The organism is Pseudomonas capsici (assembly GCF_017165765.1).
GTDB lineage: Bacteria > Pseudomonadota > Gammaproteobacteria > Pseudomonadales > Pseudomonadaceae > Aquipseudomonas > Aquipseudomonas capsici.
On record NZ_JAFGZD010000002.1, the window covers coordinates 288,117 to 345,469 of the forward strand.

The window sequence follows — 57,353 nt, forward strand, 5'->3', positions numbered from 1 at the left end:
CTTGGCCGCCGTTGAACGCAGGGTCCATCGAGCCGTCTTTATCCAGGCCCAGCAACACCGACTTGAGGGGGGCTACGATAGTGCTGCCGACCCCCAGAATATTGCCGTTGGACTCTCTGAATATGTCCAGGCATTGAGCTGACTGGGCATCGGTGTTTTCGGGCGGAACGATAAAAATGCCATTTTCTCCAAAACTACTGTCCAGCGAGCCATCGGTGTTATAGCGAACCACCAGCGGACGAGCTTCAACGGTCGGGGTATACCGATAAGTACCGGCGATGATGATTTTGCTGTTTTCGACATACAGAGGTTCAAGTCTGGTCAGGCTGTCCGGGAAACCCAGGGTCACATAGCCCGTGCCATTGAAGGAGGTATCCAGCGAACCGTCTGGAGTCAGACGGAATGTGACAGCGATATCACGAAACGTGTCGCTGACGACGATTTTGCCATCCGACTGGAGCAGGGCACTGACCGTTGAGGACGCGTTCTGCAGCGTTTCGGGATCGCGTGCAAAACGGGTGGATTCAGTCGCGTTTTTTTCGAGCGGCAGGTCCAGGATGACAGAGCCTTGGTCACCGAAACGGGTATCGAGGCTGCCGTCGCTATTAAGTCGGGTCACCGCTCGGTAATCGACGAGCGCGTCGATATAGACTTTCCCGACCAGTAGCAATTTATCGTCTGCTGTGACAAAGGTTGCGGCGGCTGCCGATTCGAGGCCCGCCCTGAACTGCCCGAGCACGATTCCGGCATTGCCAAAGCTCTGGTCAGGTGTACCGTCGGGATTCAGGCGGGCCAGTGCATAGTCATTCTGGCCGCGATAACCGGATATCAACAGTTTGCCATCAGGAGCAAGGTTGACCCCAAGCACTGCGGCATTGAGCGTTTCCGGCCCGAAATGCGTAAGCAGAATGCCGTTTTCAGCAAAGTCAGGATCAAGGTCGCCAGCGGCCAGCGGTGATTTTTTTGTAGTCATGAGCTTATTCCCTCAACTCTGCAACGTTCATCCTGAACGCCGTATGTGATTGATTTCCGGTCACCGAGTACCGGAAGAACTTTACGGTGCCATGAGGCAAACAGGGGGGCAACTGTCAGAAATGACAGGCCATGGGCACGATCGCGATCGCTGCACCATGAAAAAGCCCCGGACGCTTGCGCGCCGGGGCTTTTGTCTACTGCTTGCGGTCTATCAGACCAATGGATCGCCAACGTGCAGGATTTTCATGCCGTTGGTGCCACCGATGGTGTGGTAGCTGTCGCCCTTGGTCAGGATGACCCAGTCGCCTTGTTCGATCAGACCGCGCTTGAGCAGTTCGTCCACAGCGGACTGACTGACCTGACCTGGCGGCAGGTTCGCCGGGTCGAAAGGCACGGTGTAGACGCCACGGAACATGGCGGCGCGCGCCTGGGTTTCGCGGTGCGGGGAGAACGCATAGATCGGCACCGAGGAACGGATACGCGACATGATCAGCGGGGTGTAGCCACTTTCGGTCAGGGCGATGATCGCCTTGACGCCCGGGAAGTGGTTGGCGGTGTACATGGCGGCCAGCGCGATGCTTTCGTCACAGCGCGTGAACGAGTGACCGATGCGGTGGCTGGAGGTCTTGCCGGTCGGGTGCTTTTCAGCGCCCAGGCAGATACGGGCCATGGCCTGAACGGCTTCGACCGGATAGGAACCGGCAGCACTTTCGGCCGAGAGCATCACGGCGTCGGTGTAGTCGAGCACGGCGTTGGCCACGTCGGACACTTCGGCACGGGTCGGCATCGGACTGGAGATCATCGACTCCATCATTTGCGTGGCAACGATCACCGCCTTGTTGTGGCGACGTGCGTGCAGGATGATGCGTTTCTGGACGGCAACCAGCTCTGCATCACCGATTTCAACGCCCAGGTCGCCACGGGCAACCATCACGGCATCGCTGGCGCGAATCAGTTCGTCGAGCACTTCATCGTTGGCAACGGCTTCGGCGCGCTCGATCTTGGCGACCAGCCAGGCAGTACCACCGGCTTCGTCGCGCAGTTTGCGAGCGTATTCCATATCCGCAGCATCGCGCGGGAAGGAAACGGCCAGATAGTCCAGCTCCATTTCGGCAGCCAGCTTGATGTCCTGCTTGTCTTTCTCGGTCAGCGCCGGTGCCGTCAGGCCACCACCGCGACGGTTGATGCCTTTGTGGTCCGAGAGCGGGCCACCGATGGTGACGGTGCAATGCAGCTCGGTCGCGGTTTGTGTATCGACGCGCATGACCACGCGACCGTCGTCGAGCAGCAGTTCGTCGCCTACGCCGCAGTCCTTGACCAGATCGGGGTAATCGATGCCCACGACTTCCTGATTGCCGTCGGTCAGTGGATGAGAGGTCGAGAAGGTGAACTTGTCACCGACCTTCAGCTCTATTCGTTTGTTGGCGAACTTGGCAATGCGGATTTTCGGACCTTGCAGGTCACCCAGCAGGGCAACGAAACGCCCGTGTCTGGCGGCGATTTCACGGATCAGCCTGGCGCGTGCCTTGTGCTCATCCGGGCTGCCGTGGGAGAAGTTCAGGCGAGCAACGTCCAGTCCCGAGAGAATGAGTTGTTCGATGACTTCTGGCGAGTTACTGGCAGGGCCAAGTGTGGCAACGATTTTGGTGCGGCGAACGGTCATGCACAAACTCCTTAATTGAAGCGCAGCGAGAGGCTACTCCTGTCCGGGGCTGTAGTCATTGTTCCTTTGCACTACCTCTTCGGGAATCGACAGGGCAATCGGCTGATGATCGGTGTTGAATCTGCCCTGAAGAAAAGGGGCAGCAGGCCGATATCAAGGCACAGAACAGGAGACTCTCATGCGCATTCTAACGATTCTTGTATTACTGGTTGCTGTCAGTGGCTGTACCCGTTGGGCGATGAACGCCAACCTCAACGAGGCTTATCACGCTTATGAGCGTGGCGATTGCGACAGTGTGATGCTGTCGCTGTCGAAGGTCGAGCGCCAGAGCCGCGAACGCTCTTACGTATGGCCTGAGGTGTCGATGCTGCGCGGCCAATGCCTGGAGCGCCAGAAGCTGTATGTCGATGCGGTGCAGACCTATCAGTTCCTGATTGCCAGATATCCATCGAGTGAATATGCCTACCGCGCACGCGCCCGTCTCGATACGTTGGCACAACTGGGCCACAACCTTGCCGGACAGCCTGCCAAGCCTTTCCCTGCTTCAAAATGATTACACCCGATTGGGGGAAAAGTAGTGTTTTCGGGTGGATGTTAGAAAAATCTCGGCTAGGCTCTGTGTCAAGGGAATGAAATGTACAGAGCTAAACCTGTTTCAAGGGCTTTCCATGTGGCATGAGTGGGTGGTAGCCCCATGGAATTTGAATTGTTTGCGTGCAGGATCACGCCCAATAGTTCAGAAGGCGGCTGAGATGCTAAGGAATCGAAGGATTGAACGTCACCAACTGCAAGATTATCTTCAGGTCTCGAATCGCCACACGGGCAAATCAATGGGTTGGCTGGGCAATGTCTCCGAAGAGGGGTTGATGCTCATCAGTGATTTGCCTCTGCTGGTCGGTGCCATATTCGATTTGCGCATGAAGATGCCTGCCAACGCAGAAGGGCAAAAAGTAGTCGACGTAAAAGCCACTTGTCTGTGGTGCCACGAAGATGAAACACCTGGAAATTACAATTCGGGTTTTACATTGAACACGGTGCCTGAGGGCTATCGTGACCTTGCCGATGCACTGCGCCAATACTTCTGCTTCTACCTCGTAGAAGCTTCAGCCTGACGCAGGCAATTTACAGTGTTCCGGCTTTCTTCCAGCTCAAGTAACGAGTGACCAGTTGTGCGCCCAGTTCTGCTGGGCGCACATCCATGACCGGTATGCCCTGGGCTGCCAGGCGTTCATGCAGACCGGCCCTCGCATTGCCGAAGTCGATTGTCCCGCAATAAGCCAGTGCCTGATCGTAGGTCTGTACCGACGACTGGCGCAGATTATCCAGTACCTCCTCGCGCAGACTGGCCACCAATACCCGATGCTGACGGCTGAGCTGCTTCACGGCTGCCGGTAATTCCTCATCGTCTTCATCGCGCAGATTGGTCACCAGAATCACCAGAGCCCGGCGTTTCTGTCGTGCCAGCACCTGGCGCACTGCCGTACTGTAGTCTGCTGCATGCCGGGTGCTTTGCAGGTCATAAACCGTGTTGAGCAGCAGGTTCAAATGACTCTGCCCTTTGACGGGGGCCAGATAGCGATGCTGATCAGCGGCAAAGGTCGTCAATCCCACGGCGTCGCCCTGGCGCAAGGCGACGTAGCTGAGCAGCAGGCAGGCATTGAGGCTGTGATCGAAATGCGACAGGTCGCCATCCTGGCTGCGCATGCGTCGGCCGCAGTCGAGCATGAGGATGATCTGCTGGTCGCGCTCGTCCTGATATTCGCGGGCAATGGGCGTGCGTTGTCGGGCAGTGGCTTTCCAGTCGATCTGCCGCAGGCTGTCGCCTTCGCGAAACTCGCGCAATTGATTGAATTCCAGCCCCAGCCCACGGCGCTGACGCTGATGCACGCCGATCTGGCTGAGCCAGTTATCCACAGCCAGCAACTGGCCGCCATACAGCCGGGCGAAATCCGGGTAGACACGAGTGCTGCCGGGTACGGGCAGATAGCGACGTGCCGACCACAGGCGCAACGGGCTGGGCAGGCTGACTTCACAGTGCTCGAAGACGAATGGCCCACGTTTGACAGGGCGAAGGCGATAACCCGTCTGGACCTTTTCGCCGCTGGCCAGGGTGACCGACAGCGGCATGTTCTCAAACTCCAGGCCGTCGGGGATGTGATCGAACACGCGCAGGGCCAGAGTGCGAGCGGATGAATGCTCGATGTCCAGTCGCACTTCGCTCCAGCGCCCCAGTGCCAGGCTGCCCGGCAACTGGCGCTGTATGCCGGGTGAAGGCTGGCGTGCAAGACGAACGAGATCGAACAGGCTCGTTCCTGCCAGACCCAGCAATGCGGCCCAGAACAGGGTAGTGATTGCTGTGGGCAGATCGACACCCAGCGCCTTGAGGCTGCCATGCAGCAAGGCAAGTCCCGCCAGCCCGCCAAACCAGCCCAGCAATCGGGTCGATGGCCTGAATGCCTGCTTCATAGGCGCGGTGCCGGAACCTGATCGAGCAATTGCTTGAGCACCTGATCCACCGAGAGCCCTTCGATATCCAGTTCGGCGGAAAGCCTGACCCGATGGCGCAGCACCGCCAGCGCACAGCCCTTGATATCGTCCGGTATGACGAACTCGCCACCGCGCAACAGGGCGCGTGCCCGACCACCGCGAACCAGAGCGATGGAGGCGCGTGGCCCGGCACCGAGGCTCAGGCCTGGCCAGGTGCGGGTGCTGCGTGCCAGACGCACGGCGTAATCCAGTACCTGATCGTCCATGGGCAATTCGCTGGCGATACGTTGCAGTGCCTGAACTTCACGGGCCTGCAGGATGACCCGCAACGGTTGCACTTCGAGAATGTCGGCCCGGGGCGAGCGCGTCACTTGCCGCACCATGGTCAGCTCTTCCTGAGTGTCCGGGTAATCCATGCGCAGCTTGAGCATGAAGCGATCCAGCTCGGCTTCCGGCAGGGGATAAGTGCCTTCCTGTTCGATGGGGTTTTGCGTGGCCAGCACCATGAACGGCTGGGCAATCGGCAGCGCACGGCCTTCAAGAGTGACTTGCCGTTCCTGCATGGCTTCGAGCAGCGCAGCCTGAGTCTTGGCCGGGGCGCGGTTGATCTCGTCGGCCAGCAACAGGTTGGTGAACAGCGGCCCCTTGCGCAGCTTGAACTGCTCGGTCTGTATGTCATACACCGCATGACCGGTGACGTCGCTGGGCATCAGATCGGGGGTGAACTGAATGCGCGCGAACTCGCCACCGAAGCAACGGGCCAGGGCGCGGACCAGCAAGGTCTTGCCCAACCCCGGCACGCCTTCGAGCAGCACATGCCCGCCACCGATCAACGCGGTCAACACATCGTCGATCACCGCATTCTGACCGATCACGGCCTTTTGCAACTCGTTGCGCAGCGCCTGTGCCAGATGGCTGGCCCGCTGCCGTTGCTGCGCCTGAGTGCTAGGCGTCGGTTCTGCACTGACCGGGGCTTCGGTGGGCGGGAGGCTGTCGAGGTTGTGGGGCTGGTCGCTCGGTTGATCGCTCATAAGGCATTCCTGAGGGTTTGCAGGTGGGCAACCTGACGGGTGAATTCGGCACTGGACATGCGCTGGCTGGGCCTTGGTCGCAGGGCGTCGCTGATGGCGCTGGTGGGTTGGCGGGTCAGGCGTGCCAGAACCTGCCATTGGTCGGTCACGCCCAATCGTTCGAAGCCGGGATGACGCTGGCGGGCGCGGCGCAGGATGTCCGTTTGCAGACTCTTGATCAGGGCCTGATGGCCGCTGCGGCGGCGTACAAAATCGGCACTGGCGCGCAGATGCTCGGTCAGTTGACGTCGGCCTCTTGCAACCGGCGCTTGCAGCGGGCCTTCACGCAGCCCTGCATGCCAGAGCGTCAGGCCGAGCAGCAGTGCAAGTGTCCCCAGCGCCAGCGGGAAGTTGCGCAGCAACAGGCTCGCCAGATTGTCATGTCCGGTTTCCAGGACCATGGTCACCGCGCTGTCCTGAGTGAGATACCACAGCAGCCAGGCATTGTCGTAGCGGGCGATGGCGCGGTTTTTCCACAGATCGGAATCCGTCACCACCGTGATCAGCCCCTTGCCGTAGACCATTTGCATCATGTGCGTGGCATCGGCGCTGTTGGCCCAGGACTGGGCATGATCCAGCGGGTCTTCCAGGTGGAAGGCCGGGTTGAAGCTCATGTAGGCCGGTTCTTTTTCGTTTTCCAGATACAGGCGCGTCAGTTCCGGCCAGCGCATCGACGGTTTGCCGGTTCGGGGCGCGATCAGTGGAATCGGCGGCTTGGGCAGCGCATCGTTTTCCAGTCGTTCTTCTTCGCGATCCTGCAGCTTGATGTCCCGGGTGAGGTACTGGCGAATCTCGACCCGGTCCAGCAGCAGGTCGCCGCTGCGGTTCTTTTGCTCATCCCATATCTGCTCGGCGACGAACAGCAGGTGGCCGCCGGATCTGGCCCAGCCCAGCAACCGTTCGGCCTGGGCAGGTGTCATGTTTTCGCGACTGTCGAGCAGCAAGAGCGTTTGTGGCTGCTGACTGACGTCGGGAAGCTCGAGCAGGTTACGGGTGGTGTTGACCGAGGGCGAACGTTGACGCAGGAAGTGTTCGGCAGCCAGATACGGATTGGCCGCAACTTCCGGCGAAGGTCCCTGGTCGATGATTTCTTCATAGGGCTCAAGATGCTTGTAGGCATAGCCACCGCCCAGCAGCAGTGCCACGAGCACCAGCAGGCCGACCAGTATCTGCTTGCGCCGGCTCATCGTTTTGCCTCTGCATCGAACAGTCGGCGCCAGCCGTCGCAGAGTTCCTGTTGCAGATGTGCAGGAGGCAGGCGATGGCCGTAGGCGAGGTTTTGCCAATGGGTGGTCAGGTTGCGGCTGAACTCGCTCAACAGTGGCAGGTTCAGGCTGGCGACTTTTTCCAGCACCTGACCCTCGGTGTCGGCATGCTTGAGGGGCAGTTGATAGTCGCTCAGCAAGCGGTTGAGCAGGCCGCGATACAACAGGCTCAAGGCTTCTCGCGGCTGACTGGCCCAGAGTCGCTGCGCGTGGGCGGCGATGTCGTCAGGCAGGCTCTGGGCCGTGACGGACAGGCCGAACAGTTGTTCGGGTTTATCGCGCAGGGTTTTGCGTTTGCTGCTGCCACGGTTGACGAAGGTCTTGAACCACAGGCGATAACGCCAGATCAGCCAGCCGGTCAGGGCGATGGCGGTTGCCCAGAGTACGGCTTCCAGTACGTTGGCGATGACGCCTGCCGATCTCAGCAGGCCATTGAGCCATTTGAGCAGAGTGGTCTCGTTGCCGGGGCTGGCCTTAGAGGCCGGTTCCTTGTGTTCCGGGAAGCGCCAGCCGGTGACGGTCTTGGGGTTCTTGAACGGTGGTTGTTGCAGCAGGGCTCTGATGTCTTTTCTGGCTTCTTCGCTGGTCAGGTCCTGGAGCGTCAGGCGCGGTGTGTCGGGGGCGGCGGAGCTGGCTTGTTCCGGCTCCGGAAGCGGGCAACTGTAGCTTTCTGTTTCGTCTGCCCAGCCCGAAGCGGGCACGGCAGACAGGGTCAGGCCGGCAGCGATCAGCAGCGCATAAGCGCTGCCGATCAAGCGCTGGCGCAGGCGTCTGAAGACCAGTTCGATATCCCAGGCTTCCAGAGTCGTGCGTCGATTGAGGTACAGGGTAAAACCGCAGGAAACGTAGATCGGTCCCCAGAACACCAGCACCAGGGCATAGAGTGCATTGCTCAGGTGTTCCAGCCAGTTCCAGCTGCCGTTGGCATTGAGCATGCTGTACCAGCGCCAGTCGAGTTCGATCTGCTGGGGAATGAAGGCATAGAACAGCAGGATCAGACCGAACCACAGCGTAAACTCCAGGTGGCTGCCGACGATGGTCAGGCAACGGGCGGCGCGCATGTCTTTCTGGCTGAGCAGGGCGATGCGTCGACTTCGCTCGATACCCGACAGGTTTTCCAGTTGTTGCACCGGCAGCAGGAAACTGCGGCTCGGGCTCAGGCGTCTTGACGTCAGGCTGGGAAGCAACTCGTTCCTGAGGGTTGCAGGCCAGGCCTTGAGCGCTTGCTTGAGTGTGGGCGCTTGACCGAACAATGCCTTGGAAAGAATCAGCAGCGGCAGGCGTTCATAAACTGGTTTGAGCCACCAGAACAGAAAGAATACCAGCGAGGGGTAATCCCACAGCAACAGCGTCAGTAGTGCGAAGCAGGGCAGGGTGACGATGGCCCAACTGCTCATCAGCAGGCCTCGATGTTCCCTGGCCAGCAACACGCCCAGATCCATGGCTTCCCAGGGATTGCGCGGCCGTAGGGTGACACTGGCGTCAGTCAGGCGCATGGGCTGTCCGTCCTGCCAGAGTCAGATAGGCAATCACCAACGCCCAGAGCACAGCGCCCACCAGGTATTTGATCAGCGGTGCGGGCCAGGTCATGGATGACCAGTAGGCTTCTGTAAAGGCTGCAATCAACAGAAACAGAATGACGCCACCGATCAATTGCACACTGACTCGTGCGGCCTGACGCAAGGCTTCGGCGCGAGTCAGGCGACCGGGTGCCAGCAAGGCCCAGCCCAGCTTCAGCCCCGCCGCACCCGCCAGGGCAATCGCCGTCAGCTCAAAGGCTCCGTGACCGACCACGAATGACCAGAATGTCTGGCCAAAGCCGATCTGCGTCAGGTGCCCGGCGACTGCACCGATCATCAGGCCGTTGAACAGCAGGAAGAACAGGCTGCCCAGGCCGAACAGCAACCCGCTGGCATACGTCTGAAACGCGATGCCGATGTTGTTCATGATGTAGTAGCCGAACATCATCCAGTCGGAGCTGGACTCTCGCTCCAGTGCCTGGCCGATGCGCCGGGCGGCAGGATCGTACATGCTTTCCATGTCGCTGACCTGCGCGGGGCTGACGATGCTGTAGATCAGGTCCGGAAAGAAATACACCAGCACGCCCATGCCGATCAGGCTGCCGAAGAACAGCAGGCTGGCGACCAGTATGAAACGCCATTGCTCGCGTACCAGACGCGGGAATCCGGCAAGCAGGAACCCCAGAAACTGCGCGGCGAAACTGCTGCGATGGCGATAGAGTTGTTGATGGCCACGCATTGCCAATTGCTGCAACGGGTCGATCAGGTGGCTGCTGTAGCCACGCTCCCTGGCCAGTGCCAACTGGTGGCAGATGCGCCGGTAATCGCTGGCAAAGGTCTCGCCGGTTTCGGGATCGCGCTTGCCCCGCTCAAGAGTATCCAGCCGTTCACCGAAGAGCTGCCAGTGCAACTGATGCCGCGCTTCAAACTGGCTCTGCTTCATGTCGGCCCCAGCAGGCCGCGGGCCAGGCCGTTGATATGAGCAACCGCTTGGTCGGGCGAGACGCGCAAGGGTTCGGCGAGAATGCCGGCCAGCTCGTCGGCACGTGCGCTGGAAAGCTCGCCCTGGCGCTCTGCCAGATCCAGTACGGCACGCTGTTCGTCCAGTGTCAGGGGAAAAGGCGCGATAAGCGGATCGGCCTGCGGCAGGATCGGGCGCTGGACCGGCACATCGCGATAGACCACCCAGGTTCCCGCAGCAAGATCGCCAAGGCGCTTGAACCGGGGATGGCTCAGGCAACTGATGGCCCCGACGCTGTAGCCGAAGGGCAGCATGTCGACCACGCGCAGCAGGTTGCGTATCAGCGACGATGCCCAGCCGATGGGCGTGCCGTCGTCATGGACCACCCGCAACCCCATGATGCGCTTGCCCGGCGTGCAGCCCTGGTTCAGGACTTCGAACAGCACCATGTACCACCAGGTCACCAGAAAGATGGCGATTGAGCTCAGGCCTGTACCGAGTTTGTCGAACAGCCGGAAAAATATGAGGAGTGCGCCGATCACCAGCACACGGATGCTCAGGTCGATCCCGAAGGCCAATGCACGAGGCAGGAGGCCGGCCGGACGCATGACCAGATCGATGCCTTCCGGTGTCTCGATCCCGATTCGGGTATCCAGTGGCACGGACGGCGCTGCATTCCTTGGCGATGCTGGAGACGATGACATTGTCGGGGGCGGGACCTGAAGGCGATCTGTGATGCTATCGAGCACGGCAGAGGTGCGCAACAAGGCATTCGCCACAGGCATACCCGAAGACCTACACTTTGTTGGTCTTTTGTTCAGGATCAGCCCGTGACTTCCAGCATTTTCTGGTACGACTATGAAACCACCGGTATCAACCCGCGCAATGACCGTCCATTGCAGATGGCCGGCATTCGTACCGACTTCGACCTCAATGAAATCGCCACGCCGGTCAATCTGTACTGCCAGCCCGGCGACGACATCCTGCCGCATCCCGCGGCGTGCCTGATAACCGGTATCACGCCCGAGCGTCTGGCTGAAAAAGGGCTCTGCGAAGCGGATTTCATGACGCGGGTACACGCTGAATTGTCAGCGCCCGGGACCTGCGGCTCCGGCTATAACACCTTGCGTTTCGATGACGAAGTGACCCGTTACAGCCTCTATCGAAACTTTTTCGACCCCTATGCCCGTGAATGGCAGGGCGGCAACAGTCGCTGGGACCTGATCGATGTGGTGCGGGCTGCCTATGCGTTGCGCCCCGATGGAATTGTCTGGCCGCAGGAAGAGGGAAGGGTAACGCTCAAGCTGGAACGTCTGACCGCGGCCAACGGTATCGATCATGGTCAGGCTCACGATGCATTGTCGGATGTACGGGCAACGATTGCCCTGGCGCGTCTTGTCCGGGATAAACAGCCACGACTTTATGATTATCTGTTCGCGTTGCGCAGTAAACAGAAGGTTCAGGAACAGATTCGGCTGATGCAGCCGCTGGTACATATTTCAGGACGTTTCTCGGCGGCCCGTAATTATCTGGGCATCATATTACCCTTGGCATGGCATCCACATAATCGCAATGCACTGATTGTGTGCGACCTGCATCTGGATCATTCGCCCTTGCTGGAGGAGGACGCCGAAGTTCTGAAACAGCGTTTATATACGCGCCGCGAGGGGCTGGCAGACGATGAATTGCCGGTGCCGCTCAAGTTGCTGCATATAAACCGTTGTCCGGTGATTGCACCGCTATCTGTCTTGCGCACTGAAAACCAACAGCGCTTGCAGCTTGATATGGCGACCTGTCAGCAACGAGTGGCACAGCTGAACGAGAGCCGTGAACTTTGGCAGAACAAATTGCCTGCCTTGTATGGCAAGGAAGATTTCACGGCCTCTGAAGATCCCGAGCAGCAATTGTATGATGGCTTTATTGGTGATCGTGATCGCCGTCTTTGTGAGCAAGTACGCTGTGCCGAGCCAGAACAATTGGCCCATGATGCCTGGCCTTTTGACGATGGGCGTCTGCCCGAGTTGCTGTTTCGTTATCGGGCTCGTAACTTTCCGGATACCTTGAGTAGCGAAGAGCAACAACGTTGGCGCAGTTTTTGTCAGACAAGGCTGAGCAGCCCTGAGGCTGGGGCTCCCAACACATTACAAGGTTTTACGAAGGCGCTGGTGGAGTTGTCCCTTAATGCCACCGCAGAACAGCTGAAGGTGTTGAGTCAATGGCAGGATTATGTAAGAAATTTAACTGAGCGATTGGGTGTGCCGGGATAAGACCGAAGGAAACCGGAGTAATAAAAAACGCCAGCAAGCTGGCGTTTTTAACGGGTGCAGATGATGTGCAACCCTGTGAAGCTTAGCCCAGCAGAGTGGCCCAGCTTTCAACCTCGTCACCGCCCCACTTGGCTTTCCACTCTTTCAGAGTTTTATGGTTGCCACCTTTGGTTTCGATGACTTCGCCGTTGTGCGGGTTCTTGTATTGCTTGACTTTACGAGCACGCTTGGTGCCGGTAGTTTTCACTGCGCCGCCACGAGGAGCTTTAACTTTCGATTCTGGATCCAGAAGTGCAATGATGTCACGCAGCGATTTCTGGTATTCGCCCATCAGTGTGCGCAGTTTGCCTTCGAATTCCAGCTCGGTTTGCAGTTTGTCGTCTTGCGACAGGTTTTTCAAACGGGCTTGCAGTTCTTTGATAGCTTCTTCTGTGGCGCGGTATTCGTTGATCAGGGACATGAGGGGGACCTTATGTTGTGATGGGTTTCAGGGAGACAGTCACGTAATAATAGTCAGAGGAATTGAGCAAGTAAACATTAAATAAAAGTTTTATTGAATTATTTAGAATATAGCACCCCTTCTACAGATTCATGGAACTAGCGAGAAGGTCTGTGATCGCCAAAGATGCCCCTCTTAAAACCCCGCTAAATAGAGGGTTTGTTTGAAGCTTGAACGCTGAAAAGGGGGTGATGGCAAGGTGCAATCCCCGGTTGCCGGTTTTCTTGTGGGCAAGGGCAAAGGGAATACTGCAGTTTTGCCGCACAGTCGCTAGAATAGCGCCTTTGCGAAGTTCTGGAGTTTCCCTAAATGCGCACTTTTCGTCTGGTGATTGCTTGCCCGGACCGTGTTGGCATCGTTGCCAAAGTCAGTAACTTTTTGGCATCCCATAATGGCTGGATTACCGAAGCGAGCCACCATTCGGACAATCTCAGTGGCTGGTTCTTCATGCGCCACGAGATCCGTGCCGATACATTGCCTTTTGATCTCGATGGTTTCCGCGAAGCCTTCAAGCCTATTGCCGAAGAGTTCTCGATGGACTGGCGCATCACCGATTCGGCGCAGAAGAAGCGAGTGGTGCTGATGGCCAGCCGCGAATCCCATTGTCTGGCCGACCTGCTGCACCGCTGGCACAGTGATGAACTCGACTGCGACATTGCCTGTGTGATCTCCAATCACCAGGACCTGCGCAGCATGGTCGAGTGGCACGATATTCCTTATTACCACGTCCCGGTCGACCCTAAAGACAAGCAACCGGCGTTTGCCGAAGTTTCGCGTCTGGTAGGCCATCACAAGGCTGACGTCGTGGTCCTGGCGCGCTACATGCAGATCCTGCCGCCGCAACTGTGCAGCGAATATGCCCATCAGGTGATCAATATTCACCACAGCTTCCTGCCATCGTTCGTCGGTGCCAAGCCTTACCATCAGGCTTCGCTGCGTGGCGTGAAGTTGATTGGTGCCACTTGTCACTATGTCACTGAAGAGCTCGACGCCGGCCCGATCATCGAGCAGGACGTGGTGCGCGTCAGCCATCGCGACAGCATCGAAAACATGGTGCGTTTCGGCCGTGACGTGGAAAAAATGGTCCTGGCCCGTGGTCTGCGCGCTCACCTGGAAGACCGGGTGCTGGTGCACGACAACAAGACCGTGGTTTTTGATTGATCATTCGAGTCATTCGCGAATAGATTCGCTCCTGCACCCTCTGCAAACGCTGCGCAGGAGCGAATCCCATGACAGATCCCCTCGACAAGGCTACCTCCACCGCACCTTCCACTCTGGGCGAAGGTTGCCTGAGCCGTTACGACCCCGATGAGCTGACACCTGAAAACGGTGCCGACTTCAGCGATGCCGCCAGATTGTGGCGCCAATTGCAGGAACAGCCTCCCGAGCCCGACAGCGACGCTTGAGCATTCAGCCGTCCGGCGTTCGACTTTGGCGAATCTGGTCAATAATAAACATTTCATGAAAGCTGCCGGCCGACGGTCAGCACTGTGCACGATGTATTGAGCAGGTGATGAAATGCCCGATTCTCTGGATATTGCGTTGGGAGCCGACCTCGGTGGGCAACCTGTCTTTCAGGCCTTGCGCCTGACCAATCGTCACGGTCTGGTTGCCGGTGCAACCGGGACTGGCAAGACGGTCACTCTGCAGCGTCTGGCTGAAGCCTTCAGCGATGCTGGGGTTGCAGTCTTTGCCGCGGATATCAAGGGTGATCTCTGCGGCCTTGGTGCGGCGGGCAATCCCCAGGGCAAGATTGCCGAGCGGATTACCGGCATGCCCTGGCTCAATCATCGCCCTCAGGCCTATCCGGTCACGTTGTGGGATATCGACGGCAAGTCCGGCCATCCACTGCGCACGACCTTGAGTGAAATGGGACCGTTGCTGCTGGGTAATCTGCTTGAGCTGAGTGACAGTCAGCAAGCGGCCTTGTATGCAGCCTTCAAGGTGGCTGATCGTGAAGGTCTTCTGCTGCTGGATATCAAGGATCTCAAGGCACTGCTCAATCATTTGCGCGATAACCCGCAATTGCTGGGCGAAGATGGCGCGTTGATGACCGCCGGTTCCAGCCAGGCCTTGCAGCGGCGTCTTGCCGTTCTGGAGCAGCAAGGGGCAGAAGCCTTGTTTGGCGAACCGGCCTTGCAACTCGAAGATATTCTGCAGCCGGCCAGCGACGGGCGAGGGCGCATTCATCTGCTCGATGCCAGTCGCCTGGTACACGAAGCCCCCAAGGTCTACGCCACTTTCCTGCTGTGGTTGCTGGCTGAACTCTTCGAGCAACTACCCGAGCGGGGCGATGCGGACAAGCCGCTGCTGGCGCTGTTCTTCGATGAGGCGCATCTGCTGTTTGCCGATACGCCCAGAGCCTTGCAGGAGCGGCTTGAGCAGGTTGTGCGCCTGATTCGCTCCAAGGGCGTCGGTGTGTATTTCGTCACTCAGTCGCCGGGAGACTTGCCGGACGACATTCTGGCGCAACTGGGTCTGCGCATTCAGCATGGGTTGCGAGCGTTCACCGCCAGGGAACAGAAGTCGCTGCGGGCGGTAGCCGATGGTTTCAGGCCCAATCCCGAATTCGATGCCTTGAGTGTGCTGACTGAGCTGGGGATTGGCGAGGCGCTGGTGGGCACCTTGCAGGATAAGGGCACACCCGCCATGGTCCAGCGTGTGCTGATTGCTCCTCCTCAATCGCGTATCGGGCCGTTGAGCGATGCCGAGCGCGTCAGCCTGATCGGCCAGTCACCGCTGGCCGGGCGCTATGACAAGCCCATTGACCGTGAGTCGGCCTACGAAATGCTCGTTACCCGCAAGGCGAGCGAGACGAGTCAGGCCGATGTGCCTGCCAGGGAGTCGGAAAGCTTCGGTGACAAGGCCAGTGAGTTTCTGGGCAGCGTGGCCGGACAGGCTGTGAAAAACGCCATGCGTCAGGCGGCGACTCAATTGGGGCGTGAGCTGGTGCGGGGTTTGATGGGGTCGTTGCTGGGAGGCAGGAAGCGCAGGTAAGGCGTCAAAGGCGGTGCGAGTGCACCGCCTTTGTCAGGTGGATCAGGCCAGTGCCTTGGATGCCAGCCAGAACAGGCAGGCCGACAGTGCGACAGTGGCGGGCAGGGTCAGGACCCAGGCCAGCAGAATGGTGCGCACGGTGCCGCCTTGCAGACCGCTGCGGTTGGCTACCATGGTTCCGGCAACACCCGACGACAGAATGTGGGTGGTCGAAACGGGCAGGCTGAAGATGTTGGCCATGCCGATGGCGCAGGCTGTGGTGATCTGCGCCGACATGCCCTGGGCGTAAGTCATGCCCTGTTTGCCGATCTTCTCGCCGATGGTCAGTACCACGCGTTTCCAGCCAACCATGGTGCCGATACCCAGCGCCAGTGCAACGGCCAGGATTACCCAGAACGGTGCGTATTCGGTGGTGCCGGTCAGGTCCTTGCGCAGTTTTTCCAGGTCGGACTTTTCACGGGAACCCAGGTTCGGCAGCTTGCCGACCTTGCGTGCGGTGTCATCCAGGCACAGCAGGTAGCGACGTACTTCGATGCGCTGCTCGGAAGACAGGGCGCGATAGTCGGTCACGCCTTTCATGGTTTCGAGCAGGGCGTCGATGGTCGGCTCGGTCTGCTCCGGGTTACAGGCGGCGCTGGAAGGCAGGTCGCCCTTCATCGATTTGCCCATGGCCAGGTATTCGCCCAGCGTGCTGCTGTTGCGCTGATAGAACTGGCTCAGGTGCAGGGTTGCATCCCGGGTGCGCTCGATCTGGTAGGTGGTGCTGTTGAGGTCCAGAACGAACTGGCTTGGCACGATACCGATCAAGACCAGCATGATCAGGCCGATGCCTTTCTGGCCATCGTTGGAACCATGCACAAAGCTCACGGCCATGGCCGAGATGACCAGCACCAGACGGTTCCAGAACGGCGGGTGCTTCTTGTCGTCGATCTTGCGACGCTGCTCGGGCGTCTTGTGCATCTTGGACAGCGGGCGCCACCATTTCAGGGCAACGAGCACCAGGCCTGCGACCAGGAAACCGGCCAGCGGCGAGAACACCAGCGATGCGCCGATATCGATCGCTTTCTGCCAGTTCACGCCATCGCTCAGCGGAATACCGTTGATCAGCGCGTTGGCCAGGCCGACACCGAGAATGGAACCGATCAGCGTATGCGAGCTCGAAGCGGGGATCCCGAAGTACCAGGTGCCCAGGTTCCAGGTGATCGCTGCGGCGAGCAGTGAGAACACCATGGCCAGTCCATGCCCCGTGTTGACGTTGATCAGCAGTTCCACCGGCAGCAGGTGGACGATGGCATATGCCACGCCGACACCACCCAGCAGGACGCCGAGGAAGTTGAAGACACCCGAGAAGAACACGGCCAGATGCGGCGGCATTGCCTTGGTGTAAATGACTGTCGCCACCGCGTTGGCGGTGTCATGAAAGCCGTTGATGAACTCGAACGTTAGGACGAATGCCAGGGCGAGCAACAGGCTCACTAACACCCAAGCATCTAGCCCACTGAATAAATCGATCATGTACGTTTTCTGACCCGGTCTGAAGGGGGCGCGATTATGACAGAAAAAATACGGATCGACTTGCCAGCCGCTGATTGGTATCGCTTAAAGCCAAAAAAAAGACATGGCAGGCGTACCCGACTGATCGCTCAACAGGGCGCTGACATCTTGGCTACGGGCATTCTCAAGGCCTTTTCAAACGCTTGAAAACGTTCAGGACCTTGAGTTTGTCAGGTCTCTTCTTTCAGGTCTTTTTCCATTTTCTGCAGCTCTTCTTTGAAAGCCTGATCCAGAAGGCTGGCTCTTTTACGCCATGGCTTGCGTTCCGGTTCGGGCTGCGCGGCGTAGGTGGTGATTTCCCCGCCGTAGACATCCTTGTAACGTTGTTCCTGGCGCTCAAGTTCCGCGCGCAGTTCATCTTTAGTCACTGAGTTACCTGATCTAAGTCAATTGAGTCTGGTGATAACGCAGAGCGCGCAAAAGTGTTCGCTCGTGTGAGCTGACCGGCAAAATACATTCGTGGCTGTCTGGCCACGCAGGGCTTCCGGATTTTTCACAAGGCCTTTGACACGTTGCTGCTCGCGGCTACGGGCACCAGAAAAAACAGCTGTCGTAGCGACATTCGTTTTTTGGTCAAGCACTGGGGCTGGCATTGATTGGTCCTTGCGCCGAAAAACCGACTGCATGTTGCGCAGGGTGGGCAAGGTATTGCCAATCAAGTGATCGCTACTATCTCCAAGAAGTACAGTCTCGTCAACTATAGGCGTTGTCCGGCTGCCGGGAGATTCATGAATAATGTTTTTTTTGTGAGACTCTTCTGAAGTTTTGGTGAGTAATGAATATGACAAAACTTTCATCATCGAAAGTCCGGAATTCAGGGACAGCTTACTGGCGACAGAATTCAAATGAAAATCGGCGGGGCGATTAAGCGGCAATCGTCATGGGGTGCGTCAGAGTGTCGCAGTTGTGATCGCTCTAATGAAAACGGCCTTGCTTCGTGGGCAAGGCCGCTGCCTTGGACTTCTTAGTGGGTACCTGACCAGGATTTCCAAGAAGTCACTTCATGGCAGAGGTAAAGGTATAAGTATATTTGCAATGGGTCAATTGCGATTATCGGCCATTAGTTCGATAATCGCACAAGTCGGCTTTCCAAAAACACCCTGAAAAAGGGCTGAAGCCAGCGGTTTACAAGGCCTGAGAGCTGTTACAGAGGTGTTGGCAATGAATGATGAACTGCGTAATTCTTTTGCATCGCTGGCACCGCCTATCGTGGCCTCGCCTGCAAAGCGTATCCAGGCGCTGACAGGCGATCCCGATTTCATGACCTCGCTGGCACGTGGGTTGGCCGTGATTCATGCCTTTCAGGAGCGCAAGCGACATCTGACCATTGCCCAGATCAGCCACCGCACGGAAATTCCCCGGGCGGCAGTCCGTCGTTGTCTGCATACCTTGATCAAGCTGGGTTATGCGACGACGGACGGTCGGACCTATTCCCTGTTGCCCAAGGTGCTCACCCTGGGGCATGCCTATCTATCTTCGACGCCGTTGGCGGTTTCTTCACAGCCTTATCTGGACCGTATGAGCGATATGTTGCATGAGGCCTGCAACATGGCGACCCTCGAAGGCGATGACATTCTTTACATTGCCCGTTCGGCCACCACTCAGCGGCTCATCTCCGTTGATCTGTCTGTCGGTGGTCGGCTGCCGGCGTATTGCACATCCATGGGGCGTATTCTGCTGGCGGCACTGGACGATGTGTCGTTGCGTGAGTATCTCGATCATGTGGACCTGCAACCCAAGACCAGCCGCACCATCCGTACCCCCGAAGCGCTGCTGGAGTGCCTGCAACTGGTTCGTCAGCAAGGCTGGTGCATTGTCGATCAGGAACTGGAGCAGGGGCTGCGTTCGATTGCCGTGCCTGTCTATGACGCATCGGGTCAGGTATTGGCTGCGCTGAATGTCAGTACCAGTGCCGGGCGAGTGGCCCGGAGTGAGCTGGAACAGCGGTTCCTGCCGATCATGCTGGATGCGAGTCGGGATCTGAGCACGCAGCTGTTTACCTGACGAGCGGAGTGGCTGCTTTTTAATGCGTTCGATTATCGAACGCTTAGTCGATTATCGGATTGTTTGCGCTCGTGCTCAGGCATAACCTCATTTTCATTGCGGCGCCCTTCGCGCCGGTTATTGAACGTGATGTTGGGTTCGGGAGCACCTCATGGCTGAAATTCTTTCTCTACGCGATGCAGTGAAGCAACTGGTCAACGATGGCGATACCGTTGCACTTGAAGGCTTCACGCATCTTATTCCAACGGCGGCAGGCCATGAAATCATTCGTCAGGGTAAAAAGGACCTGACGCTGGTGCGCATGACGCCGGATCTGATTTACGACCAATTGATTGGTGCCGGTTGTGCGAAACGGCTGATTTTTTCGTGGGGTGGCAATCCGGGGGTTGGCTCTCTCCATCGCTTGCGCGATGCCGTCGAAAAACAGTGGCCCCATGCAATTGAAATAGAAGAGCACAGCCACGCCGACTTGGCCAACGCCTATGTCGCCGGAGCCTCGGGTTTGCCCTTCGCGGTGCTGCGCGCCTACGCCGGTTCCGACCTGCCCAAGGTCAACCCGCTGATCAAGACGGTGACCTGCCCGTTTACCGGTGAGGTGCTGGCTGCCGTGCCCTCGGTACGCCCGGATGTCACAGTGATCCATGCCCAGAAAGCCGACCGCAAGGGCAACGTGCTGCTGTGGGGGATTCTCGGTGCGCAAAAGGAAGCTGCACTGGCTGCCAGACGCTGCATCGTGACGGTCGAGGAAATCGTCGACGACCTCAAGGCCCCTATGAACTCCTGCGTCTTGCCGACCTGGGCATTGAGCGCTGTCTGCCTGGTGCCGGGCGGCGCGCATCCATCCTATGCCCACGGCTACTACGAGCGGGACAATCCTTTCTACCAGGCCTGGGACCCGATTGCCCGGGACCGGGAAACCTTCAGCGCCTGGATTGCCGAATACATTCATGGCACAGCGGATTTCAGTGAGTTCCAGAGCAAGCTGGCCAGCGCAGCGGAGGCAAAATAATGACTTACACCACCAGTGAAATGATGACCATCGCCGCCGCCCGTCGCTTGCGCAATGGCGCGGTCTGCTTCGTCGGCATCGGCCTGCCTTCAAAGGCGGCGAACCTGGCGCGACTGACCTCTTCGCCGGATGTGGTTCTGATCTACGAATCGGGTCCGATCGGCGCCAAACCTACGGTTCTGCCGCTGTCCATCGGTGACGGTGAACTGGCTGAAACCGCCGATACCGTGGTCGCCACCAGCGAAATCTTCCGTTACTGGCTGCAAGGCGGGCGTGTGGATGTAGGCTTTCTGGGCGCGGCGCAGGTCGACCGTTTCGGCAATATCAACACCACTGTTGTGGGCGATTACCACAACCCGAAAGTCCGTTTGCCGGGTGCCGGTGGTGCGCCGGAAATTGCCGGATCTGCCAAGTCGGTGCTGATCATCCTCAAGCAGTCGGCCCGTTCGTTCGTCAACAAACTCGACTTCGTGACCTCGGTCGGGCATGGCGAAGGCGGCGATTCGCGCAAGCGTCTCGGCCTGCCGGGTGCCGGGCCGGTGGGAATCATCACGGACCTGTGCATCATGGAGCCGGAAGCCGGTACCAACGAGTTTATCGTTACGACTCTGCACCCTGGCGTTACCCGCGAACAGGTCATTGCGGCGACCGGCTGGGAAGTCCGCTTTGCCGAGCAGGTCGTTTACTCCGAAGAACCCACTGCTGTGGAACTCGACGCCCTGCGTGAGCTTGAAGCCCGGACTGCTGCGGCTCATGGTCAGGTTGCAGGAGAAGCATGATGCGTGACGTTTTTATCTGCGATGCAATCCGTACCCCCATCGGGCGCTTTGGTGGCGGTCTGTCTGCGGTACGCGCCGATGACCTTGCGGTGGTACCGATCAAGGCCCTGATGGAGCGCAACCCTTCGGTCAACTGGGACGAAGTGGACGAAGTGTTCCTCGGCTGTGCCAACCAGGCGGGCGAAGACAACCGTAACGTTGCGCGCATGGCTGCTCTGCTGGCCGGTCTGCCGCCGAGCATTCCCGGCGTGACCCTCAATCGCCTGTGCGCTTCGGGCATGGACGCCATCGGCACCGCCTTCCGGGCCATTGCTGCTGGCGAAATGGAGCTGGCGATTGCCGGTGGTGTCGAGTCGATGTCTCGTGCGCCATTTGTCATGGGCAAGGCCGATGCCGCTTTCTCGCGCAGCATGAAGCTGGAAGACACCACCATCGGCTGGCGTTTCGTCAATCCGGCCATGAAGGCGGCATACGGTGTCGATTCCATGCCTGAAACCGCCGATAACGTGGCGGATGACTTCAAGATTTCTCGAGCCGATCAGGACGCTTTCGCCCTGCGCAGCCAGCAACGCACTGCCGTTGCCCAGGCTGCGGGCTTTTTCGAGGAAGAGATCGTGCCGGTGCGGGTCGCTCACAAGAAGGGTGAAACCGTCGTCGACAAGGATGAGCACCCACGTGCCGATACCAGCCTGGAAACCCTGGGCAAGCTCAAACCGGTCAATGGACCTGAAAAGACCGTTACCGCCGGCAATGCGTCGGGCGTCAATGACGGTGCGGCAGCCTTGATCCTGGCTTCGGCCGAAGCGGTCAAAAAGCATGGCCTGAAACCCAGGGCACGGATTCTGGGAATGGCCAGTGCCGGTGTGGCACCCCGTGTGATGGGAATCGGTCCGGTCCCGGCGGTGCGCAAGCTGGTCGAGCGCCTGGGATTGGCAGTCTCCGATTTTGATGTCATCGAGCTCAACGAAGCCTTCGCCAGCCAGGGACTTGCCGTACTGCGCGAGCTTGGACTTGCCGACGATGCACCTCAGGTCAATCCCAACGGTGGGGCGATTGCTCTGGGCCACCCATTGGGCATGAGCGGCGCAAGGCTGGTGTTGACGGCCTTGCATCATCTGGAAAAGACCGGAGGCCGCAGAGGCCTGGCGACCATGTGCGTGGGAGTCGGGCAGGGGCTGGCGCTGGCCATCGAGGTGTAGACCGCCAGCAGGAGCGAATTCATTGGCTCTGTCCTCGTTAAGTGTTGTGGTGTCTCTGGTACAGCGCTGGTGGTGAAGTCGCCAGCAAGCTGCCTCCCACAGTCCTCTGACGGACTTGCAACACTTGATGCAGACAGAGCGAATGGGCTGAATGGTTGTGCTTGTCGAGGTTGAGTGTTACAGATTGTTTCTAGTTGCCTGATAGGGATGAGGAACAATGACAACGATAAACACAACGGAAACGCCTTACACCGCAGAAGAGCGTGGCAAGCGAATCTTCGCCATCGTAGGGGCCTCTTCCGGCAATCTCGTCGAGTGGTTCGACTTCTACATCTATGCCTTCTGCGCCATTTATTTCGCTCCGGCGTTTTTTCCTTCCGATGACCCGACAGTCCAGTTGCTCAATACCGCCGGGGTGTTTGCGGCCGGTTTTCTGATGCGTCCGATTGGCGGTTGGCTGTTCGGACGGGTGGCTGACAAGCATGGGCGCAAGAATTCCATGCTGATCTCGGTCACCATGATGTGTGCAGGTTCCCTGATCATTGCCTGTCTGCCGACCTATGCGTCGATTGGCGCCTGGGCACCTGCGCTGCTGCTGATGGCGCGTCTGCTGCAGGGGTTGTCGGTGGGCGGTGAATACGGCACCACGGCCACTTACATGAGCGAGGTCGCACTGCGCGGCAAGCGTGGTTTCTATGCATCCTTCCAGTACGTGACCCTGATTGGCGGGCAGTTGCTGGCGGTGCTGACCGTAGTGATTCTGCAGCAGTTTCTCAGCACTGAAGAACTGCGCGACTATGGCTGGCGTATCCCGTTCGTGATCGGTGCCTGTGCAGCGGTGATTGCCTTGTTGCTACGCCGCACCCTCAATGAAACCACCACTGCCGAAAGTCGTCAGGACAAGGACGCCGGTAGCATTGCCGCGCTGTTCAGGCATCACAAGGCGGCATTCATTACGGTGCTGGGATACACCGCCGGTGGTTCGCTGATTTTCTATACCTTCACCACTTACATGCAGAAGTATCTGGTCAACACGGGTGGCATGGAGCCCAAGACGGCCAGTTACATCATGACCGGTGCGCTGTTTCTGTACATGTGCATGCAGCCGTTCTTCGGGATGCTGGCTGACAGGATCGGGCGGCGTAATTCGATGTTGTGGTTCGGCGCGCTGGGTGCCCTGTGCACCGTGCCGATTCTGATGACCCTGAAAAGCAACACCAGCCCGTTCCTGGCTTTTGTGCTGATTACCCTGGCGCTGGCGATTGTCAGTTTCTACACCTCCATCAGCGGCCTGGTAAAAGCCGAGATGTTCCCGCCACAGGTGCGGGCGCTGGGTGTCGGTCTGGCTTACGCGGTCGCCAACGCGGTGTTTGGCGGTTCGGCGGAATACGTTGCCCTGAGCTTCAAGAGCAACGGCATGGAAAACACCTTCTATTGGTACGTGACGGCCATGATGGTGGTGGCTTTCCTGTTCAGCCTGCGCTTGCCGAAGCAGCCGGCTTATCTGCATCACGATCACTGATCGCGTTTTTCCGGGCACAAAAAAACCACCTGTTACGGTGGTTTTTTTGTGAAGGCCGATCAGAACAGTTGAACTGACGGTTTCTCCTTGGCTATCGGCTGTGCGCTGCTGGTCTGCTCGTACCAGCCGCCACCGAGGGCCTTGTACAGGTTGACCTCGCTGGTGAGCTGGGACAGGCGATCGGTGATCAGCGTCTGTTGTGCGCTGAACAGCGAGCGTTGTGCGTCGAGGAACGTCAGGTTACTGTCGATCCCGATGCGATAGCGACGCTCGGCAAGACGGTAGTAGTCCTGGCTGGCCGTGACGAAGTCGCGCTGGGCCTGGAGCTGCTCGTTATAGGTCTTGCGCGAGGCCAGGCCGTCGGAGACTTCCTGGAACGCGGTCTGAATCGCCTTCTCGTAGTTGGCGACGTTGATTTCCTTCTGGATCTTGGCGTAATCCAGGCTGGCGCGCAGGTTGCCGGCGTTGAAGATCGGCAGGTTGATGCTCGGCTGGAAGGCCCAGGTGCCCGAGCCTCCCCTGAACAGTCCCGACAGGTCGGGGCTGGCTGTACCGGCATTGGCCGTCAGGGTGATGCTCGGGAAGAACGCGGCGCGTGCTGCCCCGATGTTGGCGTTGGCGGCCATCAGGTTATGCTCGGCCTGCAGAATATCCGGGCGGCGTTGCAGCAGGTCGGACGGCAGACCAACCGGCATTTCGGTCAGCAGGTCGGCAGACAGCGGCTGCGCTTCAGGAAGGTTGTCAGGCAGGGCAGAACCCAGCAGCAGGGTCAGGTTGTTCTGATCCTGCGCAACCAGTCGTTGGTACTGGGCCAGTCTGGCCTTGGCACTTTCGACCGATGTGCGCGACTGGCTCAGGTCCAGCGCCGAAGCGACACCCACTTCATTGCTGCGCGAAGTCAGGCGATAGCTTTCCTCGTAGGTCTTGAGGGTTTCCTGAGTCAGCTTGAGCAGTTCCTTGTCGGCCTGCCAGGTCAGGTAGGCATTGGCGACGTTGGCCACCAGACTAATCTGGGTGCTGCGACGGGCTTCTTCGCTGGCGAAGTAAGTCTGCAAGGCCTGTTCGCTCAGGCTGCGTACGCGACCGAACAGGTCCAGCTCATAGGAGCTGATACCCAGGTTTGCCGAGTACGAACTGGTGATGCCGGCCTGACCACTGGTGGACATGTCCGCTGGCACACGCTGGCGAGAGCCTGTGGCATTGGCCGATACAGCCGGGAACAGGTCCGAACGCTGGATGCGGTATTGCGCACGGTAAGCGTCGATGTTCAGTGCCGCGACCCGCAGGTCGCGGTTGTTGACCAGTGCCGTCTGGATCAGCTGTTGCAGTGCCGGGTCACGGAAGAACTGACGCCAGCCTTGCTCGGCGGCAGCTCTTTCGGCGGTCTCGGCCGGCAGGTAGGCAGGACCTTGCGGGTACTGCGCGGCAACGGGTGATTCCGGCTGCTTGTAGTCGGGAATCAAAGAGCAGCCGCTGAGAATGAACGCGCTAACTGCCAGAGAAATCAGGGACTTGCTCATTGGCCAGCCTCATCGTGAGAGATAGGTTTCTGCTTGCTCTTGAAGAGCGCCGATATCGATACGAAAAACAGTGGGACCCAGAAGATGGCCAGGACGACGGCGGTGATCATACCGCCAATTACGCCTGTACCGATCGAGTGTTGGCTGCCCGAGCCTGCGCCCGTGGAAATTGTCAGTGGGACAACACCCAGGATGAAGGCCATGGAGGTCATGATGATCGGACGCAGGCGCATCCGGCAAGCCTCAATTGCAGCGTCAACCAGACTTTTACCCTGTTCGTGGAGTTCCTTGGCGAACTCCACGATCAGAATGGCGTTTTTCGCCGCCAGACCGACGGTCACCAGCAACCCTACCTGGAAGAACACGTCGTTCGACAGGCCGCGCATGCTGGTTGCGATCAACGCACCGATGACGCCCAGTGGAACCACCAGCATGACTGCGATCGGGATCGACCAGCTTTCATACAGAGCTGCCAGACAGAGGAAGACTACCAGCAGGGACAAGGCATACAGAGCAGGTGCCTGCGAACCGGACAGACGCTCCTCGTAGGACAGACCTGTCCAGGAGATACCGATGCCAGGTGGCAGTTTCTTGGCCAGTGCTTCTACTTCGGCCATGGCTTCGCCGGTACTGTAGCCCGGAGCCGGTGTACCGAGAACTTCCTCTGCCGCCACGCCGTTATAGCGCGACAGTTTAGGAGAGCCGTAGACCCACTTGCCGCTGGCGAATGCCGAGAAGGGCACCATCTCGCCAGCGCTGTTGCGCACGTACCATTTGTTCAGGTCTTCCGGTGTCATCCGGGCACCCGAATCGCCTTGCAGGTACACCTTCTTCACACGACCACGGTCGATGAAGTCGTTGACGTAGCGACCACCCAGGGCGATGGACAGGGTGTTGTTGATGTCCGACAGGGTGATGCCCAGTGCGCTGGCGCGCTCGTCGTCGATCAGCAACTGGTACTGCGGTTCATCGTTCAGACCGTTGGGACGCACGCCTGCCAGAACCTTGCTCTGGGACGCCATGCCCAGGAACTGGTTGCGGGCTTCCATGAGTTTTTCATGGCCGACACCGCCCTGGTCTTGCAGGTAAACGTCGAAACCGGTGGCGTTACCCAGTTCCAGTACCGACGGAGGTACTACGGCGAATACCATGGCATCGCGGAAGCTGAAGAAGTGCCCCTGGGCACGCTTGGCCAGCTCGAAAACGCTGTTTTCGGACGAGCGTTCATCCCATGGCTTGAGCATCACGAAGGCGATGGCCGAGCTCTGGCCACGGCCGGCGAAGTTGAAGCCGTTGACCGTGAACACCGATTTGACGGCCCCGGTTTCCTTGGTCAACAGGTATTCGCGCATGTTGTCGATGACTTGCTGCGTACGCTCCGACGACGAACCGGCAGGCGTCTGGATCTGGGCGAAGATAACGCCCTGGTCTTCTTCAGGCAGAAACGCGGCCGGAATGCGGGTGAACATCCAGATCATGCCAGCGCAGATCAGGATATAGCCCAGGTAGGCAGGGACTTTATGCTTGAGCATATTGCCCACGCCGCGCTCGTAGCTCACTACGCTGCGGTCGAAGGTGCGGTTGAACCAGCCGAAGAAGCCACGCTTGGGTTGACCATGCTTCTCGTGGTCGATGGGCTTGAGCATCGTGGCGCAAAGGGCAGGGGTGAAGATCAGGGCTACAACCACCGAGAGCGCCATCGCCGAAACGATAGTGATCGAGAACTGTTTGTAGATCACCCCGGTCGAGCCACCGAAGAACGCCATGGGCAGCAGAACCGCCGACAGAACCAGTGCAATACCCACCAGTGCGCCCTGGATCTGTTCCATGGACTTGATGGTTGCCTGTCTGGGGGACAGTTTTTCTTCTGCCATGACCCGTTCGACGTTTTCCACCACGACAATGGCGTCGTCCACCAACAGGCCGATGGCCAGGATCATGCCGAACATGGTCAGGGTGTTGATGGTGAAGCCGAAGGCCGCGAGGATGCCGAAAGTACCCAGCAATACTACCGGGACGGTCAGTGTGGTGATGACCGTGGCGCGGAAGTTCTGCAGGAACAGGTACATCACCAGGAACACCAGGACAATCGCTTCGCCCAGGGTATGAACAACCCCGGAAATCGACTCGCTGACCACTGGAGTGGTGTCATACGGGTAAACGACTTTCATGCCTGGCGGGAAGAACGGCTCAAGCGAGGAAATCGTTGCACGGATTGCCTTGGCGGTATCCAGGGCGTTGGCGCCGGGGGCCAGCTTGATCGCCAGACCGGAAGCCGGTTTGCCGTTGTACTGGGAGTCGACGCTGTAGTTTTCTGCACCCAGACCTACCGTGGCGACGTCCTTGATACGTACCTGAGAACCGTCGGTGTTGACTTTCAGCAGGATATTGCCGAACTGCTCCGCGGTTTGCAGGCGGGTCTTGCCGATGATGGTGGCGTTCAGTTGCTGGCCGCTGATGGCGGGCAGGCCACCCAGTTGACCGGAAGAAACCTGGACGTTCTGGGCGGTGATGGCGCTGCTGACATCAACCGGAGTCAACTGGAAGTTGTTCAGCTTGGCCGGGTCGAGCCAGATACGCATGGCGTACTGGGCACCGAACACCTGGAAGTCACCCACACCGGAAGTCCGGGAAATCGGGTCCTGCATGTTCGACACGATGTAGTTGGCAAGGTCTTCCTTGCCCATGCTGCCATCTTCGGACACCAGACCGATCACCATCAGGAAGTTTTTCACTGCCTTGGTGACACGGATGCCCTGCTGCTGGACTTCCTGAGGTAACAGCGGTGTGGCCAGGTTCAGTTTGTTCTGCACCTGGACCTGCGCTGTATCCGGGTTGGTCCCCTGGTTGAAGGTCGCAGTGATGGTCATGCTGCCGTCGGAGTTACTTTCCGAGCTGACATAACGCAGGTTGTCGATACCGTTGAGCTGTTGCTCGATGACCTGCACCACGGTGTCCTGCACGGTCTGTGCAGAGGCACCCGGGTAGGTCACCTGGATCGCGATGGCTGGCGGCGCGATGCTCGGGTACTGGTTGATCGGCAGGCTGAGGATCGACAGGGAGCCGACCAGCATGATCACCAGGGCGATTACCCAGGCGAAAATCGGGCGATCGATAAAGAATTTCGACATGGGTTACTCCCCTTTGCTGCCTGCGGCTTTTTCAGTGGCCGGGGCAGGCGCCGGGTTTGCTCCTTTGACGTTGGTCGCTTCTGCGACTTTCACTTCCGCGCCCGGTTTGACGTACTGCAGACCTTCGGTGATGACGCGATCGCCGGCATTGAGGCCTTCTTCGATCAGCCACTCGCTGCCCACGGTACGCTTGGCCACCAGAGTGCGCAGTTCGACCTTGTTGTCCTGGTTGACGACAAGAGCAGTCGGCGTGCCTTTCTGGTCGCGGGTCACACCTTGCTGCGGCGCGAGGATGGCCTGGGCACTGACACCGGCCTGCAACTGGGCGTGAACGAACATGCCTGGCAGCAGGCGATGTTCAGGGTTCGGGAAGACAGCGCGCAGGGTTACGGAACCGGTGCCCTGATCAACCGAAACTTCCGAGAATTCCAGTTTGCCTTCCAGCGGATAGACGCTGGAGTCTTCCAGAGTCAGCTTGACCTTGGCGGCGTTGTCGCCTGCCTTCTGCAGCTTGCCACTTTCGAGGTCTGAACGAAGTTTCAGCATGTTTGCCGAAGATTGCACAACGTCGACGTAGATCGGGTCGAGCTGCTGAATGGTTGCCATGGCTTCGGTCTGGGCACTGCTGACCAGCGCACCTTCGGTGACGGCGGAGCGACCGATGCGACCCGAGATCGGTGCCAGCACCTTGGTGTAGCGCAGGTTGATCTGGGCGGTCTGCAGGGCGGCCTGGGCTTCCTGGCTGGACGCTACGGCCGTGTCGTACTCCTGGCGACTCACGGCTTGCTCGCTCACCAGTTGCTTGTAGCGATCAGCCAGGGACCTGGCCGACTGCAAGGTGGCCTGGGCGCTGGTGGCGGTCGCTTCATAAAGAGCCGGGTCGATCTGATACAGCTGCTGGCCAGCTTTGACATCGCCGCCTTCAGTGAACAGACGCTTGAGAATGATGCCGTTGACCTGCGGGCGCACTTCGGCCACGCGGAAGGCTGTGGTGCGGCCGGGAAGCTCTGTGGTCAGGGCATAAGGCTGGGCTTTGAGGGTTACGACGCCGACCTGAGGGATCTGAGCCGGCGGTGCCGCCTCTTCCTTCTTACTACAGCCACTGAGCATTGTTGCCAGGGCGACGGCAGTGACCAGAACGGTAACAGCTGGCTTGAATTGCATGAAGATCCTCGGGGGCAGGAGCCTGTTTACGCAAGGGAGTTGGAAATGTAAAAAAATATTTCGGCTAGATAAGTAGCATGCTAAGGAATATACTTACATTCACGGTTGTTTGTAAACATCTTCTTGCCAGCTCAGAGGCTGGCGATTGCAAGCTCGGGACAAGGCCGCACAAATGCCGCCCGACCCTGTTTTCAGGCCTTGTTGTACGGCCCTGAAGAATTTTTTGAGGTTTATTGCCATGGTCCGCCGCACCAAAGAGGAAGCCCAGGTTACTCGCAGTCAGATTCTGCAGGCTGCCGAACAAGCCTTCTACGAGCGGGGCGTTGCCCGCACGACGCTCGCCGATATCGCGACGCTTGCTGGCGTGACACGCGGGGCTATCTATTGGCACTTCACCAACAAGGCCGAACTGGTGCAGGCGATGCTCGACAGCCTGAAGGAACCGCTCGAGGACATGGCTCAAGCCAGCGAAGATGAAAACGAAGTCGACCCGCTGGGGTGCATGAGAAAGCTGTTGGTTCGTTTGTTTCATGACATTGCAGTCGACCCGAAAACACGGCGCATCAACGAAATCCTTTTCCACAAGTGCGAGTTCACGGATGAAATGTGCGATTTTCGGCGTCAGCGTCAAGCCAACACCATCTTGTGTCATGAGCGGATCCGCCTCGCGTTGAGCAATGCCGTACGCCGTGGGCAATTGCCTGCCTCGCTGGACGTTACACGCGCTGCGGTCAGCCTGTTTTCCTATATCAATGGCGTCATGTATCAATGGCTGCTGGTCCCCGAAAGCTTTTCGCTGTCCGGGAGTGCCGAGCAACTCGTCGACAGTTGCATGGACATGTTGCAGTACAGCCCTGCCTTGCGGGCCTGAGAACCACCCTGGCTGTGCGGCAGGTCAATATAGTCCTGACCTGCACGTACAGGCCAGCATATAACGCCAATCCCCCGCGCTTTGGATAGGTTGTTTACCTATTGTTTACCTTTGCGGCCTCAGTGCATCTTCTTCACGGCTATATAAAAGCCTTGGGATGACAATGGCTTTGTAGGAGTCAGGTAGGACATTTCTCGAAGCATGTAGCTGATTTCCCAAACTGATTTCCGTGTATTGCTCCGCTCTCAAACTCCCTTCAATCTTCGTCCCTTAACAAACAAACGGGAGGAGGTTGCATGTTTTTATTGAATCTTGCGCCCATATGCTCTGAAGTCGACAGCAACTTCATCACTATCGAAATAGCCCGTTCCGGCTGTCGCAGGAGGGCAGCAACTCTGGTCACGGCAGAACCTTCTGTGTACGGCATGGACGCCACCCTGATCCGAAGGATCATCGGGAGGACGGGTCATGTCAGAAACCTTATCTGACCCTGTGAGGTTATTGGCTCGGCTTGATGCTCAATCTGAACACCTGGCGGTGGATTGTTCCGAAGGTGTCCCGGTTGTCCGTCTTGGACTGATCACTACCCTGTATTTCAAGCAGGGCCATACACAAGAAGCCAAGCGTCGTGTCGAGGCCTGTTTCTCGCGCTTCTATGACGCCTTCAAACCGATGCTCAAATGGCAGCTCTATAACCGGATGCGGCGCCTTACGGCCTCGGGGTTTGCTTCGTGCAGGCGTCAGATTCTGCAAAGTCCGCCGGATGTGCAGTTCGCCTGGTCCATCGCCAGCGCTACCCAGGCCGAGGTCGCCACCTACAGTCTGTTTGTGATGAACACCTCGCAAGGCCAGGCCGACAATGACCGTTCCTGTCTGAAGATGGTTTTGCCCTGGTCATATCTGGCCGAGTCCGATGGCCTGAAACGTTATGAAGACTGGATCAGATACCTGTGCAGCGAGGTCCGAGCCGAGCATGGGTTTGGCAGTCTGGCCTGCGTGCTGCCGGGGGACGGACACCATTACCTGCCACTGGAGTATCAGTTCGCCCAGGAGTATCCCGGGTTGATGGTCGATCCCGGCCCGCATATAGAAAGCCTGCGACTGCTTGAGCACATCAAGGGGGTGGGCTGGTACACCGTATTGGGCGAGTCGTTCGTAAAACGGCTTGGCGGTAGCGACAGGGTGCGGGGCAAGTTGAGTGGCTGCAGCGACATCGTTTTTCATACTTACAGCAACGGCTTGATGATTCGTGCCGGCGCAGTGCCGCAACTGGGCAGCGGGGGAGTGGCCCCCGACGTCTACAGGGAGGTCAACAAGGTCATCAAACCGATCCGCCTGCAGGATACCGGCTGTCTTCACCCTTATCTGGTTCCGGGAGTGGGATTTACCAAGGAAACCACTGCGCAGTGGTATGCCCGTTTCGACGAGAAGCCTGTCCCGCCGGTCAATGCAGGCGATGCCTGTCCAAGATCCGGCTACTGGTTCAGCAATGCCAAGGTGCGTTCCCGCCGCTTTTTCACTCAGGGTGAAATCATGCCTGCATTCGCCCATATCAAGGTCGGCCGCACCCAGTGGTTCTGGGCGCAGCAGGACGACTGAGCCTTATTTCCGCTCTGCACCGCGCAGCACCTGGTCAGGCATGATCAGTGCTGTCGCCAGACCCAGCAGCGAAACTGCCGCGCTGATCATCAGCAAATGACGGAAGGTCACCGCCAGTTCTGCACGCAAGGCTTCGAGGGCCGGGCCGCTGGTGGTATTGAGGCTGTCGATCAAGGCATTGCCCGTACTGCCTTCGCCACCCAGCGAACCGGGTTCGAGCTGGCCGATCCCTGTGTCTTGCAGCATGGCCAGCAGCAGGGCCGACATCATCGCGACACCGACGGCACCGCCCAGTGAGCGGAACAGGTTGGAGGTGCTGGTTGCCACGCCAATATCCTTGATCGCTACCGCGCTCTGGCTACCGACCAGTGAGGTGGGGAATTGCATGCCACTGGCAATGCCGGTCAGGACCATGAACAGGCTGGTGAGCAGGATCGATTGTGCAGGAGTGAATGCCATGCCCAGAATGGCGATGGGCATGAGCACCGCACCGGCCAGAATCAGGGGCTTGTAGTGGCCGGTCACAGCAGTCCTTCGGCCTGCGCAATAGGCACCGATGGGAATCCCCATTGCCAATGGCAGCAAGTGCAGAGCCGCACTGTCGGCACCGCCGCCGGTGACGGTCTGATAACGCATCGGCATCAGCACGATCAGCGAGATGGCCTGGAAGCTGGTGAAGAACACCGCGCTCCAGCACAGCACAGCGCTGCGGTTGGCAAACAGGTGCATGGGCAGCAGCGGTTCCTGAACCTTGCGCTCGTACCAGGCGAACAGCGACAACGTGAACAGGGCGATACCCAGCATGATCAGGATCCGGGGATTGTCCAGGCCGTGGCCCTGACCGATTTCGGTGATGCCCAGCAACAGGCTGGTCAGGCCGATGATCATCAGTACCGTCCCCAGATAATCGATGACCGGTTTGCGTTGAGGTACGGGCAGGCCCTTGAGGGAGCGCCAGGCCACGATCAGTGCCACGATGCCCAGAGGCAGATTGATCAAAAACACCCAGCGCCAGGACAGGTATTCAGTCATCAGGCCGCCCAGTACCGGCCCGGCTACGCTGGCGACGGCGTACATGCTGCTGAAATAACCCTGGTAACGTCCCCGTTCGCGAGGCGGGACGATGTCGGCGACGATCGCCTGGCTGACCGACACCATGCCGCCCGCGCCGATCCCTTGAAGCACCCTTGCCAGTACCAGTTGCTCCATGCTCTGGGCAAACCCGCATAACAACGATGCAAGGGTAAACAGACCGAGGCCGAACAGCATGAGCCTGCGGCGTCCATACAGGTCTCCCAGCTTGCCGTAGATGGGTACGGCAACGGTCAGCGCCACCATATAGGCTGCGATTACCCAGGCCAGCAGGTCGATATCCTTGAATTGAGCGGAGATCGCCGGCATCGAGACGGCCACGATCGTCTGGTCCAGAGCACTGAGAAATACGGCCATCATCAGTGCGAATAAAATGCTGCGAATGGTCGGAGTGGTTTGCGCAAGACTGGTCAAGTTAAAACCTGAAGGCCGGAGGGAAATTTGACCAGTCTAGTCCGATAGCCTGCTAATCGATAGCTGACTTTGTTTGAGGCGGATGACCTATGACGCGGTGGTCATCGCAACGCGCTGAACGTTGCAGCCGTCGGCACGCAATGGCCAAAGGTGCAGACCGCAACCTTGGGCGTCTGACGCGCCATTTCAATACGATAGGCACCCACCGCATACATACCGACCACTGTGAGTACACCCAATACAGCCATGCATTTTTTTATTTTTACGTTCATGGTGCATTCCTCATTCCCACTACAGAAGGGCATGAGGTAATTGTAGGACAAGAATTTCAGGTCAACCGGCTGGAGCGAATGAATTCGCTCCAGCGTGTCGCAGCATTAGAATATGCCCCTTCGATTTATCCATCAGACAGGTTCGCTATCCATGGCTCGCAAGGTATTCAATGCATTCGAGGCGGTTTCCGCCGTTATTCCCGGTGAGGGCGGTTACCGCGCGGCGATTGCGGTAAAGGCTCTGGAGGCGGGCGGTGCGCCACGTTTTCATCCCGTCCTGCCGGGAGAAAAGTTCAAGACCGCCCATGACGCCGATCTGGCCGCCACCCAGGAACTGGAGCGGCTGACCGACGTGGATGCCGAAGGTGAACTGGTGTGGGCTGGCGTGTAATCAGACTGTTGGCCGGTGCATCTTGAAGAGTGCTTCAGGCCCCAACTGGAAGTAGTCTGCCGGACCGCCACCGCGCAGGATGGGTTCGGCGGCTGCTGTATCGTAGACGCCATCCTTGAGCAGCCACTTGGCGATATGCACCGCCACCACTTCCCCCAGAATCAGCCAGCTTGGCACCAACTCCTTGTCGGCGCGCTGCAGTTGCACGATCTGGGTGACCTTGCATTCAAACGATACCGGTGTTTCCAGCACGCGAGGCACGGCAACGATCTTCGAGGCCAGTGGTGTCAGACCGGCCAGCTCGAATTCATTCACATCCGGCGGCACGGCTGCGCAGCTCTGGTTCATGGCTTCGGCCAGGGCGCGGGTGGACAGGTTCCAGACGAACTCGCCGGTCTGCTCGATGTTGTTGAGGCTGTCTTTGCGCCCGACACTGCAAAAACCGATGATCGGTGGAATGTAGTTGAAAGCGTTGAAGAAGCTGTAAGGCGCGAGATTCAGTCTGCCCTGGCTGTCCTGAGAGGAAATCCAGCCAATGGGGCGCGGACCTACGATAGCGTTGAACGGATCGTGCGGCAGACCATGGCCTTTGGCCGGTTCGTAGGAGTGAATATCGTCTGACATGGTTTGATTCCTGATAACCACGGTGTCGGGGAGTTGCCCATAGTAGACCCGGCCCTGGAAACAACAAAGCCCGGCACTGGCCGGGCTTGAGTGTCACGTGGGGTTATCAGACCCGACGGTTTGCACCGACGCGGTCAGCGCCATCGGCGGCCAGACGGTTTGCACCTACACGATCAGCACCATCGGAAGTCAGGCGGTTTGCACCGACGCGATCAGCGCCATCGGCAGCCAGACGGTTTGCACCTACACGGTCGGCACCATCGGAAGTCAGGCGGTTTGCACCGACGCGATCAGCGCCATCGGCGGCCAGACGGTTTGCACCTACACGGTCGGCACCATCGGAAGTCTGACGGTTCGGGCCGATATTGGTGTTATTCGAACCACCTTCAGCAACTACAGGTGCATTCAACGAGTCGTTGGCATTGATGGCTGGCAGTGCGAAAGCAGTCGAAGCCAGAACAGAGAAAGCGAGGCCGAAAATCAGTTTGGTGGTTTTCATGATGTGTCTCCAGTTTGGGTCGGGTGAGTTGTCATCCCGGTATGGAGGCAATGTTACGGGGCTGGTGATTATTAAGAAGTTAATCGGATTGCTACCCACCATCGCTGAAAATGATAGTAAGTCGCATCGCCCGTTTTTCGGGCCTTTCAGCGGGGAATGGCTATTTTTGGTGCATTTCCTGAAAAAGTTTGTAATAAAACCTCTTGACAAATTAAAAAATAAATAAAATTAAGGGCTTGCATGCAAAAATCGACTAAAAGGCGCACCAGTCTGAAACAACTTGTCATGTTCACTTGCCCATGAAAAAGGGCAGCCCATGACGCTGGCTGCCCTTGATCATCAATGCAACGCTAGATCAGTCGGTTTCGATGCGCGAATGCTTGCGGGTGTCTTTCATGAACACATACACCAGCAGCGAACAGGCGATACAGGCTGTGACATACCAGTAGTAGCCGGTTTCCATGCCGATGCTCTTGAACCACAGAGCGATGTATTCAGCCGTGCCGCCGAAGATCGATACGGTCAGTGCATAAGGCAGGCCTACACCCAGGGCGCGGATTTCGGTCGGGAACAGCTCGGCTTTGACTACGGCGTTGATCGAGGTGTAGCCGCTGACGATGATCAGTGCGGCCATGATCAGGAAGAACGCGCCCCACCAGGTCTGGATGGTGTGCAGGGTGGTCAGGATCGGCACAGTGCACAGGGTACCCAATACGCCGAAGGCGATCAGGATCGGGCGACGGCCGATCTTGTCGGACAGCCCGCCAATGACCGGTTGCAGCAACATGAACAGGAACAGCGTTGCGGCCGAAATGGTGGTCGAGTCGCTGATGCTCATGCCCACCGTGTTCACCAGATACTTCTGCATGTAAGTGGTGTAGGTGTAGAAGGCCAGGGTGCCGCCCATGGTCAGGCCGACGACGGTCATCAACTCCTTGGGATGGCGCATCAGAGTGCGCATCAGGCTTTCCTTGGGCTTGTCGTCTTTCTGCTTGCGGGTAAAGGACTCGGTTTCTTCCATGCCGCGACGCAGGAACAGCGCAACCACGGCACACAGGGCTCCGATGGCGAACGGAATGCGCCAGCCCCAGCTGTGCAGCTCTTCGGTGGTCAGGATCTGTTGCAGAACGATCAGCACTGCCAGAGCGATGAGCTGGCCGGAAATCAGGGTGACGTATTGGAAGCTGGAGAAGAAGCCGCGCCGCTCCTTGGTGGCCATTTCACTGAGGTAGGTTGCCGAGGTGCCGTATTCACCACCCACCGACAGACCTTGCATCAGGCGAGCCAGGACCAGCAGGATCGGAGCGCCGACGCCGATGGTTTCATAGCCCGGTGTCAGGGCAATGATCAGCGAGCCGAAGCACATCAGCAGTACCGAAGCCATCAAGGCTGCCTTGCGTCCCTTGTAGTCGGCGTACAGACCCATCAGCCAGCCACCGATCGGACGCATCAGAAAGCCTACGGCAAAGATTGCGGCGGTGTTGAGCAGTTGTGCGGTGCTGTCGCCCTTGGGGAAGAAGACTTTGGCGAAGTACAACGAGAAGGCGGCATAGACGTACCAGTCATACCACTCGACCATGTTGCCGACCGAGCCGCTGAAGATCGACTTGAGGCGGCTGGAGGTGGATTTTTCAGCGGCGTGTCCGCCAGCCGACTCTTGCGAGAGGGAGTTGGAAGTATCCATGGTGTTCCTTGAGTCATTATTTTTAGAAGGCAGCTGCACGCGGCCTGACCTGAGCTATAGCAGGAGTTGTGCCAGGCCCGAGAGGCCCGTTCCAGAGGGGAGGAGGGAATAAAGTGAGCGGAAATCCGCCTATCCGGTCTTTCTGGATAAGCGGAAAATTGCCGATTTTAGCGAGGCGCTGGTTTATCGAGGATGGCCGGGACCGAAAATCAGTACGGCCAGTACAAAGGCGAGCATCAGGCCCAGGATGATCATCACACCCTTGCCGATATTCTCCGAGCAGTAGTGCTTTACGCGTCTCCATCCCCCGGTCTTTTCTGCGCAATAACTTTGAAATAGGGAGATCCGGTACGGTGAAAGGATTATCCAGGCCGTCAGCAAGATGAGGTAGGAGACCACTGCAACCGGTCCGCTATTGAAAAAGGCCATACCGACGACGACTGTCGGGATGCCATGACGCAGCAGCAATGCCTGATGACCCGGCCAGCTCAGCCAGCGAGGCAGCAGCCGTTCACTCAGGTATTCATCCACGGAAGCAAAGGAGGCGGACACCGGCCTCCAGAACGACATGAACACGTAGAACACCAGCAGAATCACCACCGGCAAGCTGAGTGCCGTGAAAATCGTGTAGAACAGATCGAATTTTCCAGCCCTGGACGTAGGAACAATGCCGGCCATCAGGATGAATACGAACCCGAACAGATAAGCTCTCAGGTAGGAATTGAAGCGCACCTGGTCATAAAGCTTCCGCCAACTGGTGAGGTCGGCGTCCGGGTACTGCTGCAGTGCTTCCGGATAGCGATAGGTCAGGTCCTCCGAGAGTTGCTCGCAACCTTCCCAGACTGCCGGGTCGCTGTTTCTGGCCATGCGCAGTTGTGTGTCCAGTGGCGGCGGTTCGAGCAGCAGCTTCGCGGCATCGCCGTGATGGCTGTGCTCGGTCAGCAACTCTTCCAGGCGTTTGGAAAAACCGTATTGTTCGCAGCGCTCGACAAGCCGCTGCCACAGCGAGGGCGGATCGGTCGGGGCGTAATGTTTCTGATCCCAGTCGAAGAGCTGGCAGATGCGCTCGAACAAGGCCGGTGTCCAGTCCCGTGTATTGATCAGCAGGGTCATGGTCCAGCGTTGCAGGTGCTCGCGATGCTCCAGTTTTTCCAGCCAGGATTGTTGTTCAAGGGCTTTCAGTTCCTCCAGGAACTGACGTTCCTGCTGGCTTTCCAGTAGCGCTTGCAGACGAGGCAGGGTTTCATCGAGCAATGCCTGGGTCAGGCGTTTCTCCTGATGGGCACTGAGCGTCACCTTTTGCCAGGGCGTCAGCCATTGCAGTCGGGCTACCGCCGCCTTGAGCAGTGGCAGGTTTTCGGCGGTGTCGATCAGGCAGCGCTGTACCAGATGCTGCTGAAACTGTGCATCGGCTCCCAGATCCCTGGCCAACTGATGTTGCGTATGCAGGTCTTGCGCTGTGGTCTTTTGCGCCAGCTCGTACCAGCTCTGCTCCACAGGCGAAGGCGTGCTGATGACCGTTGCTTTGGCAACCGGAGCTATCTCTACAAGTTGCAGGGGCTCGAAGGTTTCATGGCCTGCCTCGCTTTCCTGATACTCGTATTCGTCGTCATCCGCTTCAGCGCGATTGCGAGCCTGATCCAGCGCCTGCTCATAAGCGTCGCGCAAGCGTTGAAAGGCGTCCGGGTCCTCGTCGGGCCGGTTCACTTTCAGAAGCTTTGCGTATTGGCGCTTGATGCTGCGCTCGTCGGCATTTCTGTCCAGTTCAAGGACGTTCCAGCAATTCATCCCTGTTACCTCTCGCCCCGCTCGAAACGATCGATCTCTTGTTCGAGGCTCTTGCGCATTTCGCTGATCTGACGATCATCCTGGGTTTCCAGCACACGCTGGAACTGGCTGGCCCAATAGCCGATCATTTCCCGGGCTTCGCCCAGGTATTCCTGATACAGCCGTTCCAGCCGGGCGCTCAGGTGTGTATTGACCTGCTGCTCACGCGGGTGAACCTTGAGTGATTCCAGCACTTTGAGGCGTTCCTGGATTTCCTGCGGGGTCATCACGCCGGGGTTGTTCTCGATCACCAGCTTGTGGCTCTGGCCGGTCATCGGGATCTGTACATCGGCCTCCAGCAGACCGTTGTTGTCGTAGGTGAAGCGCACATTCAGCTCGACTTCACCGGCCTTGGCGGGCGGGATCGGAATATCCAGTTCACCCAGGGCAATGTTGTCTTTCACCAGACGGCTTTCGCCCTGATAGATCTTCACCAGCACATGCTTCTGGTTGTCGCTCAGGGTCTGCACGGTTTTGACGCGACTGACCGGAACCACGCTGTTGCGCTCGATGATCGGCAGGTAATGACCGCCTTCGATGGAGTTGCCGAAGCGGTTGGAGGTTTCGATACCCAGCGTATAAGGACACACATCGGTCAGGACAATCTCTTCCAGCGCCGCGTCTCTTTGCTTGAGCGCCGCCTGGATGGCAGCGCCCTGTGCGACCACTTCATCGGGGTTGAGAGTGATGGATGGAAAGCGCCCGAACAGCCCGGCCGCGAGTTTGCGGATCAGGGGCATGCGTGTGGTGCCGCCCACCAGCAGGATTTCGTCGAGGTCGGCCACGCGGATTTTCGCGTCTCGCAGGGCCCGCTCGATGGGGGCGCGCAAGCGGGACAGCAACGGCGCATACAACTCGCTCAGTTGTTCCTGGGTAATGCTCTTGCGCCACTCGCGATCCGCATGCCGCAGCACGAACTCGGCGCTGCTGTCCTGTCCCAGCGCCTTGCGCACGCGCTCGGCTTCGCGGCGCAATGACGGGCCGATGCTGGCCTTGGGCGGGAAGTCGGCCTCGTTGCGATGCAGGTCGATGAAGTGATCCACCAGCGCAAGGTCGAAGTCCTCACCACCCAGAAAGTTGTCCCCGGCGCTGGCGCGTACTTCCATCACGCCATCGAACAGTTCAAGAATCGAGATATCGAAGGTGCCGCCACCCAGGTCGAACACCAGAAACGAGGTTTCGCCTTCTTTCTGGTGCAGCCCGTAGGCCAGTGCTGCTGCGGTGGGTTCATTGATCAGCTTGTCGACTTTCAGGCCTGCCAGTTCGCCTGCCACCCGAGTGGCCTTGCGCTGGGCGTCGCTGAAGTAGGCGGGGACGCTGATCACGGCCTCGGTCACGGTTTCACCGAAAGCCCGTTCCACATCGGCCTTGAGGCTCTTGAGGACCAGTGCCGAAAGCTCTTCGGGTCGGTATGCGTTTGCTCCCAGGCTGACCTTCTGCGCGCTGCCCATATGGCGCTTGAACAGTGCCGCGGTTCTGGAGGGATGAGTCTGCAGGCGCTCGCGTGCGGCCTTGCCCACCAGGATCTGATCATCGTCGTCCAGCCCTACCACGCTGGGCGTCAGCATTTCGCCCAGTGCGTTGGCAACCAGCTGGGTTTTGCCATCGCGCCAGACGGCGACCAGACTGTTGGTCGTGCCCAAATCTATACCGACGATCATGTGATGCTTTCTCCTTGCGTATTCACTGTCCGGATTCTAAAGGGGGATAAGGTTGATCGGTCGATTACATGAATAGTTTCATGTCAGAAACATCTCTCGCACCAGCCCGTGACGCTGCATCTTTTCGTTGAAGGTGCGGCGTGGCAGTTGCAGCTCATTGAGCACGGATTTGATATCGCCTTTATGACGGGTCAGGGAGGCGCGCAGACATTGAGCTTCGAACGCCTCCTGTTGCGCCGCCAGGGATTGTCCCTGCTGTGGCGCTTGCGGGCTATCGAGCCCCAGTGCCTGGCGCTCGGCTGCGTTGGCCAGTTCGCGAACATTGCCCGGCCAGTCATGGCTTAGCAACTGCCCCAGTTGCAAGGCGCTGAGGGCGGGGGCTTCGCGTCCCATGCGGGCCGCTGCGGTGCGGGCGAAGTGATTGAAGAGTTGCACGATATCTTCGCGTCGTTCGCGCAGTGGCGGCAGATGCAGTTGCGCGACATTCAGGCGATAGGCCAGGTCTTCGCGAAAGCGTCCGGCCCGTGCTTCTTCCAGCAGGTCCGGCTTGGTTGCGGCCACGATCCGCAGGTCCACTTCAATGCTGCGGTTCGAGCCCAGCCGCTCCAGGCGTTTGTCCTGCAACACGCGCAGCAGTTTGACCTGCTGAGCCATGGGCATGCTTTCGATTTCGTCGAGAAACAGCGTGCCGCCATCGGCGTATTCCAGTTTGCCGATGCGTTTGCCCTGAGCGCCGGTAAAGGCTCCGCTTTCGTGGCCGAACAGTTCGGCTTCAAACAGATGCTCGGGAATGGCGGCGCAGTTGAGGGCTACAAAGGGTTTGCTGGCCCGGGGGCCGAAATCATGCAGGCAGCGGGCGACCAGTTCCTTGCCGCTGCCGGTTTCGCCACGAATGATCACGTTGACCGGCAGTTGCGACAGCTCCAGCACATTGCGTCGCAAGACTTGCAGGCTGGGCGATACACCCAGCAGCGTGGCGTCCAGTTGGGTGCGGGCGTCGGCCTGTTCGGTCAGGCGACGGTTTTCCAGAACCAACTGGCGTTTCTCCATGGCCCGGCTCAGGTTGGTGAGCAGGGTCTGCGGGCTGAAGGGTTTTTCCAGAAAATCGTAGGCGCCTTCACGCATGGCCTCGACGGCCATGGGCACATCACCGTGGCCGGTGAGCAGGATCACCGGCAAGTCCTTGTCCAGCGCTTGCAGCCGTGCCAGTAACTCAAGCCCCCCCATGCCCGGCATTCGCACGTCAGTGAGGATCACGCCGGGGAAATGCTCGGGCAGGTGCTCCAGACATTCTTCGGCGCGGCTGTAGACCTGCACCTGAAAGCCCGACAGCGTCAGCCAGGGTTCGATGGCCTGGCGGATAGGGGCTTCGTCGTCGACAACGATGACCGAGTTCAACATGGGTTTTCAGTCTCTATAAAGTCATTGGGCAGGCTGAACCGGAAAACCGCGCCGCCATCCCGGTTTTCCGCCGTCAGGCGACCCTCGAGTTCATGGATGATCGCATAAGACACCGCCAGCCCGAGACCAAGCCCGTCGCCCACCGGTTTGGTGGTGAAGAACGGATCGAAGATATTGCCCAGATGCTCCTGCGCAATACCGCCGCCACTGTCGATGACACTCAGTTGCCAGTGTTGCGCCTGGGCATCGATGCGCACTTCCAGACGCTTGAGGGGCTGGTTGCGCATGGCGTCCAGGGCGTTGCGCAGCAGGTTGATCAGTACCTGTTCCAGGCGGATGGAATCACCGCGTACCCAGGCTGGACGGGACAGGTGCAGTACGCAACTGACCCGCTCTTCGCGAATGCGCGGCTCCAGCAACAGCAAGGCCTGATCGACCACGGTCGCCAGATCCAGGCGCTCACGCAGGCCGCTGGGGCTCTTGCGGGCGAAGGTTTTCAAGTGGCCAGTGAGTGCGCTCATGCGGGTCAGTTGCTGATCCAGCGGGTCCAGTGACTTGCAGGCATCCTCGATGCGACCTTGATCGAGCAGCAGGCGCAAGGTCGCCAGTTGCATGCGCTGGGCTGTCAGCGGCTGGTTGATTTCGTGGGCCAGCGCCGCAGACATTTGCCCCAGCGCCGCCAGTTTGGTCGATTGCACCAGACCGTCCTGAGCGGTGCGCAAGTCACGGGTCCGTTCCTGCACCTGGCGCTCCAGTTCGTCGCGGCTGCGTTCGCGCAGCTTCGACAGGCGCCAGCGCTGATAAAGAAACAGCCCCAGAAATACCAGCGTCAGCCAGATACCGGCACCTGCCAGTGCGGCATTGCGGATGTCGTCATTGACCAGTTGCGGTTTGCGCAGCAGGTGCAATGTCCAGTTTTCGTCGGGAAGCGGCATGGACTGCCAAAGGTAGTCAATCGTGCCGTCCGGGCCGTCGACCCGGCTCAAATGACTATGCGGTCCGACCTGATCGAGGATACGGCTGCGCAGCGGCGACAGCGGTTTCTTGTCGTACTGGCGAGTGCGCAACAGCTCTGCACGGTTTTCGAGGGAAATGGGTTCCAGTTCGCGATAGCGCCATTCACTGCGGCTGGCGATGAAGACAATGCCTTTGTTATCGCTGACCAGCAGCAGATCGTCACCCTGGCTCCATTCCTGTTCGATAGTGGGAAACTCCAGCTTCACCACCATGGCTCCGCCGAAATTGCCCTCATCGTCCAGCACGGCATTGGACAGAAAATAGCCCGGAATGCCGGTCGTGACACCGACGGCATAGAAGCGTCCGATGCCCTGGGTTCTGGTCTGTTGAAAGTAGGGGCGAAACCCGTAGTTGTGCCCGACATAGCTGTTGGGGTGTCGCCAGTTGCTGGCTCCTACGGCCAGCCCGTTTCGATCAAGCAGTTCCAGAGACGAGGAGTGGGCGGCCTCGTTGATTTTTTCCAGCTTGAGATTGAGCGAAAGCCGGGCACTTTCGGTGAGCGGACCGCTCACTGCCGTGCGAATTTCGGCATCGAGCGCCAGCACCGAGGGCAGGGCACGATAGCGTTCGATCAGGGTATGAAGGGTGTTGGCGTACAGCGCCATCTGTCCGCTGGCACGGGTGGCTTCCTGTGACAGGGCATGTCGCTGCGCCTGGAGCATGGCCACGCCGGCGGACAGGGCGGCTCCGGCCAGAATCAGGACGATATACAGGGAGATACGCAAGTTGCGATGTCTGAGAATCATATCGCGCGGGCTGCCTGGGGTTTCAAAACCGGCGTATTCGCAAGCGCAGGCACTCGCGAATACGCCGTTATCGGCATTTACAGCAGGGTGAAGCTTGTCTGTTTCACGGCTTCGGAGTCGAGGCCGATCATGACGTTGAACTCACCCGGCTCGGCAGCGTATTTCAGCTTCGAGTCGTAGAACTTCAGGTCGTCCTCGCTGAGGGTAAAGTTCACGACTTTCTCCTCGCCCGGCTCGAGGGTGACTTTCTCGAAGTTCTTCAGCTCTTTCACCGGACGGCTGATCGAAGCCGCGACATCACGCAAGTACAACTGCACGATGGTGGTGCCAGCGACCTTGCCGGTGTTCTTGACGGTGACACTGGCGGTCAGCTTGCCTTTGCGGGCCATCTTGCTGTCCGACAGCTTGATGTCGGAAACATCGAAGCTTGTGTAGCTCAGACCATAGCCGAACGGGAACAGCGGGCCGTTGGGTTCCTCGAAGTAGTGCGAGGTGTAGTTGCCCGGCTTGCCCGGCGTGTAAGGGCGACCGGTGTTCAGGTGTGCGTAGTAGACCGGCAACTGGCCAATCGAGCGCGGGAAAGACATGGCCAGTTTGCCCGACGGGTTGTAGTCACCAAACAGTACGTCAGCCACGGCATTGCCGCCTTCGGTGCCCGGGAACCAGGTTTCGAGGATGGCATCGGCCTGTTCGTTTTCGTCGACCAGCACCAGTGGGCGGCCATTCATCAATACCAGCACCAGAGGCTTGCCGGTGGCTTTCAGGGCCTTGATCAGATCGCGCTGCTTGCCTGGAATGTTCAGGCTGCTGCGGCTTGCCGATTCATGGGACATGCCACGGGACTCACCCACCACGGCCACGATCACGTCGGACTGCTCGGCCACTTTCACGGCTTCGTCGATCATTTCCTGGGCCGGACGCGGGTCGACTTCGACTTCGTGCTCGATGAAGTTCAGGTAGTTGAGGATGTGTTCGTTGTCGCTGACGTTGGCGCCACGGGCATAAACCAGTTTGGCCTTGTCGCCGACGGCATTGGCCAGACCGTCGTAGACGGTGACCGACTGGTGCGGCCGACCGGCTGCGGACCAGCTGCCCAGCATGTCGAGCTGACTCTTGGCCAGGCCGCCAATCACGGCGATGGTCCCTTCCTTCTTCAGAGGCAGGGTTTCGTTCTGGTTTTTCAGCAGGACCAGGGTCTTGCGGGCCACATCGCGGGCTTCTGCGCGGTGCAGGCGATCGTCGGAATAGGTGTCGGCCGGATCATCGGCAGCAACGCCGATACGGCCGTAAGGCGCGGCGAACAGGCCCATGTCGTACTTGGCACCCAGCACTTCGCGTACGGCGTTGTCGATTTCCTTCATGGAAACCTCGCCATCCTTCACCAGCCCCGGCAATTGCTCGCCATAGGCCACGTCGTTCATGCTCAGGTCGACGCCGGCCTTGATCGCCAGCTTGGCCGCTTCGCGATAATCCTTGGCCACGCCGTGCTCGATCAACTCCTTGATGGCGCCGTGGTCGCTGATGGTCACGCCCTTGAAGCCCCAGTCCTTGCGCAGCAGATCTTGCATCAGCCACATGTTGGAGGTGGACGGAACGCCGTTGATGGAGTTGAGAGCGACCATGACCCCGCCGGCACCGGCATCGATGGCTGCGCGGTAAGGTGGGAGGTAATCCTGGTGCATGCGCGTCATGCTCATGTCCACGGTGTTGTAGTCGCGTCCGCCTTCGACCGCGCCATACAGGGCGAAGTGTTTGACGGCTGCCATGATGCTGTCATTGGCAGCAGGGCTCTTGCCCTGGAAGGACTTGACCATCACTTCGGAGATGCGCGACACCAGATAGGTATCTTCGCCAAAACCTTCGGAACTGCGACCCCAGCGTGGGTCACGGGAGATATCGACCATCGGTGCAAACGTCATGTCCAGGCCGTCGGCGCTGGCTTCCTTGGCGGAGATCCGGCCGGTCAGGGCGATGGCGTCCATGTCCCAGCTGGCCGCCATGCCCAGGCTGATCGGGAAAATCGTGCGATGGCCATGAATCACGTCATAGGCGAAGAACATCGGAATTTTCAGGCGGCTCTGGCTTACAGCCGCTTCTTGCAATGGGCGGTTTTCCGAGCGTGTAATGGAGTTGAATGTTCCACCGATTCTTCCAGCGGCAATTTCCTTGAGAATCTTTGGCTGAGGCATCTCGCCGCTGATGCTGATAAGACGTAACTGACCTATCTTCTCATCGAGGGTCATCTGTTTCATCAGCTTGGAGATGAAGGCATTCTTGGCTTGCAGTGTGGCTTGGGCGGATGGAGCGGCAGTGGAAGTGGCGTCGGCCATTACCGATTGACTGGCCAGACCGACCAGCAGACCTAATAAACACAGCTTATTCATGAATGATTTCTCAAGGCTTTTGCCAGTAACTCGCGTTTAATACCGGGTAGCCAGATTTTGGGTTTTAGACCTTTGGCATTTATTGTGCAAACAACGCGAAGGGTAGACGCTGTTCGTTTCGTGGGCCGAAGCATACAGAATCCAGCTTCGGCGTTGGCGAGGGATTATGCCGGGGAACTTCTATTTTGGCTAAGGAGTGGCCGTCCAATAGAACAAAAAATCACCGGAGGTCAGGTGTTGAAGTTTGTGTTACAGCATATGTTTTATGCAGCGATGTTGTGGGGAGTTGCTTTCAAGTCCCAGGCGGAGCAGGTTGCTCTGGTGTTTCCGCCCATGACCGGCAATGTGGTTGATTCGGCGCAGATGCTCGACAGTCAGGCCACGGTGCGTCTGGCGAAAATGCTCCAGGCTCATGAACAGGCGACCGGAGAACGGGTCGTGCTGGTGACCGTGGTCGATCTGCAAGGCACGACCCTGGAGGATTACGGCTCTCGACTGGGCAGTGCCTGGAAATTGGGCAGCAAGGGGCGTGACAACAGTGCCCTGCTGATCGTGGCCCGTGACAAGCGCAGTGTCCTGATCGAGGCGGGTTCCGCCCTGGACGATCGTCTCACCGACGCCCAGGCTTCGCTCATCATCAACATGCTGATCACGCCGGAATTCAATCGCAGCCGTTTTGCCACGGGTATCGAGCGGGGTGCCCGTGCCATGATCATGGCGCTGGGCGGGCATGTGCCGGACGAGCCCGAGCCGTCCGCCGAGTTCAGTGTCTATGATGTGCAGGCCCACAGCGATGTGGCCTGGCAGTTTGCCGGAGGGTTGATCGTTGCGGTGTTGCTTGTGGTGTTTGCCTGCCTGAGACGGGCCGTGCCTGCCTGTGCAAGCTCGCGCGACGGGCTGGCAAACGACAGTCGCAGATTTGGCGGCGGTGCTTCGGGCAACTGGTAACAGGACACTGAAAATGGCTTTACTCAATACAGACGAACAACAGCAGGTTGCAGAGGCGATCGATCGCCTTGAGCAGCGTACCGATGCCGAACTGGTCACTGTCCTGGCGGCCAGGGCCGACGATTACGCCTACATGCCGCTGGTATGGGCCGGGCTGATCGGTTTGCTGCTGCCGGGCATCATCAATTTCTTCACCGACATGCTGAGTGCCAACGAACTGTTGCTGGCGCAGATGAGCACTTTCATCCTCGTGGCCCTGCTGTGCCGCATTCCGGCGGTGACCAGCCATCTGGTCCCCACCTCGGTTCGGCGCTGGCGGGCCGGGAATCTGGCTCGTCGGCTGTTTCTCGAACAGAACCTGCACAAGACCACGGGCGGCACCGGGATTCTGGTGTTCGTCTGCGAGGCGGAGCGTTACGTTGAAATCCTGGTGGATCACGGTATTGCCACCCGCCTGCACAGCGATACCTGGAAAGCGATGGTCGATGTCTTTACCCAGCAGATCAGGGATGGACAGGCATTGCAGGGCTTTCTGGGCTGTATCCATGCCTGTGGCGAATTGCTGGCCGATCATGTTCCGGTGACCCGTGAACGCAGCGATCTGGCCAACCGGCTGGTGGTCCTGGGATAAAGGGCGCGGGCCAGTGAGCGCCCGCCACTTCACAGATTTATTATCCCTGAGCGTTTATCCCGCCTAAAATAGCCCGCTTCCTGTTCAGATCCAGCCGTCCGAGGCGTTTTCGATGTCAGCCACTGCCCCTTCCTCCAAACCCGCGCCGGATCACCGCGCGCAGTTTCTGGGTTTGCTGGATACCAGCCTTTCCCAGAATTCTCTCATCAAGCTGGTTCTGGCCAGATATGTGGGCTCCGAAGCCGAGTTGCAGCGGGTCATCATCAAGCCGCTGATGGTCAAGGCTCAGCCTTGCCTGTCGTTCGTGTATCGCTATAAAACCCGCGATATCACCAAGAACTTCCCGTTGCGCGAGGCCGTTGACGTCATTGCCGGCCTGCTGCCCGAGTCGTTCAGGAATGCCCATCTGCTGTCGCTGACCGATGAAGTGCAACTGGAGTTCGGCAAGAAGGGCAAGAGCACGCTGTTCAAGAGCAAGGCCCAGCAGGAGCGTGAAGCTCCCTCAGCCGGTCATGACCGGGAAAAGAAACGCTACCTTGAGCTGACCCGGCCTTTTCTCACCGATCTGGGCGTGACCAACAGGCAGCATGAGCTGATCCCGGCCATGTCGCGCAAATGGAAGCAGATCAACAAGTTCATCGAAGTGTTTTCCCATGCCCTGACCTCATCGCCGCTCAAGCTCGATCAGCCGGTCAAGGTGGCGGACTTCGGTTCCGGCAAGGGGTATCTGACCTTCGCGATCCACGACTACCTGTGCAACACCTTGCAGGCCCAGGGTCAGGTGACCGGCGTTGAACTGCGCGAAGACATGGTCAACCTGTGCAACGCTGCCGCCGAACGGCTGGAGCATTCAGGTCTGGTGTTCAAGCACGGTGACGTTCGCAGCGTGGCACCCAGTGCCCTGGATGTGATGATTGCCTTGCACGCCTGCGATATCGCCACCGACTACGCGATCCATATGGGGATTCGCTCCGGGGCGTCGATCATCATGTGTTCGCCATGCTGCCACAAGCAGATCCGCCTGCAGATCCAGAGCCCGACCTTGCTGCGCCCGATGCTGCAATACGGTCTGCACATGGGGCAGCAGGCGGAAATGGTTACCGACAGCTTGCGTGCATTGCTGCTTGAAGCCTGCGGTTACGAAACCAAGGTGTTCGAGTTCATCTCGCTGGAACACACCAACAAGAACAAGATGATCCTGGCGGTCAGGCGCGCCGAGCCGGTTGACCCGACGCAATTGCTGGCGCGCATTCAGGAGCTCAAGGCGTTCTACGGCATTACCGAGCACTGCCTGGAGACCTTGCTCCAGGCAGAGGGCTTTCTCAACTGATTGATGTGGCCGGTCTTGGCGGCGCAATGACCGAGGTCTTGCGCCCCAGCATCACCGTGGCAATGACGGCTGCGGCGAAGATCCAGGTAATGGGCTCGACATGCTCGCCAAAGAACATCGCCGACAAGGCGATGGTGAAGAAAATCTGCAGCAGTTGAACCTGACTGACCCGCGAAATCCCGCCCATCGCCAGCCCTGAATACCAGGCAAAGAAGCCCAGGAACTGCGAGAAAAACGCCACATAGGCAAAGGCCCACAAGGTCCCGCTGGACACCGGCCCCTGATGCTGTGCGGCAAAATAGATAAAGGGGCCGATCAGCAAGGGGCTCGACAGCACCAGCGCCCAGCAGATGACCTGCCAGCCGCCCATTTCCCTGGCCAGTCGACCACCTTCGGCATAACCCAGACCGCCCACGGCGATGGCCGCCAGCATCCACAGATCACCCGCCTGAATACCACCGGCGCCACTCATCAGGGAGTAAGCGAGCACCAGGGCGCTGCCCAGTGCCGCGCAGCCCCAGAACGCTCTGGATGGGCGTTCATGGGAAAGCCAGGCCGCATAGATCGCGACAAATAGCGGTTGTATGCCGTTGACCAGCGCTCCGTGGGAGGCGGGCAAGGTCTGCATGGCCCAGGCCGACAGCACGGGGAAGCCGATGATGACACCCAGCACCACCAGGGCCAGGCCTTTGAGCTGCTGGCGGGTCGGCCATTTTTCACGCCGCCAGTACAACAGCGCCGCCGCCGGAATCGCCGCCAGCAGCGCACGGCCGATGCCGTTGAGCAATGGGTGAAGTTCCTGCACCACGATGCGGGTCATCGGCAGCGTCAGGCTGAAAATGATGACGCCCAGCAGGCCCAGAGCCATACCGGTGTTTTCACGAGAAGACATGATCCCAATCCATTTTTAATGTTTTTTGTATACAGAATGGGCATCTAGCCACAGGTCGGCCTGATCGTACGCTTACAGCTATGCACTGATTCAACCGTACAGTTACGACCACCGGTAGCCTGCAGTTGTGCTTCATTGAGCTGGATCAACGCTGGCGCCTGCCGGAAGGTCGAAGCTACTGGCAAACCCAAGGCCCGGGCTTCGCCGTCTGAGCCAGCCAGAGACGAGGATCAGCCATGAGCAGCACCTTTTTCATTCCCGCCGTGAACATCATTGGCTCCGGTTGTATCGAGGAGGCCATGCAAGCCATCCGCAAATACGGTTTTCTCAAGGCTCTTATCGTCACTGACGCCGGGCTGGCCAAGGCGGGTGTTGCCGCCCAGGTCGCGGGTTTACTGGTGGAGCAGGGTATCGATGCCGTGATCTACGACGGCGCGAAACCCAATCCGACCATCGCCAACGTCGAAAAAGGCCTTGCGCTGCTGCAGGAGCGTCAGTGCGATTTCGTGATATCCCTTGGCGGCGGATCGCCCCATGACTGCGCCAAGGGAATTGCCCTGTGCGCCAGCAATGGTGGCCATATCAGCGACTATGAAGGCGTGGACCGTTCGCAAAAGCCGCAACTGCCACTGATCGCAATCAATACCACCGCCGGTACTGCCAGCGAGATGACCCGCTTCTGCATCATCACCGATGAAGTGCGTCACGTGAAAATGGCGATCATCGACCGCAACGTCACGCCGATCCTGTCGGTGAACGACCCGAAAATGATGGTCGGCATGCCCAGGTCCCTGACCGCTGCCACGGGTATGGACGCACTGACTCACGCCATCGAGGCCTATGTGTCCACCGCAGCAACCCCGATCACCGACGCCTGCGCCATCAAGGCCATGAACCTGATCGCGGGCAATCTGTACAAGGCGGTCTGTGACGGTACGGATATCGTCGCCCGGGAAAACATGGCCTATGCGCAGTTCCTGGCGGGTATGGCGTTCAATAATGCTTCTCTGGGTTATGTGCATGCGATGGCCCACCAGTTGGGCGGTTTCTATGACTTGCCCCATGGCGTCTGCAACGCGGTATTGCTGCCTCATGTACAGAGCTTCAACGCAACCGTCAGCGCGGCCCGCCTGACCGATGTGGCCCACGCCATGGGTGCCGATATTCGTGGCCTGTCTCCGCAAGAGGGGGCCCGTGCGGCAGTTGAGGCCATCCGCAAGCTCTCCACCTCGGTGGAAATCCCCTCAGGCCTTCTGGCCCTGGGCGTGAAAGAGGAGGACATCCCGACGCTCGCCACCAATGCCCTGAAAGACGCCTGCGGCCTGACCAACCCGCGTCCGGCCAGTCAGGAACAGATTGAAAGCATCTTCCGTCAGGCTCTTTGAGGACACCTCCATGGGCACCACCTCCAGTGACATCTGCGCCGCCGCCGAGCAACTTGAAGGGTTTGTGGGCTATCACCACAAACACCGGCATTTTATCGTGCGCTTCAGCGAAGACTCTTTCGGCATGGATGTCACTGAAGACAGCATCATGCCTGCCAGCGAGTTTGTCTGGAGCGCAGACACCGGTGCGCGGATGAATCTCAGCCGCGAGCGCCTGCAACTGCTGTTCGACCAGAATATCGACAGCCGTCTGAATATCACCGAACCGCTGCGGGTTTACATGCGCCGCCAGGATTTGCCGGAGATCAGGGTCGAGCGCTGGGTGAAGGTCTAGCGGCTGCGAGAGGCGACCGCCAAAGGGCCAGTGAAGTCGCCCTCATGATTCTCGTCATCACCCTCGGTATGAAATGTGCAAGAAGATACGGATCTGCCAAAAATATGACGAGAAACCATGAAGCCCATACCTTTCGTATCGGCACGACTTACACCTAGAGGCCTGTCGGCAGGGCTCATAGGTTTCATCGTCTTGGTCTGCTCTTCTCTGATACTGGCCACAGCCTGGCAAATGAAACAATCGGCCGATGAACGTCTGGCCGATGCCGAGAGGGACGTTGCCAATATCGTCAATGCTGCCGAGCAACAGGCTCAGGACACCATTCGTCAGGCCGACTACAAGTTGCGCGATATCGTTGAACGGGTAGAAAGCGAAGACATGAACCGGGCTCAGCAACTGCGCCTGCACAAGCTCATGTCCGAGGATACTGCCGTCATGAAGAGCATTCAGGGGCTCTTCATCTACGACGAGGACGGAAACTGGATTGCCAACTCCTTCTCGCCAAATGTCATCAAGAAAAATAACAGCGACCGCGACTATTTCATTTATCACCGTGAAAACAACGACGACTCGATTCATATCGGTTCGATTGTCACAAGCCGCACCACCGGAGAAATGGTGATTCCGGTCAGTCGCCGCATACAGTACCCGGATGGCCGTTTTGCCGGCATTGCACTTGCCACGATCCCGGCCGCTTATTTCCAGCGTTTTTTCGAACGCATGGAAGTTGATGATACAGGCGTCATTTTCCTCGCCCTTGAGAATGGTGACCTGCTGGCCCGCCGACCGGCAGTTGGCACCCTGGTAGTGACCAATATTTCCAAGGGTGAGATCTTCAGCAAATACCTGAGAAACAGCGACAGTGGCACCGCCATCATCACTTCCGTGGTGGATGATATAGAGCGGATATATGCCTATCGTCGCCTGCAAGGCCTGCCCATGGTGGCGGCTGCCGGCTTTTCATACGATTACGTATTCGCCAACTGGTGGAAATACGCCTATCGTTCGTTCGCGATTGTCGGCCTGATCGTTGCCGCACTGGTCGTGATGGGGGTTGTGCTTTACAGCCAGGTTCAGAAACTGCTGAGCGCCGAAAAACAACTCAATATCGCCCGCAACGAGCTTGAAGTCCTGGCACAGACAGACAGCCTCACCAATGTGGCCAACAGAAGATGCTTCGATGCGGCGTTGCAGAAAGAAGAAGCCCAGGCCCGGCGTAGTGGCCAAAGTATCGGGCTGATTCTTCTCGATATCGACTGGTTCAAGCAATACAACGACACCTACGGCCATGTCACAGGCGACCAATGCCTGAAGCGGGTGGCGCGCCTTATACAAGCCAACATCCGTCGTCCTGCCGATCTTGTCGCACGGTATGGCGGTGAAGAGTTTGTTGTATTGCTGCCTGATACAGATCTTGCGGGGGCATTTAGTGTGGCCGAAAACATACGCTCAGCCATATTTGCCGAAGGCATTGAGCATTCGGCCAGCCCCCTGAATATCGTCAGCATCAGCGCCGGGGTGGTTGCCGCACGGTTGGCTGAGGGCGAAAGCTACTCCGCAAGTCTGTCGGAGGCGGATCGGTTGTTGTATCAGGCCAAGAGTGGAGGGCGTAATCGGGTTGAAACAGGGTGATTCTTGCGTCATGACGCTGTGCTCAGTCTTTGTTCTTGAGCGGTCACGAAAGGGAGTTTTTTCAGTCAGGTTATTCAGGAACACGTGATGTCTGTTACCCGGTTTGATGTACATGCACTGATTCGTCTGGATTTGCCCCAGCCCTTGAAATGGGCACTGACGTTGCTGATCGTATGGATCGCGTATTTATTGAGAGCAAAAGTATTCACCGCGATTCCACCCTTGCCCATATTGTTCTTCCTGCCAGCCATCCTGTTCGCGGCGATTTTTTTCGGACGGCGTTTCGGTCTGTTTGCCACAGCCCTGAGTTCAGTTATCGCTGCTTGTTTCTTTCTGCCGCCGATTGGCAATCTGGGTATTGCTGCACCCAATGCCGCATTCAGTCTCACGCTGTTCATCATGACCAGCGTGGTTATTACGGTAATGGGCTCGGCATTGCGCAATGCCTACCTCAAGAGTGAGCAATTACAACGCCAGACGGCTATCGCTCACGAGGATGCGGAGAGGGCGCGCGCCCTGGCCGAGAAAGGTGAGCGCGAACGCCAGTTGCTGCTCGTAGAGTTCGGGCATCGGGTCAAAAACGATATGCAGCGCACCATCGCCACCCTGCATCTGCAAGCCGTCCACTCTGCCCCCGATGTCGCCTCTGCCCTCAGGCAGGCGGCCAGCCAGATAAACGTTGTCGCCTCCATGCATGATCGGCTGGCTCACCACGATGGTGAAATGTCCGTAGACATGAATGAGTACCTCCAGGATCTGGTCACCGGGTTGAATTACAGCATGGCCGAAACCCGGCCCGTTGAAATACTCGTTGAGGCGCAGGCTCTTAAACTTCCTCTGGATCGTGCCGGCTCCGTGGGGCTGATCACCAATGAACTCATTACCAATGCCCTGAAGCATGCCTTTCCCGATGGGCGCTCAGGCAGGATCACCGTGGATTTTCGTCGTACCGGCGAACAGTTTGTACTCACGGTTTCGGATAACGGGATTGGCTTGCCTGACGAAACCCATGACTCCACGCTGCAACGCAAAGGGCTGGGTCGTAAACTCACCCGGGCATTGGCTGCGCAATTGGGTGGCGAGCTTGTCGCGACCACGGGGGATCCGACCGGGGCTACGACCGTCTTGAGTTTTCCGGTGGTGCAGAATTGATGCAGGCAGGGAGGGCAGTTGCACCCTGTGGGAGGGGCCTTGGCCGCGACTTCCTGCTGTCGCGGCCAAGGCCTCTCCTTATGAGTCAGGGTATCAAACGCTCCGCACGTAACCTGTCGAAGACATCGAAAAAGGCCTGATCACTGGCCTTATAGGCGCTGAAGCCCAATGTCCGGCTTTTCGACATGTCGGTGACCACTTCAATCGGGCGTCCGAGGTCTGCATCGGTGTGCCAGGGAGATATCAGGCGGCTGATGTCGGCTTCGCGCAGATCATGCTCGGCAACGATCTGACTCCAGGCGCTCTGGTCATTGGCCATCTGCGTCTCGAGTGGCGAGGGTGCCGATGGGAAGTCTGCCGGATGCAGGCCGAAGTAGTCGGCGATTCTTCCCCACATCCATTTCCAGCGAAAGACATCGCCGTTGGTGATATTGAACGCCTGATTGGCGGCTTCCGGTGTGGTCGCGGCCCAGAGCTGCTGCCTGGCAAGTTGCCGGGCGTCGGTCATGTCGGTGAGGCTGTCCCACTGCACCCGTGAGCCGGGGAATACGAACGGGCGTCCTGTGTGCTTGCTGATGGTGGCGTAGACGGCGAGGGTCGTCGCCATGTTCATCGCGTTGCCCACGGCGACACCGGTGACCGTATGCGGACGATGCACGCTCCAGGTGAAACCGTCCTTTTTGGCAGCGGCGAACACTTCATCCTCCTGCGCGTAGTAGAAATTCTCTACGTCCAGACGACCCTGATCCTCTCGGAACGGTGTCTGTGGAAGGCTGCCTTTGCCATAGGCCTCGAAAGGGCCGAGGTAATGCTTCAGGCCTGTCACCAGCGCCACGTGCTTCACGCTTGCGGCTGGGCGGACGGCATCCAGCACATTGCGCACCATGGCGGCATTGACCCGAATGTTTTCGGCTTCGGTCGCTTGCCGTGACCAGGTCGTGATGAACACATGGTCAGGTTTCAGGTCTGCCAGCGCCGAGCGCAGCGATGCGGGGTCCTGAAGATCCGCGGCGACCGGGATCACGCCCTTGGCGGGCGATGGATTGCGCGAAAGCGCTGCAACCTGCCAGCCGCTTTCAATCAGGAGTCGAGTGGTTTCGCTACCGACGATGCCGCTGGCACCGACGACCAATGCTGTGCGGGTCATAAGATTTCTCCAGGAATGTAGGGGTCTGAAACCCGTCACCCCGGAAAAGTTCAAGGCCGATACCTCAGCGACCCGTCTGCAATCGGTCAATCGGCGGGAACTGTTATCCGCTTGTCGGGTTCTGCTGACTACCAATAGCGCAACCGTTGTTGGGTCTTGAACGGCTAGAAGGAGGTCAAATCATGAGCGACGACAAGCAGCAACAACCGCAGGACAAACCTGAGGACGATATTCCGGCTCATTCAACCGAGAAGGAAAGGGAGCGGCTGAAGGACTTCAACAAGAATGGCATTCCGCCGGGGGCGAGTTGAATGGCGATGCGTGCATTCTGACTTGGCAACGAGAGGTCAGTGTCGATACACGGCATCGCTCCGGCTGAGTCAGGGTCGCAATTAGCGTCATGATTGGAACCGGCATCAAGGGTGGCCAGGTAGCGCCACCGATTGTCGTCTGTGCTCAACCCATGCTTCGTGTCGAAAGAGTTCCAGGCATGTGTTTTTGAAAAGAGGTTCATGGCTTGCGTCCGCCACCAATCAACAAGAGTGAAAACACAAGGAGGAAGATCACGAATATGGGCAGTGCGAAGCTCAAGGGTGCCGCGGCATAGTATTGGAGAAGCTCGGTAATCATGAGGCCAAGCTCCGCAGTTGGAGGACTGACCCCAAAGCCTAAAAAGCCCAGTGTCGCTAAAACCATGATGGCCGAAGCTGCACCAGACGCGGATAGGGTTCTGAGCATGGGCGACAACTCAGGCCATAAGTGTCGGCGTAACACATAGAACAGCCCGAAACCCTCCAGACGGCTGGCGGCCGCGGTCGGCGAAGCCAGTACTGTGCGCGAAAGCGTGCGTGTCATGCGGAAGTACTCAGTCCATAACACCAATGCGACAGCGCCATACAAAGCCAGAAAAGACCCAGGCATGATCGCGACGATAAGTAGTATCAGCAGTAATCGTGGCAGGGCGAGAAATATCCCGGCCAACAGACTCAGACATTTATCTATGACACCGCCTTTCCAGGCAGCAAGGATGCCCAGCAGTATTCCGGGGACTGCTGCCGTAATGACAATGACTAAACCGAACCCTAGCGCCAGACGTACAGCGGCTGATAGCCGAGCCAGCATGTCGCGTCCAAGGTTGTCTGTGCCTAAGAGGTGTGCAGGCACGGGACCTGACAGGATCGCTGCGAAATCTTGCTCGGCGATACCCAAACTCCAAATAAAAGGCACCAACACGGCAAACACAACAAGTGATACGAGGATAAAGAATCCGGCGATGCGGGGCAGGGCATGCATCGCTGGAGTGCGGCTCGGGATTGCGACTTTGTGGCTCATGAGTTTCTCCGGCGAGAATCGATAGAATGGTTTGCCAGGTCAACAACGGTTTTGAGGATCACGAACATCAGCCCGATAGCCAAAGCGGTGCCCTGCACCATGAGTACGTCCCGCTGAACGATAGCGTGCACCAGCCCTTGGCCGATGCCGGGCCAGGAAAAAAGCGTCTCGACGACAATGACGCCCTCGATCAGATACACAAGCTGTACGCCGAGGCTGGCCGTCAATGGCTCTCCGATGTGGCGCAAGCCATGTTGCTTGAGTGCGGTGAAGGCACTAAGTCCTTCAAGTCGTTCTGAAGCGTATTGGGGCGATGAAGTGATTGCTGATGTGGCATCGCGCGCGATAACTGCAGACACTGCCGCCAAACCCAAAGCGAGGGTGACCGTTGGGAGGATTGAGTGAGCAAATGTGCCATTCCCGTTAGACGGGAGTACCGCCATTGCCACTGCGAAGATCAATATAAGGATGATGCCAAGAACAAACTGCGGAATTGCGCGTG

At 58.5% G+C, this 57,353-nt stretch carries 51 protein-coding genes (2 of these 51 cut by a window edge); 22 read left to right on the plus strand and 29 right to left on the minus strand.

All coding sequences use genetic code 11. The annotated features are described in order from the left end of the window. Positions 1-973, minus strand: partial view of a hypothetical protein gene (locus JSY17_RS03980; protein ID WP_200998950.1) — the 5' portion only. The gene continues 314 nt to the left of window position 1, outside the view; only the first 973 of its 1,287 coding nucleotides appear in the window; its start codon is at positions 971-973; the stop codon falls past the left edge of the window. Positions 974-1,186: 213 nt separating this feature from the next. Continuing rightward, positions 1,187-2,638: a pyruvate kinase gene (gene pyk / locus JSY17_RS03985; protein WP_117183942.1), complete on the minus strand. Its 1,452-nt coding sequence runs from the start codon at positions 2,636-2,638 to the stop codon at positions 1,187-1,189. Between the two features lie 178 nt (positions 2,639-2,816). Between pyk and JSY17_RS03990 the strand changes: the two genes are divergently transcribed. Further along, positions 2,817-3,191: a tetratricopeptide repeat protein gene (locus tag JSY17_RS03990; protein WP_117165902.1), complete on the plus strand. Its 375-nt coding sequence runs from the start codon at positions 2,817-2,819 to the stop codon at positions 3,189-3,191. A 199-nt stretch (positions 3,192-3,390) separates the two neighbouring features. Beyond that, entirely contained in the window at positions 3,391-3,750 is a 360-nt protein-coding gene (locus JSY17_RS03995) for a PilZ domain-containing protein (RefSeq protein ID WP_117183940.1), read from the plus strand. 10 nt (positions 3,751-3,760) lie between these two features. Here JSY17_RS03995 and JSY17_RS04000 read toward each other — a convergent pair whose 3' ends face one another. The 6 genes from JSY17_RS04000 to JSY17_RS04025 are packed head-to-tail and all read right to left on the minus strand — an operon-like array spanning position 3,761 to position 10,645. Continuing rightward, a complete protein-coding gene (locus JSY17_RS04000) occupies positions 3,761-5,104 on the minus strand; it encodes a DUF58 domain-containing protein (RefSeq protein ID WP_206400632.1) in 1,344 nt (447 codons plus the stop codon). Beyond that, the gene (locus JSY17_RS04005) at positions 5,101-6,156 is read right to left on the minus strand and encodes an AAA family ATPase (protein ID WP_206400633.1); all 1,056 of its coding nucleotides are present in this window, start codon (positions 6,154-6,156) and stop codon (positions 5,101-5,103) included. The genes JSY17_RS04000 and JSY17_RS04005 overlap by 4 nt, the downstream gene beginning before the upstream one ends. Further along, positions 6,153-7,382, minus strand: a complete 1,230-nt coding sequence (locus tag JSY17_RS04010) for a DUF4350 domain-containing protein (protein WP_206400634.1) — start codon at positions 7,380-7,382, stop codon at positions 6,153-6,155. Before JSY17_RS04010 ends, JSY17_RS04005 begins: the two co-directional genes overlap by 4 nt. After that, entirely contained in the window at positions 7,379-8,956 is a 1,578-nt protein-coding gene (locus JSY17_RS04015; RefSeq protein ID WP_206400635.1) for a DUF4129 domain-containing protein, read from the minus strand. The genes JSY17_RS04010 and JSY17_RS04015 overlap by 4 nt, the downstream gene beginning before the upstream one ends. Next, positions 8,943-9,923 carry a stage II sporulation protein M gene (locus tag JSY17_RS04020; protein WP_206400637.1) on the minus strand — a complete coding sequence of 327 codons (981 nt, stop codon included), beginning with the start codon at positions 9,921-9,923 and terminating at the stop codon, positions 8,943-8,945. Before JSY17_RS04020 ends, JSY17_RS04015 begins: the two co-directional genes overlap by 14 nt. Beyond that, positions 9,920-10,645 carry an RDD family protein gene (locus tag JSY17_RS04025; protein ID WP_206400638.1) on the minus strand — a complete coding sequence of 242 codons (726 nt, stop codon included), beginning with the start codon at positions 10,643-10,645 and terminating at the stop codon, positions 9,920-9,922. The genes JSY17_RS04020 and JSY17_RS04025 overlap by 4 nt, the downstream gene beginning before the upstream one ends. Before the next feature lie 126 nt (positions 10,646-10,771). Here JSY17_RS04025 and sbcB point away from each other — a divergent pair, with 126 nt between their 5' ends. Beyond that, positions 10,772-12,208, plus strand: coding sequence for an exodeoxyribonuclease I (gene sbcB, locus JSY17_RS04030; protein ID WP_206400641.1), 1,437 nt, complete (start codon positions 10,772-10,774; stop codon positions 12,206-12,208). 82 nt (positions 12,209-12,290) lie between these two features. Here the strand turns inward: sbcB and mvaT are convergent, their stop codons facing one another. After that, positions 12,291-12,668, minus strand: a complete 378-nt coding sequence (mvaT, locus tag JSY17_RS04035; protein WP_025261637.1) for a histone-like nucleoid-structuring protein MvaT — start codon at positions 12,666-12,668, stop codon at positions 12,291-12,293. Positions 12,669-13,016: 348 nt separating this feature from the next. On the opposite strand from mvaT, the gene purU reads away from it, so the two are divergent. From purU to JSY17_RS04050, 3 genes are all read left to right on the plus strand, one after another. Further along, the gene (purU, locus tag JSY17_RS04040) at positions 13,017-13,868 is read left to right on the plus strand and encodes a formyltetrahydrofolate deformylase (protein WP_117165911.1); all 852 of its coding nucleotides are present in this window, start codon (positions 13,017-13,019) and stop codon (positions 13,866-13,868) included. 68 nt (positions 13,869-13,936) lie between these two features. Further along, the gene (locus tag JSY17_RS04045; RefSeq protein ID WP_162880401.1) at positions 13,937-14,113 is read left to right on the plus strand and encodes a hypothetical protein; all 177 of its coding nucleotides are present in this window, start codon (positions 13,937-13,939) and stop codon (positions 14,111-14,113) included. 112 nt (positions 14,114-14,225) lie between these two features. Then, complete coding sequence (locus JSY17_RS04050; protein WP_206400643.1) at positions 14,226-15,704, plus strand: helicase HerA-like domain-containing protein; 1,479 nt, start codon at positions 14,226-14,228, stop codon at positions 15,702-15,704. Positions 15,705-15,746: 42 nt separating this feature from the next. Here the strand turns inward: JSY17_RS04050 and JSY17_RS04055 are convergent, their stop codons facing one another. The 3 genes from JSY17_RS04055 to JSY17_RS04065 all read right to left on the minus strand — a co-directional run bounded on the left by JSY17_RS04055 (position 15,747) and on the right by JSY17_RS04065 (position 18,058). Next, positions 15,747-17,219, minus strand: coding sequence for an inorganic phosphate transporter (locus tag JSY17_RS04055; protein WP_117165913.1), 1,473 nt, complete (start codon positions 17,217-17,219; stop codon positions 15,747-15,749). A gap of 209 nt (positions 17,220-17,428) precedes the next feature. Beyond that, entirely contained in the window at positions 17,429-17,626 is a 198-nt protein-coding gene (locus JSY17_RS04060; protein WP_117183923.1) for a hypothetical protein, read from the minus strand. 18 nt (positions 17,627-17,644) lie between these two features. Then, positions 17,645-18,058: a hypothetical protein gene (locus JSY17_RS04065; RefSeq protein WP_162883213.1), complete on the minus strand. Its 414-nt coding sequence runs from the start codon at positions 18,056-18,058 to the stop codon at positions 17,645-17,647. A gap of 361 nt (positions 18,059-18,419) precedes the next feature. On the opposite strand from JSY17_RS04065, the gene pcaR reads away from it, so the two are divergent. From pcaR to JSY17_RS04090, 5 genes are all read left to right on the plus strand, one after another. After that, on the plus strand, positions 18,420-19,262 hold the full coding sequence (gene pcaR, locus JSY17_RS04070) for a pca regulon transcriptional regulator PcaR (protein WP_117183921.1): 843 nt from the start codon (positions 18,420-18,422) through the stop codon (positions 19,260-19,262). Between the two features lie 151 nt (positions 19,263-19,413). Continuing rightward, positions 19,414-20,271, plus strand: coding sequence for a CoA transferase subunit A (locus tag JSY17_RS04075; RefSeq protein ID WP_117184997.1), 858 nt, complete (start codon positions 19,414-19,416; stop codon positions 20,269-20,271). Then, positions 20,271-21,050, plus strand: a complete 780-nt coding sequence (locus JSY17_RS04080; protein ID WP_117183918.1) for a CoA-transferase subunit beta — start codon at positions 20,271-20,273, stop codon at positions 21,048-21,050. Before JSY17_RS04075 ends, JSY17_RS04080 begins: the two co-directional genes overlap by 1 nt. Continuing rightward, positions 21,047-22,249: a 3-oxoadipyl-CoA thiolase gene (gene pcaF, locus JSY17_RS04085; protein WP_206400645.1), complete on the plus strand. Its 1,203-nt coding sequence runs from the start codon at positions 21,047-21,049 to the stop codon at positions 22,247-22,249. The genes JSY17_RS04080 and pcaF overlap by 4 nt, the downstream gene beginning before the upstream one ends. A gap of 217 nt (positions 22,250-22,466) precedes the next feature. After that, positions 22,467-23,771, plus strand: coding sequence for an MFS family transporter (locus JSY17_RS04090; protein WP_117165919.1), 1,305 nt, complete (start codon positions 22,467-22,469; stop codon positions 23,769-23,771). Positions 23,772-23,830: 59 nt separating this feature from the next. Here the strand turns inward: JSY17_RS04090 and JSY17_RS04095 are convergent, their stop codons facing one another. Genes JSY17_RS04095 through JSY17_RS04105 form a run of 3 tightly spaced genes read right to left on the minus strand, consistent with a single transcriptional unit; the run spans position 23,831 to position 29,586 of the window. After that, complete coding sequence (locus JSY17_RS04095; protein WP_206400647.1) at positions 23,831-25,291, minus strand: AdeC/AdeK/OprM family multidrug efflux complex outer membrane factor; 1,461 nt, start codon at positions 25,289-25,291, stop codon at positions 23,831-23,833. Beyond that, positions 25,288-28,422, minus strand: a complete 3,135-nt coding sequence (locus JSY17_RS04100; protein WP_117165921.1) for an efflux RND transporter permease subunit — start codon at positions 28,420-28,422, stop codon at positions 25,288-25,290. The genes JSY17_RS04095 and JSY17_RS04100 overlap by 4 nt, the downstream gene beginning before the upstream one ends. A gap of 3 nt (positions 28,423-28,425) precedes the next feature. Further along, positions 28,426-29,586: an efflux RND transporter periplasmic adaptor subunit gene (locus tag JSY17_RS04105; RefSeq protein ID WP_117184999.1), complete on the minus strand. Its 1,161-nt coding sequence runs from the start codon at positions 29,584-29,586 to the stop codon at positions 28,426-28,428. Positions 29,587-29,824: 238 nt separating this feature from the next. Here JSY17_RS04105 and JSY17_RS04110 point away from each other — a divergent pair, with 238 nt between their 5' ends. Next, positions 29,825-30,457: a TetR family transcriptional regulator gene (locus JSY17_RS04110; RefSeq protein ID WP_117165923.1), complete on the plus strand. Its 633-nt coding sequence runs from the start codon at positions 29,825-29,827 to the stop codon at positions 30,455-30,457. A gap of 468 nt (positions 30,458-30,925) precedes the next feature. Further along, positions 30,926-32,056, plus strand: coding sequence for a DUF3396 domain-containing protein (locus tag JSY17_RS04115; protein ID WP_117183913.1), 1,131 nt, complete (start codon positions 30,926-30,928; stop codon positions 32,054-32,056). A 3-nt stretch (positions 32,057-32,059) separates the two neighbouring features. Here JSY17_RS04115 and JSY17_RS04120 read toward each other — a convergent pair whose 3' ends face one another. Together JSY17_RS04120 and JSY17_RS04125 are read right to left on the minus strand one after the other, a co-directional pair. Continuing rightward, positions 32,060-33,562 carry an MDR family MFS transporter gene (locus tag JSY17_RS04120; protein ID WP_206400649.1) on the minus strand — a complete coding sequence of 501 codons (1,503 nt, stop codon included), beginning with the start codon at positions 33,560-33,562 and terminating at the stop codon, positions 32,060-32,062. Between the two features lie 101 nt (positions 33,563-33,663). Beyond that, positions 33,664-33,834, minus strand: coding sequence for a hypothetical protein (locus tag JSY17_RS04125; protein WP_162883212.1), 171 nt, complete (start codon positions 33,832-33,834; stop codon positions 33,664-33,666). Positions 33,835-33,985: 151 nt separating this feature from the next. Between JSY17_RS04125 and JSY17_RS04130 the strand changes: the two genes are divergently transcribed. Then, on the plus strand, positions 33,986-34,225 hold the full coding sequence (locus JSY17_RS04130; RefSeq protein WP_117183909.1) for a hypothetical protein: 240 nt from the start codon (positions 33,986-33,988) through the stop codon (positions 34,223-34,225). On the opposite strand, the gene JSY17_RS04135 is transcribed toward JSY17_RS04130, so the two are convergent. The 8 genes from JSY17_RS04135 to bglX form a co-directional block, all read right to left on the minus strand. Continuing rightward, complete coding sequence (locus JSY17_RS04135; RefSeq protein ID WP_117183907.1) at positions 34,226-34,849, minus strand: flavin reductase family protein; 624 nt, start codon at positions 34,847-34,849, stop codon at positions 34,226-34,228. Between the two features lie 106 nt (positions 34,850-34,955). After that, positions 34,956-35,348, minus strand: a complete 393-nt coding sequence (locus JSY17_RS04140) for a hypothetical protein (protein ID WP_206400651.1) — start codon at positions 35,346-35,348, stop codon at positions 34,956-34,958. A 355-nt stretch (positions 35,349-35,703) separates the two neighbouring features. Continuing rightward, the gene (locus JSY17_RS04145) at positions 35,704-37,032 is read right to left on the minus strand and encodes an MFS transporter (RefSeq protein ID WP_117183901.1); all 1,329 of its coding nucleotides are present in this window, start codon (positions 37,030-37,032) and stop codon (positions 35,704-35,706) included. A gap of 183 nt (positions 37,033-37,215) precedes the next feature. Continuing rightward, a complete protein-coding gene (locus JSY17_RS04150; protein ID WP_206400652.1) occupies positions 37,216-38,820 on the minus strand; it encodes a J domain-containing protein in 1,605 nt (534 codons plus the stop codon). 5 nt (positions 38,821-38,825) lie between these two features. Next, the gene (locus JSY17_RS04155) at positions 38,826-40,520 is read right to left on the minus strand and encodes a molecular chaperone HscC (protein ID WP_117183897.1); all 1,695 of its coding nucleotides are present in this window, start codon (positions 40,518-40,520) and stop codon (positions 38,826-38,828) included. Between the two features lie 78 nt (positions 40,521-40,598). Further along, positions 40,599-41,921 carry a sigma-54-dependent transcriptional regulator gene (locus JSY17_RS04160; RefSeq protein ID WP_117183895.1) on the minus strand — a complete coding sequence of 441 codons (1,323 nt, stop codon included), beginning with the start codon at positions 41,919-41,921 and terminating at the stop codon, positions 40,599-40,601. Next, positions 41,915-43,684 (minus strand): sensor histidine kinase, encoded by a 1,770-nt coding sequence (locus JSY17_RS04165; protein ID WP_122372102.1) that lies wholly within the window; start codon positions 43,682-43,684, stop codon positions 41,915-41,917. The genes JSY17_RS04160 and JSY17_RS04165 overlap by 7 nt, the downstream gene beginning before the upstream one ends. 77 nt (positions 43,685-43,761) lie before the next feature. Then, on the minus strand, positions 43,762-46,068 hold the full coding sequence (bglX, locus tag JSY17_RS04170; protein WP_117185009.1) for a beta-glucosidase BglX: 2,307 nt from the start codon (positions 46,066-46,068) through the stop codon (positions 43,762-43,764). Positions 46,069-46,326: 258 nt separating this feature from the next. Here bglX and JSY17_RS04175 point away from each other — a divergent pair, with 258 nt between their 5' ends. From JSY17_RS04175 to JSY17_RS04185, 3 genes are all read left to right on the plus strand, one after another. Next, complete coding sequence (locus JSY17_RS04175; protein WP_404823327.1) at positions 46,327-47,016, plus strand: TPM domain-containing protein; 690 nt, start codon at positions 46,327-46,329, stop codon at positions 47,014-47,016. A 13-nt stretch (positions 47,017-47,029) separates the two neighbouring features. Further along, positions 47,030-47,647 (plus strand): TPM domain-containing protein, encoded by a 618-nt coding sequence (locus JSY17_RS04180; RefSeq protein WP_200977334.1) that lies wholly within the window; start codon positions 47,030-47,032, stop codon positions 47,645-47,647. A 112-nt stretch (positions 47,648-47,759) separates the two neighbouring features. Then, a complete protein-coding gene (locus JSY17_RS04185; RefSeq protein WP_206400653.1) occupies positions 47,760-48,977 on the plus strand; it encodes a class I SAM-dependent methyltransferase in 1,218 nt (405 codons plus the stop codon). Here JSY17_RS04185 and JSY17_RS04190 read toward each other — a convergent pair. Next, on the minus strand, positions 48,970-49,869 hold the full coding sequence (locus JSY17_RS04190; RefSeq protein WP_117185010.1) for a DMT family transporter: 900 nt from the start codon (positions 49,867-49,869) through the stop codon (positions 48,970-48,972). The genes JSY17_RS04185 and JSY17_RS04190 overlap by 8 nt on opposite strands. A 236-nt stretch (positions 49,870-50,105) precedes the next feature. Between JSY17_RS04190 and yiaY the strand changes: the two genes are divergently transcribed. The 4 genes from yiaY to JSY17_RS04210 all read left to right on the plus strand — a co-directional run bounded on the left by yiaY (position 50,106) and on the right by JSY17_RS04210 (position 54,372). Continuing rightward, positions 50,106-51,254, plus strand: coding sequence for an L-threonine dehydrogenase (gene yiaY / locus JSY17_RS04195; RefSeq protein WP_206400654.1), 1,149 nt, complete (start codon positions 50,106-50,108; stop codon positions 51,252-51,254). Between the two features lie 10 nt (positions 51,255-51,264). Beyond that, a complete protein-coding gene (locus JSY17_RS04200; RefSeq protein WP_117183883.1) occupies positions 51,265-51,588 on the plus strand; it encodes a DUF2025 family protein in 324 nt (107 codons plus the stop codon). Between the two features lie 117 nt (positions 51,589-51,705). Next, a complete protein-coding gene (locus JSY17_RS04205; RefSeq protein WP_206400660.1) occupies positions 51,706-53,220 on the plus strand; it encodes a sensor domain-containing diguanylate cyclase in 1,515 nt (504 codons plus the stop codon). Between the two features lie 87 nt (positions 53,221-53,307). After that, entirely contained in the window at positions 53,308-54,372 is a 1,065-nt protein-coding gene (locus JSY17_RS04210; RefSeq protein ID WP_122372095.1) for a sensor histidine kinase, read from the plus strand. Positions 54,373-54,457: 85 nt separating this feature from the next. On the opposite strand, the gene JSY17_RS04215 is transcribed toward JSY17_RS04210, so the two are convergent. Beyond that, the gene (locus tag JSY17_RS04215; RefSeq protein WP_206400661.1) at positions 54,458-55,519 is read right to left on the minus strand and encodes an SDR family oxidoreductase; all 1,062 of its coding nucleotides are present in this window, start codon (positions 55,517-55,519) and stop codon (positions 54,458-54,460) included. A gap of 182 nt (positions 55,520-55,701) precedes the next feature. On the opposite strand from JSY17_RS04215, the gene JSY17_RS25830 reads away from it, so the two are divergent. After that, on the plus strand, positions 55,702-55,830 hold the full coding sequence (locus JSY17_RS25830) for a hypothetical protein (protein WP_260409114.1): 129 nt from the start codon (positions 55,702-55,704) through the stop codon (positions 55,828-55,830). A 199-nt stretch (positions 55,831-56,029) separates the two neighbouring features. On the opposite strand, the gene JSY17_RS04220 is transcribed toward JSY17_RS25830, so the two are convergent. Further along, positions 56,030-56,851, minus strand: coding sequence for an ABC transporter permease (locus JSY17_RS04220; RefSeq protein WP_117183876.1), 822 nt, complete (start codon positions 56,849-56,851; stop codon positions 56,030-56,032). Next, positions 56,848-57,353, minus strand: partial view of an ABC transporter permease gene (locus JSY17_RS04225; RefSeq protein ID WP_201014376.1) — the 3' portion only. It continues 355 nt past the right edge of the window; 506 of the gene's 861 nt are visible here — the last part of the coding sequence; its start codon lies beyond the right edge, outside the window — the gene reads right to left on this strand; its stop codon occupies positions 56,848-56,850. Before JSY17_RS04225 ends, JSY17_RS04220 begins: the two co-directional genes overlap by 4 nt.

What these genes read in the sequence shown, in the direction of transcription:
- pyk (WP_117183942.1), bottom strand. Translation starts at nt 2,638, where the DNA reads ATGACCGTTCGCCGCACCAAAATCGTTGCCACACTTGGCCCTGCCAGT.
- JSY17_RS03990 (WP_117165902.1), top strand. Translation starts at nt 2,817, where the DNA reads ATGCGCATTCTAACGATTCTTGTATTACTGGTTGCTGTCAGTGGCTGT.
- JSY17_RS03995 (WP_117183940.1), top strand. Translation starts at nt 3,391, where the DNA reads ATGCTAAGGAATCGAAGGATTGAACGTCACCAACTGCAAGATTATCTT.
- JSY17_RS04000 (WP_206400632.1), bottom strand. Translation starts at nt 5,104, where the DNA reads ATGAAGCAGGCATTCAGGCCATCGACCCGATTGCTGGGCTGGTTTGGC.
- JSY17_RS04005 (WP_206400633.1), bottom strand. Translation starts at nt 6,156, where the DNA reads ATGAGCGATCAACCGAGCGACCAGCCCCACAACCTCGACAGCCTCCCG.
- JSY17_RS04010 (WP_206400634.1), bottom strand. Translation starts at nt 7,382, where the DNA reads ATGAGCCGGCGCAAGCAGATACTGGTCGGCCTGCTGGTGCTCGTGGCA.
- JSY17_RS04015 (WP_206400635.1), bottom strand. Translation starts at nt 8,956, where the DNA reads ATGCGCCTGACTGACGCCAGTGTCACCCTACGGCCGCGCAATCCCTGG.
- JSY17_RS04020 (WP_206400637.1), bottom strand. Translation starts at nt 9,923, where the DNA reads ATGAAGCAGAGCCAGTTTGAAGCGCGGCATCAGTTGCACTGGCAGCTC.
- JSY17_RS04025 (WP_206400638.1), bottom strand. Translation starts at nt 10,645, where the DNA reads ATGTCATCGTCTCCAGCATCGCCAAGGAATGCAGCGCCGTCCGTGCCA.
- mvaT (WP_025261637.1), bottom strand. Translation starts at nt 12,668, where the DNA reads ATGTCCCTGATCAACGAATACCGCGCCACAGAAGAAGCTATCAAAGAA.
- purU (WP_117165911.1), top strand. Translation starts at nt 13,017, where the DNA reads ATGCGCACTTTTCGTCTGGTGATTGCTTGCCCGGACCGTGTTGGCATC.
- JSY17_RS04045 (WP_162880401.1), top strand. Translation starts at nt 13,937, where the DNA reads ATGACAGATCCCCTCGACAAGGCTACCTCCACCGCACCTTCCACTCTG.
- JSY17_RS04050 (WP_206400643.1), top strand. Translation starts at nt 14,226, where the DNA reads ATGCCCGATTCTCTGGATATTGCGTTGGGAGCCGACCTCGGTGGGCAA.
- JSY17_RS04055 (WP_117165913.1), bottom strand. Translation starts at nt 17,219, where the DNA reads ATGATCGATTTATTCAGTGGGCTAGATGCTTGGGTGTTAGTGAGCCTG.
- JSY17_RS04065 (WP_162883213.1), bottom strand. Translation starts at nt 18,058, where the DNA reads ATGATGAAAGTTTTGTCATATTCATTACTCACCAAAACTTCAGAAGAG.
- pcaR (WP_117183921.1), top strand. Translation starts at nt 18,420, where the DNA reads ATGAATGATGAACTGCGTAATTCTTTTGCATCGCTGGCACCGCCTATC.
- JSY17_RS04075 (WP_117184997.1), top strand. Translation starts at nt 19,414, where the DNA reads ATGGCTGAAATTCTTTCTCTACGCGATGCAGTGAAGCAACTGGTCAAC.
- JSY17_RS04080 (WP_117183918.1), top strand. Translation starts at nt 20,271, where the DNA reads ATGACTTACACCACCAGTGAAATGATGACCATCGCCGCCGCCCGTCGC.
- pcaF (WP_206400645.1), top strand. Translation starts at nt 21,047, where the DNA reads ATGATGCGTGACGTTTTTATCTGCGATGCAATCCGTACCCCCATCGGG.
- JSY17_RS04090 (WP_117165919.1), top strand. Translation starts at nt 22,467, where the DNA reads ATGACAACGATAAACACAACGGAAACGCCTTACACCGCAGAAGAGCGT.
- JSY17_RS04095 (WP_206400647.1), bottom strand. Translation starts at nt 25,291, where the DNA reads ATGAGCAAGTCCCTGATTTCTCTGGCAGTTAGCGCGTTCATTCTCAGC.
- JSY17_RS04100 (WP_117165921.1), bottom strand. Translation starts at nt 28,422, where the DNA reads ATGTCGAAATTCTTTATCGATCGCCCGATTTTCGCCTGGGTAATCGCC.
- JSY17_RS04105 (WP_117184999.1), bottom strand. Translation starts at nt 29,586, where the DNA reads ATGCAATTCAAGCCAGCTGTTACCGTTCTGGTCACTGCCGTCGCCCTG.
- JSY17_RS04110 (WP_117165923.1), top strand. Translation starts at nt 29,825, where the DNA reads ATGGTCCGCCGCACCAAAGAGGAAGCCCAGGTTACTCGCAGTCAGATT.
- JSY17_RS04115 (WP_117183913.1), top strand. Translation starts at nt 30,926, where the DNA reads ATGTCAGAAACCTTATCTGACCCTGTGAGGTTATTGGCTCGGCTTGAT.
- JSY17_RS04125 (WP_162883212.1), bottom strand. Translation starts at nt 33,834, where the DNA reads ATGAACGTAAAAATAAAAAAATGCATGGCTGTATTGGGTGTACTCACA.
- JSY17_RS04130 (WP_117183909.1), top strand. Translation starts at nt 33,986, where the DNA reads ATGGCTCGCAAGGTATTCAATGCATTCGAGGCGGTTTCCGCCGTTATT.
- JSY17_RS04135 (WP_117183907.1), bottom strand. Translation starts at nt 34,849, where the DNA reads ATGTCAGACGATATTCACTCCTACGAACCGGCCAAAGGCCATGGTCTG.
- JSY17_RS04140 (WP_206400651.1), bottom strand. Translation starts at nt 35,348, where the DNA reads ATGAAAACCACCAAACTGATTTTCGGCCTCGCTTTCTCTGTTCTGGCT.
- JSY17_RS04145 (WP_117183901.1), bottom strand. Translation starts at nt 37,032, where the DNA reads ATGGATACTTCCAACTCCCTCTCGCAAGAGTCGGCTGGCGGACACGCC.
- JSY17_RS04150 (WP_206400652.1), bottom strand. Translation starts at nt 38,820, where the DNA reads ATGAATTGCTGGAACGTCCTTGAACTGGACAGAAATGCCGACGAGCGC.
- JSY17_RS04155 (WP_117183897.1), bottom strand. Translation starts at nt 40,520, where the DNA reads ATGATCGTCGGTATAGATTTGGGCACGACCAACAGTCTGGTCGCCGTC.
- JSY17_RS04160 (WP_117183895.1), bottom strand. Translation starts at nt 41,921, where the DNA reads ATGTTGAACTCGGTCATCGTTGTCGACGACGAAGCCCCTATCCGCCAG.
- JSY17_RS04165 (WP_122372102.1), bottom strand. Translation starts at nt 43,684, where the DNA reads ATGATTCTCAGACATCGCAACTTGCGTATCTCCCTGTATATCGTCCTG.
- bglX (WP_117185009.1), bottom strand. Translation starts at nt 46,068, where the DNA reads ATGAATAAGCTGTGTTTATTAGGTCTGCTGGTCGGTCTGGCCAGTCAA.
- JSY17_RS04175 (WP_404823327.1), top strand. Translation starts at nt 46,327, where the DNA reads ATGTTTTATGCAGCGATGTTGTGGGGAGTTGCTTTCAAGTCCCAGGCG.
- JSY17_RS04180 (WP_200977334.1), top strand. Translation starts at nt 47,030, where the DNA reads ATGGCTTTACTCAATACAGACGAACAACAGCAGGTTGCAGAGGCGATC.
- JSY17_RS04185 (WP_206400653.1), top strand. Translation starts at nt 47,760, where the DNA reads ATGTCAGCCACTGCCCCTTCCTCCAAACCCGCGCCGGATCACCGCGCG.
- JSY17_RS04190 (WP_117185010.1), bottom strand. Translation starts at nt 49,869, where the DNA reads ATGTCTTCTCGTGAAAACACCGGTATGGCTCTGGGCCTGCTGGGCGTC.
- yiaY (WP_206400654.1), top strand. Translation starts at nt 50,106, where the DNA reads ATGAGCAGCACCTTTTTCATTCCCGCCGTGAACATCATTGGCTCCGGT.
- JSY17_RS04200 (WP_117183883.1), top strand. Translation starts at nt 51,265, where the DNA reads ATGGGCACCACCTCCAGTGACATCTGCGCCGCCGCCGAGCAACTTGAA.
- JSY17_RS04205 (WP_206400660.1), top strand. Translation starts at nt 51,706, where the DNA reads ATGAAGCCCATACCTTTCGTATCGGCACGACTTACACCTAGAGGCCTG.
- JSY17_RS04210 (WP_122372095.1), top strand. Translation starts at nt 53,308, where the DNA reads ATGTCTGTTACCCGGTTTGATGTACATGCACTGATTCGTCTGGATTTG.
- JSY17_RS04215 (WP_206400661.1), bottom strand. Translation starts at nt 55,519, where the DNA reads ATGACCCGCACAGCATTGGTCGTCGGTGCCAGCGGCATCGTCGGTAGC.
- JSY17_RS25830 (WP_260409114.1), top strand. Translation starts at nt 55,702, where the DNA reads ATGAGCGACGACAAGCAGCAACAACCGCAGGACAAACCTGAGGACGAT.
- JSY17_RS04220 (WP_117183876.1), bottom strand. Translation starts at nt 56,851, where the DNA reads ATGAGCCACAAAGTCGCAATCCCGAGCCGCACTCCAGCGATGCATGCC.